Source organism: uncultured Amphritea sp., from assembly GCF_937127095.1.
Lineage (GTDB): Bacteria > Pseudomonadota > Gammaproteobacteria > Pseudomonadales > Balneatricaceae > Amphritea.
Map to the genome: position 1 here is coordinate 115,344 of NZ_CAKZLP010000024.1, position 57,671 is coordinate 173,014.

General features: G+C 51.3%; 54 protein-coding genes (2 of these 54 cut by a window edge). 27 read left to right on the plus strand and 27 right to left on the minus strand.

Features of this window, described 5'->3' with window-relative positions:
* From proC to Q0499_RS06470, 11 genes are all read left to right on the plus strand, one after another.
* Window positions 1–90, plus strand: partial view of a pyrroline-5-carboxylate reductase gene (gene proC, locus Q0499_RS06420; protein WP_299197400.1) — the final stretch only. The gene continues 735 nt to the left of window position 1, outside the view; only the last 90 of its 825 coding nucleotides appear in the window; its start codon lies off the left edge, out of view; the stop codon is at window positions 88–90.
* Window positions 91–260: 170 nt separating this feature from the next.
* Window positions 261–818 (plus strand): YggT family protein, encoded by a 558-nt coding sequence (locus Q0499_RS06425; RefSeq protein ID WP_299197402.1) that lies wholly within the window; start codon window positions 261–263, stop codon window positions 816–818.
* A gap of 8 nt (window positions 819–826) precedes the next feature.
* Complete coding sequence (locus Q0499_RS06430) at window positions 827–1,120, plus strand: DUF167 domain-containing protein (RefSeq protein WP_299197404.1); 294 nt, start codon at window positions 827–829, stop codon at window positions 1,118–1,120.
* 141 nt (window positions 1,121–1,261) lie between these two features.
* A complete protein-coding gene (locus Q0499_RS06435; protein WP_299197406.1) occupies window positions 1,262–2,428 on the plus strand; it encodes a homoserine O-acetyltransferase in 1,167 nt (388 codons plus the stop codon).
* Window positions 2,428–3,018: a methionine biosynthesis protein MetW gene (metW, locus tag Q0499_RS06440; protein WP_299197410.1), complete on the plus strand. Its 591-nt coding sequence runs from the start codon at window positions 2,428–2,430 to the stop codon at window positions 3,016–3,018. Before Q0499_RS06435 ends, metW begins: the two co-directional genes overlap by 1 nt.
* 11 nt (window positions 3,019–3,029) lie before the next feature.
* Entirely contained in the window at window positions 3,030–3,512 is a 483-nt protein-coding gene (locus Q0499_RS06445; protein WP_299197412.1) for a DUF4426 domain-containing protein, read from the plus strand.
* Window positions 3,513–3,546: 34 nt separating this feature from the next.
* Window positions 3,547–4,146 carry an RdgB/HAM1 family non-canonical purine NTP pyrophosphatase gene (gene rdgB / locus Q0499_RS06450; protein WP_299197414.1) on the plus strand — a complete coding sequence of 200 codons (600 nt, stop codon included), beginning with the start codon at window positions 3,547–3,549 and terminating at the stop codon, window positions 4,144–4,146.
* 1 nt (window position 4,147) lies between these two features.
* On the plus strand, window positions 4,148–5,290 hold the full coding sequence (gene hemW, locus Q0499_RS06455; RefSeq protein ID WP_299197416.1) for a radical SAM family heme chaperone HemW: 1,143 nt from the start codon (window positions 4,148–4,150) through the stop codon (window positions 5,288–5,290).
* A gap of 124 nt (window positions 5,291–5,414) precedes the next feature.
* On the plus strand, window positions 5,415–6,266 hold the full coding sequence (locus Q0499_RS06460; protein ID WP_299197418.1) for a methylated-DNA--[protein]-cysteine S-methyltransferase: 852 nt from the start codon (window positions 5,415–5,417) through the stop codon (window positions 6,264–6,266).
* A complete protein-coding gene (locus Q0499_RS06465; protein WP_299197420.1) occupies window positions 6,241–6,969 on the plus strand; it encodes an AraC family transcriptional regulator in 729 nt (242 codons plus the stop codon). Before Q0499_RS06460 ends, Q0499_RS06465 begins: the two co-directional genes overlap by 26 nt.
* Window positions 6,970–7,056: 87 nt before the next feature.
* Complete coding sequence (locus Q0499_RS06470; protein ID WP_299197422.1) at window positions 7,057–7,944, plus strand: EamA family transporter; 888 nt, start codon at window positions 7,057–7,059, stop codon at window positions 7,942–7,944.
* On the opposite strand, the gene Q0499_RS06475 is transcribed toward Q0499_RS06470, so the two are convergent.
* The 7 genes from Q0499_RS06475 to Q0499_RS06505 form a co-directional block, all read right to left on the minus strand.
* Window positions 7,945–8,478 (minus strand): hypothetical protein, encoded by a 534-nt coding sequence (locus Q0499_RS06475; RefSeq protein WP_299197425.1) that lies wholly within the window; start codon window positions 8,476–8,478, stop codon window positions 7,945–7,947. It abuts the gene before it with no gap.
* An 8-nt stretch (window positions 8,479–8,486) separates the two neighbouring features.
* Window positions 8,487–9,212, minus strand: a complete 726-nt coding sequence (locus tag Q0499_RS06480) for an HAD family hydrolase (RefSeq protein WP_299197427.1) — start codon at window positions 9,210–9,212, stop codon at window positions 8,487–8,489.
* Window positions 9,205–10,152 (minus strand): tyrosine recombinase XerC, encoded by a 948-nt coding sequence (gene xerC, locus Q0499_RS06485; protein WP_299197429.1) that lies wholly within the window; start codon window positions 10,150–10,152, stop codon window positions 9,205–9,207. Before xerC ends, Q0499_RS06480 begins: the two co-directional genes overlap by 8 nt.
* 19 nt (window positions 10,153–10,171) lie before the next feature.
* Window positions 10,172–10,873, minus strand: coding sequence for a DUF484 family protein (locus Q0499_RS06490; protein WP_299197432.1), 702 nt, complete (start codon window positions 10,871–10,873; stop codon window positions 10,172–10,174).
* Window positions 10,870–11,700, minus strand: a complete 831-nt coding sequence (gene dapF / locus Q0499_RS06495; RefSeq protein ID WP_299197435.1) for a diaminopimelate epimerase — start codon at window positions 11,698–11,700, stop codon at window positions 10,870–10,872. Before dapF ends, Q0499_RS06490 begins: the two co-directional genes overlap by 4 nt.
* A 119-nt stretch (window positions 11,701–11,819) precedes the next feature.
* On the minus strand, window positions 11,820–13,070 hold the full coding sequence (gene lysA, locus Q0499_RS06500) for a diaminopimelate decarboxylase (protein WP_299197438.1): 1,251 nt from the start codon (window positions 13,068–13,070) through the stop codon (window positions 11,820–11,822).
* A gap of 87 nt (window positions 13,071–13,157) precedes the next feature.
* Complete coding sequence (locus Q0499_RS06505) at window positions 13,158–13,268, minus strand: lipoprotein (RefSeq protein ID WP_299197531.1); 111 nt, start codon at window positions 13,266–13,268, stop codon at window positions 13,158–13,160.
* 121 nt (window positions 13,269–13,389) lie between these two features.
* On the opposite strand from Q0499_RS06505, the gene cyaY reads away from it, so the two are divergent.
* Both cyaY and Q0499_RS06515 read left to right on the plus strand, forming a co-directional pair.
* Window positions 13,390–13,707: an iron donor protein CyaY gene (cyaY, locus tag Q0499_RS06510; protein WP_299197440.1), complete on the plus strand. Its 318-nt coding sequence runs from the start codon at window positions 13,390–13,392 to the stop codon at window positions 13,705–13,707.
* Window positions 13,708–13,717: 10 nt separating this feature from the next.
* The gene (locus tag Q0499_RS06515; RefSeq protein ID WP_299197442.1) at window positions 13,718–14,278 is read left to right on the plus strand and encodes a D-sedoheptulose 7-phosphate isomerase; all 561 of its coding nucleotides are present in this window, start codon (window positions 13,718–13,720) and stop codon (window positions 14,276–14,278) included.
* Between the two features lie 31 nt (window positions 14,279–14,309).
* Here the strand turns inward: Q0499_RS06515 and waaA are convergent, their stop codons facing one another.
* Window positions 14,310–15,611, minus strand: a complete 1,302-nt coding sequence (gene waaA, locus Q0499_RS06520; RefSeq protein WP_299197444.1) for a lipid IV(A) 3-deoxy-D-manno-octulosonic acid transferase — start codon at window positions 15,609–15,611, stop codon at window positions 14,310–14,312.
* Window positions 15,612–15,677: 66 nt separating this feature from the next.
* Between waaA and Q0499_RS06525 the strand changes: the two genes are divergently transcribed.
* Window positions 15,678–16,862, plus strand: a complete 1,185-nt coding sequence (locus tag Q0499_RS06525; protein ID WP_299197446.1) for an FAD-dependent oxidoreductase — start codon at window positions 15,678–15,680, stop codon at window positions 16,860–16,862.
* On the plus strand, window positions 16,841–17,668 hold the full coding sequence (locus Q0499_RS06530) for an aldo/keto reductase (protein WP_299197448.1): 828 nt from the start codon (window positions 16,841–16,843) through the stop codon (window positions 17,666–17,668). The genes Q0499_RS06525 and Q0499_RS06530 overlap by 22 nt, the downstream gene beginning before the upstream one ends.
* An 8-nt stretch (window positions 17,669–17,676) precedes the next feature.
* Here the strand turns inward: Q0499_RS06530 and hldE are convergent, their stop codons facing one another.
* Together hldE and msbA are read right to left on the minus strand one after the other, a co-directional pair.
* Window positions 17,677–19,101, minus strand: a complete 1,425-nt coding sequence (gene hldE, locus Q0499_RS06535; RefSeq protein WP_299197450.1) for a bifunctional D-glycero-beta-D-manno-heptose-7-phosphate kinase/D-glycero-beta-D-manno-heptose 1-phosphate adenylyltransferase HldE — start codon at window positions 19,099–19,101, stop codon at window positions 17,677–17,679.
* Window positions 19,098–20,885 carry a lipid A export permease/ATP-binding protein MsbA gene (msbA, locus tag Q0499_RS06540; protein ID WP_299197452.1) on the minus strand — a complete coding sequence of 596 codons (1,788 nt, stop codon included), beginning with the start codon at window positions 20,883–20,885 and terminating at the stop codon, window positions 19,098–19,100. The genes hldE and msbA overlap by 4 nt, the downstream gene beginning before the upstream one ends.
* Before the next feature lie 144 nt (window positions 20,886–21,029).
* Between msbA and Q0499_RS06545 the strand changes: the two genes are divergently transcribed.
* Window positions 21,030–21,959 carry a lipid A biosynthesis acyltransferase gene (locus tag Q0499_RS06545; protein ID WP_299197455.1) on the plus strand — a complete coding sequence of 310 codons (930 nt, stop codon included), beginning with the start codon at window positions 21,030–21,032 and terminating at the stop codon, window positions 21,957–21,959.
* Here Q0499_RS06545 and Q0499_RS06550 read toward each other — a convergent pair.
* From Q0499_RS06550 to rfaC, 7 genes are all read right to left on the minus strand, one after another.
* Window positions 21,956–22,969 (minus strand): glycosyltransferase family 2 protein, encoded by a 1,014-nt coding sequence (locus Q0499_RS06550; RefSeq protein WP_299197457.1) that lies wholly within the window; start codon window positions 22,967–22,969, stop codon window positions 21,956–21,958. The genes Q0499_RS06545 and Q0499_RS06550 overlap by 4 nt on opposite strands.
* A gap of 9 nt (window positions 22,970–22,978) precedes the next feature.
* Window positions 22,979–23,845 (minus strand): alpha-1,2-fucosyltransferase, encoded by an 867-nt coding sequence (locus Q0499_RS06555; protein WP_299197459.1) that lies wholly within the window; start codon window positions 23,843–23,845, stop codon window positions 22,979–22,981.
* Between the two features lies 1 nt (window position 23,846).
* The gene (locus tag Q0499_RS06560) at window positions 23,847–25,091 is read right to left on the minus strand and encodes an O-antigen ligase family protein (protein ID WP_299197461.1); all 1,245 of its coding nucleotides are present in this window, start codon (window positions 25,089–25,091) and stop codon (window positions 23,847–23,849) included.
* A 13-nt stretch (window positions 25,092–25,104) separates the two neighbouring features.
* Entirely contained in the window at window positions 25,105–25,785 is a 681-nt protein-coding gene (locus tag Q0499_RS06565; protein ID WP_299197463.1) for a putative nucleotide-diphospho-sugar transferase, read from the minus strand.
* A gap of 94 nt (window positions 25,786–25,879) precedes the next feature.
* Entirely contained in the window at window positions 25,880–27,025 is a 1,146-nt protein-coding gene (locus Q0499_RS06570; RefSeq protein ID WP_299197465.1) for a hypothetical protein, read from the minus strand.
* An 82-nt stretch (window positions 27,026–27,107) separates the two neighbouring features.
* Entirely contained in the window at window positions 27,108–28,142 is a 1,035-nt protein-coding gene (locus Q0499_RS06575; RefSeq protein ID WP_299197468.1) for a polysialyltransferase family glycosyltransferase, read from the minus strand.
* 2 nt (window positions 28,143–28,144) lie between these two features.
* Complete coding sequence (gene rfaC, locus Q0499_RS06580; protein WP_299197469.1) at window positions 28,145–29,146, minus strand: lipopolysaccharide heptosyltransferase RfaC; 1,002 nt, start codon at window positions 29,144–29,146, stop codon at window positions 28,145–28,147.
* 280 nt (window positions 29,147–29,426) lie between these two features.
* Here rfaC and Q0499_RS06585 point away from each other — a divergent pair, with 280 nt between their 5' ends.
* Both Q0499_RS06585 and Q0499_RS06590 read left to right on the plus strand, forming a co-directional pair.
* On the plus strand, window positions 29,427–30,422 hold the full coding sequence (locus tag Q0499_RS06585; RefSeq protein WP_299197471.1) for a branched-chain amino acid aminotransferase: 996 nt from the start codon (window positions 29,427–29,429) through the stop codon (window positions 30,420–30,422).
* Between the two features lie 119 nt (window positions 30,423–30,541).
* Window positions 30,542–32,299, plus strand: coding sequence for an ATP-binding protein (locus tag Q0499_RS06590; protein WP_299197473.1), 1,758 nt, complete (start codon window positions 30,542–30,544; stop codon window positions 32,297–32,299).
* Here the strand turns inward: Q0499_RS06590 and Q0499_RS06595 are convergent.
* Window positions 32,220–32,831: an arylesterase gene (locus Q0499_RS06595; RefSeq protein ID WP_299197476.1), complete on the minus strand. Its 612-nt coding sequence runs from the start codon at window positions 32,829–32,831 to the stop codon at window positions 32,220–32,222. The genes Q0499_RS06590 and Q0499_RS06595 overlap by 80 nt on opposite strands.
* Here Q0499_RS06595 and Q0499_RS06600 point away from each other — a divergent pair.
* Both Q0499_RS06600 and Q0499_RS06605 read left to right on the plus strand, forming a co-directional pair.
* The gene (locus Q0499_RS06600; protein ID WP_299197479.1) at window positions 32,830–33,516 is read left to right on the plus strand and encodes an ABC transporter ATP-binding protein; all 687 of its coding nucleotides are present in this window, start codon (window positions 32,830–32,832) and stop codon (window positions 33,514–33,516) included. The genes Q0499_RS06595 and Q0499_RS06600 overlap by 2 nt on opposite strands.
* A 1-nt stretch (window position 33,517) precedes the next feature.
* On the plus strand, window positions 33,518–35,980 hold the full coding sequence (locus tag Q0499_RS06605) for an FtsX-like permease family protein (protein WP_299197482.1): 2,463 nt from the start codon (window positions 33,518–33,520) through the stop codon (window positions 35,978–35,980).
* Between the two features lie 420 nt (window positions 35,981–36,400).
* Here Q0499_RS06605 and Q0499_RS06610 read toward each other — a convergent pair whose 3' ends face one another.
* The gene (locus Q0499_RS06610) at window positions 36,401–39,292 is read right to left on the minus strand and encodes a DUF748 domain-containing protein (protein ID WP_299197485.1); all 2,892 of its coding nucleotides are present in this window, start codon (window positions 39,290–39,292) and stop codon (window positions 36,401–36,403) included.
* Window positions 39,293–39,572: 280 nt separating this feature from the next.
* On the opposite strand from Q0499_RS06610, the gene Q0499_RS06615 reads away from it, so the two are divergent.
* Complete coding sequence (locus Q0499_RS06615; RefSeq protein ID WP_299197486.1) at window positions 39,573–39,701, plus strand: hypothetical protein; 129 nt, start codon at window positions 39,573–39,575, stop codon at window positions 39,699–39,701.
* Window positions 39,702–39,807: 106 nt separating this feature from the next.
* Here the strand turns inward: Q0499_RS06615 and rpiA are convergent, their stop codons facing one another.
* Entirely contained in the window at window positions 39,808–40,479 is a 672-nt protein-coding gene (gene rpiA, locus Q0499_RS06620) for a ribose-5-phosphate isomerase RpiA (protein WP_299197488.1), read from the minus strand.
* A gap of 155 nt (window positions 40,480–40,634) precedes the next feature.
* Between rpiA and ilvA the strand changes: the two genes are divergently transcribed.
* Complete coding sequence (gene ilvA / locus Q0499_RS06625; protein ID WP_299197490.1) at window positions 40,635–42,152, plus strand: threonine ammonia-lyase, biosynthetic; 1,518 nt, start codon at window positions 40,635–40,637, stop codon at window positions 42,150–42,152.
* Window positions 42,153–42,233: 81 nt separating this feature from the next.
* Here ilvA and Q0499_RS06630 read toward each other — a convergent pair whose 3' ends face one another.
* The 4 genes from Q0499_RS06630 to Q0499_RS06645 all read right to left on the minus strand — a co-directional run bounded on the left by Q0499_RS06630 (window position 42,234) and on the right by Q0499_RS06645 (window position 46,169).
* Window positions 42,234–42,734, minus strand: coding sequence for a hypothetical protein (locus Q0499_RS06630; RefSeq protein ID WP_299197492.1), 501 nt, complete (start codon window positions 42,732–42,734; stop codon window positions 42,234–42,236).
* 230 nt (window positions 42,735–42,964) lie between these two features.
* Window positions 42,965–44,362 (minus strand): TRAP transporter large permease subunit, encoded by a 1,398-nt coding sequence (locus tag Q0499_RS06635; protein ID WP_299197494.1) that lies wholly within the window; start codon window positions 44,360–44,362, stop codon window positions 42,965–42,967.
* Window positions 44,359–44,952, minus strand: coding sequence for a TRAP transporter small permease (locus Q0499_RS06640; RefSeq protein ID WP_299197496.1), 594 nt, complete (start codon window positions 44,950–44,952; stop codon window positions 44,359–44,361). Before Q0499_RS06640 ends, Q0499_RS06635 begins: the two co-directional genes overlap by 4 nt.
* 233 nt (window positions 44,953–45,185) lie before the next feature.
* Entirely contained in the window at window positions 45,186–46,169 is a 984-nt protein-coding gene (locus Q0499_RS06645; protein ID WP_299197498.1) for a TRAP transporter substrate-binding protein, read from the minus strand.
* 408 nt (window positions 46,170–46,577) lie between these two features.
* On the opposite strand from Q0499_RS06645, the gene Q0499_RS06650 reads away from it, so the two are divergent.
* On the plus strand, window positions 46,578–48,173 hold the full coding sequence (locus Q0499_RS06650) for a methyl-accepting chemotaxis protein (protein WP_299197500.1): 1,596 nt from the start codon (window positions 46,578–46,580) through the stop codon (window positions 48,171–48,173).
* Between the two features lie 119 nt (window positions 48,174–48,292).
* Here Q0499_RS06650 and Q0499_RS06655 read toward each other — a convergent pair whose 3' ends face one another.
* Both Q0499_RS06655 and Q0499_RS06660 read right to left on the minus strand, forming a co-directional pair.
* Window positions 48,293–49,669: a sigma-54 dependent transcriptional regulator gene (locus Q0499_RS06655; protein ID WP_299197503.1), complete on the minus strand. Its 1,377-nt coding sequence runs from the start codon at window positions 49,667–49,669 to the stop codon at window positions 48,293–48,295.
* A gap of 31 nt (window positions 49,670–49,700) precedes the next feature.
* Window positions 49,701–51,947, minus strand: coding sequence for an ATP-binding protein (locus tag Q0499_RS06660; RefSeq protein ID WP_299197505.1), 2,247 nt, complete (start codon window positions 51,945–51,947; stop codon window positions 49,701–49,703).
* 278 nt (window positions 51,948–52,225) lie between these two features.
* Between Q0499_RS06660 and pyk the strand changes: the two genes are divergently transcribed.
* Together pyk and gshA are read left to right on the plus strand one after the other, a co-directional pair.
* The gene (pyk, locus tag Q0499_RS06665; protein ID WP_299197507.1) at window positions 52,226–53,659 is read left to right on the plus strand and encodes a pyruvate kinase; all 1,434 of its coding nucleotides are present in this window, start codon (window positions 52,226–52,228) and stop codon (window positions 53,657–53,659) included.
* Between the two features lie 196 nt (window positions 53,660–53,855).
* Window positions 53,856–55,421 (plus strand): glutamate--cysteine ligase, encoded by a 1,566-nt coding sequence (gene gshA / locus Q0499_RS06670; RefSeq protein ID WP_299197509.1) that lies wholly within the window; start codon window positions 53,856–53,858, stop codon window positions 55,419–55,421.
* Window positions 55,422–55,489: 68 nt separating this feature from the next.
* Here gshA and Q0499_RS06675 read toward each other — a convergent pair whose 3' ends face one another.
* Complete coding sequence (locus Q0499_RS06675; protein WP_299197510.1) at window positions 55,490–55,888, minus strand: flagellar basal body-associated FliL family protein; 399 nt, start codon at window positions 55,886–55,888, stop codon at window positions 55,490–55,492.
* Between the two features lie 331 nt (window positions 55,889–56,219).
* Here Q0499_RS06675 and rsd point away from each other — a divergent pair, with 331 nt between their 5' ends.
* Together rsd and Q0499_RS06685 are read left to right on the plus strand one after the other, a co-directional pair.
* Entirely contained in the window at window positions 56,220–56,702 is a 483-nt protein-coding gene (rsd, locus tag Q0499_RS06680) for a sigma D regulator (protein WP_299197512.1), read from the plus strand.
* Window positions 56,703–56,760: 58 nt separating this feature from the next.
* On the plus strand, window positions 56,761–57,671 hold the 5' portion of the coding sequence (locus Q0499_RS06685) for a hypothetical protein (RefSeq protein WP_299197514.1). The gene runs 70 nt beyond the window's last position; only the first 911 of its 981 coding nucleotides appear in the window; its start codon is at window positions 56,761–56,763; its stop codon lies off the right edge, out of view.

The following is a 57,671-nucleotide window of genomic DNA, read 5'->3' on the forward strand; positions in this document are numbered from 1 at the left end:
ATTGATCAGGGATTGCCAGAGATTATCGCTAACGGCATGCAGGCCTGCTATGACCGCTCTGCCGCCCTGGGAGAGGAACTGGGCAAATAAGCAAATGATATAAAAAGCCTTTCTTCGGTTCATAGTGACCGGGAAAGGCTCTATACTCTGGTCTTAAAAGCTCGACTTTATAATCGGGTCTGCATTCTGGCGCTATAATTCAGAGTCTGAGCCAGACACAGAACCAACACCAATCAGACATCTGCACAGGAACAGAGACAATGGGACAGGATCCTCTCAGTTCAATCATTCAGCTGTTCGGCCAGCTTTATGTATTTATTATCGTGCTGCGATTTTTGTTACAGATCGCTAAGGCCGATTACTACAATCCGATCTGTCAGGCAGTGGTTAAGATTACCGCAATGCCGCTGGCGCCATTACAACGTATTCTTCCGCGCCCCGCCAATATCGATCTTTCACCGCTGCTGCTGGCATTTCTGGTCAACATAGCGATCTGGGCGTTTATCCTGCTGCTCAAAGGTCAGGGGATTGGTGCAAACCTGACTGCCATACTGGTGCTATCAGGTGTCGGGGTGCTGAATACGATTCTGGATATCTATTTTTATGCGGTGATCGGTTCCGTCATTATCAGCTGGGTTGCCCCCGGCAGTTACCACCCCGGACCACAACTGATTACCCAGCTGACTGAGCCTGTATTTGGCCTGGCACGCAGAGTGATCCCCTCTTTGGGAGGGCTGGACCTGTCACCTATTCTGATATTCTTCGTCATCCAGATCGCACGCTCCCAGCTAGGCAACTTAACCCAATTCCTGCTCTGAGACCGGTGATGGCTGAATTTTATAGCTGGCAAGGCGACAGTCTGATCATCAGCTGTCGTTTGCAACCTAAGGCGAGCAATGACGCGATTGTCGGGCTGCATGATGACAGTGTTAAAATTCGCATTACGGCACCACCAATAGAGGGCAAAGCCAATGCCCATCTGGTAAAATTTCTGGCAAAACAGTTTGGCGTGGCAAAAAGTTCGGTCACTATTCTCAGTGGCGAGCTGGGCCGACAGAAACGGGTCAGGATTGATGACCCGAAAAAAATTCCTGAACCATTAACGATTGAGCATAACTAACGTGATACTGAGATCTCTGCATAATTACCGCCCGGCAGGCTATCTGATTCTTGATAGTCAGTCCTTGCTGTACGAAATGTGAAGCTCGACCGGGTAGATCAGTAGCACCTTATTTCGAGTTATCAGCGTTAAGTGAGAATTATGCCTCAATCATTTCCTCAAGATTCTGTCGGTATCGTCACCCCACAGACAATCTGTTTTGACCAACCACTACCACTAGCCTGTGGCCGTCAGCTCGATAATTACGAGCTGGTGATAGAAACCTATGGCACACTGAATGCCGATGCGTCCAACGCCATTCTGGTATGCCATGCGCTATCCGGCAACCATCATCTTGCCGGCTATCATAGCGAAGCAGAGAGCAAACCTGGCTGGTGGGATTCTGCTATTGGCCCGGGCAAGCCGATCGATACTAATATCTTTTTTGTTATCGGTCTGAATAATCTGGGGGGCTGTCACGGCTCCACCGGCCCTCAGAGTATTAACCCGGAAACCGGCAAGCCCTTTGGCCCGGACTTTCCCATCATGACCGTACCGGACTGGGTTGAAAGTCAGGCCCGCCTGGCAGACCACTTTGGCATCCAGCAATGGGCCGCAGTCGTCGGTGGCAGCCTGGGAGGGATGCAGGCGCTGCAATGGGCGATCAACTATCCGCAACGCATCCGCCACTGTCTGATTATCGCGGCAGCACCGAAACTCAGTGCCCAGAATATTGCCTTTAATGAGGTTGCCCGACAGGCGATCACCCGCGATCCGGACTTTAACAATGGCCACTTCTACGAGAATGGCAACGTGCCCAAAACCGGCCTGATGCTGGCCCGGATGCTCGGCCATATTACCTACCTGTCCGATGATGGCATGCGGGAGAAGTTCGGCCGGGAACTGAAAGAAGGCAAAATCAGTTACGATTTCAACCCGCAGTTTGAGGTTGAGTCCTACCTGCGCTACCAGGGCGAGCGCTTTTCCACCGCCTTCGACGCCAACACCTACCTGCTGATGACCAAAGCGCTGGATTATTTTGACCCGGCAGCTGATTACGGTCATAACCTGGCGGACGCGGTTCGCAATACCCGGTGCAAGTTTATGGTGATCTCCTTTACCTCCGACTGGCGTTTCTCCCCGGAACGCTCCCGGGAGATTGTCGATGCCTTGGTGACCGCTGAAAAGCAGGTCAGTTATGCCGAAGTTGATTCTGACCACGGCCATGATGCGTTCCTGATCCCTAACCCGAGATATATGGATATCTATTCAGCCTATATGAAGCAGGTCGCCAACGACATTCCCGTCACCGGTAAGGAGAACAACTGATGCGAGCGGATCTGGACATTATTCAGGAATGGATAACCCCCGGCAGTAAAGTACTCGATCTTGGCTGCGGTAATGGTGAACTACTGGCTTTTCTGCAACAGCAGAAAAAAATTACCGGTTACGGCGTAGAGCTGGATCATGACAACATCACCGCCTGTATCGGGAAAGGTGTTAACGTCATTGAAAAGAATATCGACGAGGGGCTTGCCAGTATTGATGACAGCAGTTTCGATACCGTAATCATGACTCAGGCGCTACAGGTAATGTACCGTCCGGATCAGATTGTCGATGAGATGCTGCGCATCGGTAAGGAGTGTATCGTCACCTTCCCTAACTTCGGCCACTGGCGTGCCCGGGGCTATCTGGCATTTCGGGGAAAAATGCCGGTATCGAAGTTCCTGCCCTATACTTGGTACAACACACCTAACATCCATTTTTGTACCTTCAAGGATTTTGAGCAGCTCTGCGTCGAGCGCAATATTCATATCCTTGATCGCACCGTCGTGGACAATGAACATAAACATCACTGGTCGATCCGGTTATGGCCCAATATGCTGGGCGAAATCGCAATCTACCGCATCACCCGATAGGGAGAAAAAGTATGAAAATGCCAACCTGGCACACTGGACTTATTAAACAAGCAATGGCAGCGCTGGTGATTATCGCGGGGCTGCTAAGCGCTACCGTCAGTACCTCGGCAAGCGCAGAGCAGATGGTTGCTCATGGCGATTATATGATTCACTACAACGCCTTCAATAGCAGTTTTATCCAGCCGGATGTTGCCGCGTCCTATGGCATCCAGCGGGGAAAAACCAAAGGGCTTATCAATATCTCGGTACTGCAGAAACAGGCCGATGGCAGCACTCAACCGGTCTCGGCGATAGTCTCAGGTGATGTCACCAACCTGATCTCGCAGAAGCAGACTATGAGTTTTCAGAAGATCGAAGAAACCGGAGCGCTTTACTATATTGGCGACTTTGGTTTTACCGATGATCAGGTGCTGCGTTTCAATCTGCAGGTTCAGCCAGATCCGAATCAGCCTGCCTATACCATCACATTTGAGCAGCGTTTTTATATCGACTAATGGGTCAATAACCCTCTGAAGACAAGGTTTCGCTATGACCCGTCAAATCGTGCTGGCCAGTGGCAACAAAGGTAAGCTGAAAGAGTTTAATCAGGTATTGGGAGAGCTGGGGGTAGAGGTCGTGCCCCAATCTCATTTCAGTGTGCCGGATGCGGATGAAACCGGCCTGAGTTTTGTTGAAAATGCGATTCTCAAAGCGCGGCATGCCTGCCAGCTGACCGGTTTACCGGCACTGGCAGACGACTCCGGACTGGAAGTAGACGCACTCAACGGTGCACCTGGTATCTATTCTGCCCGTTTTGCCGGACCGGGTGCCAGCGATGCGGATAACAACCACAAGCTGCTGCAGTTACTCGAAGGCACCTCGCCGGAACAACGCAGTGCCCGGTTTCGCTGTGTACTGGTGTTTATGCGTCATGCAGAAGACCCGACGCCGCTCATCTGCCAGGGCAGCTGGGAGGGGCATATCCTGCCACTGCCTCAGGGTGAAAACGGTTTTGGCTATGACCCTCTGTTTTTAGTGCCCGGGCTTGATATCGCGTCAGCTCAGCTACCGCCAGAGCAGAAAAATAAGATCAGCCACCGGGGACTGGCGGTACAACAACTGATCCAGCAGATCCCGGCCTACCTTTAACATGCTCAGTCTGCCGCCACTATCGCTCTATATCCATATCCCCTGGTGCGTGCGTAAGTGTCCCTACTGCGACTTTAACTCCCATGCCGTCAAAGACGAGATCCCGCAACAGCGTTATATCGATGCCCTGATGCGGGATCTGGAGCAGGAACTACCGGGCGTACAGGGACGGGAGATCGAAACAATCTTTATCGGCGGCGGCACACCCAGTCTGTTTGATGCCCCGGGAATTCAGCAGATACTCAGCGGCATAGCCGCACGCACGCCCCTGGCGGCCAATGCCGAGATCACCATGGAAGCCAACCCCGGCACCTTCGAACAGGTGCGTTTTGCCGGCTTCAGGCAAGCGGGTGTAAACCGTTTATCAATTGGTATACAGAGCTTTGACAGTGCCCGATTACAGCAACTGGGGCGGATTCATAACCGTAATGACGCCCTGCATGCCGCCGGTAAGGCCCGGGAGATCGGCTTCGATAACTTCAATCTCGATCTGATGCACGGATTGCCGCAACAGACACCGGAGATGGCCCTGGCCGATCTGCAGCAGGCCATTGAACTCCAGCCCACTCACCTATCCTGGTATCAGTTGACCATCGAGCCCAACACCGAGTTTTTCAGCAAGCCACCGGAGCTACCAGAAGATGAAGCGTTGTGGGCGATCCAGGAACAGGGCCAGGCACTGTTAGCAAGCCACGGCTACCAGCAGTATGAGATCTCCGCTTATAGTCAGTCCGGCCGCCAGTCGCGACATAATCTTAACTACTGGCAGTTTGGCGATTATATAGGCATTGGTGCCGGTGCCCATGGAAAGATCAGCTGGCCAGAGCAAAACCGGATTACCCGCCGCTGGAAACAGCGTCAGCCGAAAGCCTATATGGACGCCCTCAACCCAATTTCCGGCGAACAGGATCTCAGTCTGCAAGAGCGCCCGTTTGAGTTTATGATGAATGCGCTGCGCCTGAATAATGGCGTCAATGCCGAGCTGTTCAGCCAGCGTACCGGACTGTCACTGGAATCGATCACTCCGATGGTTGAAACCTGCCGCACACGGGGGCTGATGGAAACAGACTCTGAAATTCTCGCTCCTACCGCCCATGGACGGCTGTTTCTCAACGACCTGCTGGAACAGTTTCTCGACGAATAAGTTTTTTAGCCCTGGCCCCCTGAACCATTCAGCGCAACAATCGGGTAGCCCTGACAGAAAAGATCGCCGACACTAAACAGATAGCGTCTACATGGAACAATGTGGCTTAACCGGGGAACCACTTATGTCTGACCAATCCACTCAGCAGTATACAACCGTTGCCGCAGCGATCCGCTACATCCGCAATCACGCCCAAAACCAACCGGAACTGGCTGAGATTGCCGCCGCGGTGCAGCTGAGCGAATACCACCTGCAACGGCTGTTCAGTGCCTGGGCAGGAATATCGCCGAAACGATTCCTCCAGTATCTCACCAAAGAGCATGCCCTTAACGCCCTGAAAGCATCCTCCGATAGTCTGACAGCCGCATACGATGCTGGCCTCTCCGGTGGCGGCCGTCTGCATGATCTGATGATCAGCTGTGAAGCGATGACACCTGGTGAGATCAAAGCCGCAGGCTCCGGGGTAGAGCTGCATTATGGCCTGGCCCCCTCCCCCTTTGGTCTGGTGCTGGCAGGCTGGACCCGCCGCGGCCTCTGCTACCTGGCTTTTCTCGATGAAGACCTGACTGAGCGCAGCGCAGAACTGTTGCAGCAGTGGCCCAATGCAACCGTGATTGCCGATGACGCGGGTGCGTTAGCCCTGTTGGAAAAGATATTCCCAAGCACGCCGCAACCGGGCAAACTACACCTGTTACTGCGGGGTACTAACTTTCAGATTAAGGTATGGGAAGCATTGCTGGATACCCGACCGGGACAGCTGTGCTCATACTCTCAACTCGCGGCGGCCACCGGCTCACCAAAAGCACAGCGGGCCATTGGCAGTGCCGTGGCAGCCAACATCATTGGTTACCTGATCCCCTGTCACCGGGTGATCCGCGAAAGTGGCGAAAGCGGCAACTACCGCTGGTCGCCGGAGAGAAAACTGGCGATTCATAGCTGGGAATATGCACATGCAACTCAACAACCTGACCCTTGATCTGCGCAGCTATAGCGCTGAGACCGATAACCACCAGCATGATTACCATCAGTTGGTCTTACCGGTCAGCGGTCAGTTGGATATCTCTGTGGGTAAGCAGGCCGGGCTGGTCGACTCTCATCAGGCTGCCATCATCAGTGCAGGGCAGGAACATGGTTTTTCAGGCTCTGAGGATAACTGTTTTGTGGTGGCGGATATCCCCTATCAGCTCGCCCCGGAATTTGAACAACTACCCGCCTTTATCCAGCTAAGCCCGGCACTCAATCAGTATGTGCGCTTTCTGCACCAGCAACTACAGCAGTACAACTCAGTCAGTACTCAGCGGCAGATGCTGTTACTGTTAATTCAGTTACTACAGGAGCAGTGCGGTAAAAAGCTAAAACTGGATCGTCGTATCGCCACCGCACAGAATTATCTCGATCATCATTTCAACACAGAGATCAGCATCGGTCAGCTGGCACAGGTTGCCAGTCTGAGTCCCCGCCAGCTGAGTGAGCTGTTTCGTCAACAACTGGGGATGACACCGCTGCAATATCTGATCGAAAAGCGCATGCAGCATGCATGGCAGCTGTTAGAGCAGCAAAACCTCACGGTGCAGCAGGTCGCTGATGCCGTCGGCTATAGCAGCCTGGCCGCGTTTAGCGACCGTTTTCGCAAACATTTCGCGATTCCTCCCAGTTATTTCCGCCGCTGCGGCAAATAGTTTCGCCTGAATGGTGAAGAACCCGATGGCCCGTGGCGCTATGCTGCTGTGACTATTTGCTGAGACTTTTTGCTGAGAGATTTAAAAATGCTAACCGAAACACTCCGGGCCACCCTGATCGGCGCTGTCTCCATACTGCTATGGGGCACGCTTGCCCTGCTGACCCGCCTGACCGAAGGGAGAATTCCGCCGTTTCAGATGATGGCGATGACCTTCGCTCTGGCCTTTCTGCTGATGTCCCTGAACTGGTGGCGCCAGGGAAACCTGGGATTGCGTCACCTGCGGCAACCTAAACTGGCCTGGCTGTTGGGGGTTGGCGGTTATTTTGGTTATCACTTCTGTTATTTCCTGGCGATGACCAAAGCCCCGGCGGTCAGCGTCAGTCTGATCGCCTATCTGTGGCCGTTGCTGATCGTTCTGTTTGCCAGCCTGCTACCCGGCGAAAGCCTGCTAAAGCGTCACCTGTTCGGCGCGCTGATTGCGCTCTATGGTTGTTGGTTGCTGATTGGGCAGGGAAGCGACGGTTTCAACCCGGACTATCTCAGTGGTTATCTGCTGGCGCTGACCTGCGCCTTTATCTGGTCTGGTTATTCAGTGCTGAGTCGACTGGTAAAACAGGTTTCCACCGATGCGGCGGGATGGTTTTGTGGGGCGACGGCGGTACTGGCTTTACTGTGTCACGGGCTGTGGGAAACCACCGTGTGGCCCGACTCCACCGCGCAGTGGATCGGCGTACTGGGTTTAGGCATCGGCCCGGTGGGCATCGCCTTCTTTACCTGGGATTATGGCGTTAAACATGGCAACCTGCAGTTGCTCGGTGTGCTGGCGTATTCAGCGCCGCTGATCTCAGCGCTGCTGCTGGTGATGGCTGGTCTTGCGCCGGCGGATCTCACCCTGCTGCTGGCCTGTCTGGCGATTGTCTCCGGCTCACTGATTGCCGGTTATCGGCGGGCCCAACGACTAACCGAGGGTTAGTCAGTGCGCCTGTATCGGTTTCAGTGGCACACCGGCACTATCTGCCGGTTTATCCTGAATCCATTCAGCCGCCACCATCACCCGCTGCAACATATGCTCAAAGGAGTAGCGTTGCCCCGGCGGCAGTGTCAGGGTCATCCCCTCTCCTTCCGTCGGCAGCATGATAAACCGGACAAGCTTATCGACGGTTTTAATATCAATGCGCTGCACCAGAATACCCTCCTCACCGAGAGGGTAATGGTTAGCATCCGACTGGAACGGGGTGGAGAAATCAGCCTGCTCAACAGCACCATGCTTTTCGATATCCCCCAAACTCTGCAACTGTTCCGGTTGCAGATGGCTGGCACTGTTTTCAGTAGGAAACGTATGCTCGTTGAACAGTTTGTAAACCCGCAGTGCTAATCTGCGGGTCCACCAGGCGCGGTACTCTTTACCCTGTTCATATGCCCGGATAAGAATACGATCCTCGACGGAGTTGTAGCTCAGGTTTATCTGATTCTGCGGTAACGGATTAGGAGGGGTTTGCTCTGCCATTATGATTCCTAAAGGGTTGCCCGATGATCAGCGATCGCAGCAATCTGCGCCACACTTTCGGGAATATCACTCAGACAGGTGACCGAGCGGTCAGCCGGATCGCCCTCTGGCCATACCCGGTTATCCAGATTCACCCAGATAGTCCACAAACCGGCATTCTGCGCGCCAACAATATCGTGGTGGGGGTTATCACCGATATGGATCACCTGTTCCGGCCGCAACCGTTGGCTGTGTAACATCTGTTCAAACATCAGCGGATGCGGTTTCTCTTTACCGACGCCATCGGCGTTGAGGGCAAAATCGAAGATATCACCTAAGCCCACCCGATTCACATCGGCGTTACCATTACTCAGTGCACCAATCAGATAACCGGCCTGCTTCAGCTGTTCCAGCATCGCCCGGGCATGTTCAAACAGCTCGACCTGATTGCGCGCTTCGATAAACACGTCGAACGCCTGTTGCGACAGCGCCACCGCCTGCTCATGGGGATAACCAGCCTCCTCCAGACCGATCTCCAGCTGTTTCAGACGAATCTGGGTCACGCTGTGGCCGATCTCAGGAAAGGTTTGCAACGCGCGCTGTTTCAGGTGTTCAAAATCACTTAACTGAAAACACTGCACAAACAGTTGCGCGTGCTCACTGAGCCAGTGATACAGCGTATTGTTGGCTTCGACAATCACCGGATCAACCGCCCAGAGGGTGTCATCCAGATCGAAGGTTATACATTTAATCATCGTCTTTTTCGGCCTTGTTGTGCGACTGTTTATGGGCGCGGGGATGGGCTTTATCGTAAACATCCATCAGGTGCCTGAAATCAAGATGGGTGTAGATCTGGGTGGTGGAAATATCCGAGTGCCCTAACAGTTCCTGCACCGCGCGCAGATCACCACTGGACTCCAGCATATGGCTGGCAAAGGAGTGACGCAAGCGGTGCGGATACACCTTCCCCTGAGTATGTTGCATCTTTGCCCGACGGTCGACGCGTAACTGCACACTCCGGGAGCTGATACGGGTGCCCCGCTGACTGACAAACAGCGCCATCTCTTCCGGACGCGCCATGCTATCACGGAGATCGAGCCAGTGATCCAGCGCCTGCATCGCCTTGCGACCAATCGGCAACAGGCGCTCTTTGGAGCCTTTACCCACCACCCGCAGGCTGGCTTCCTGCCAGTCGATACTGTGCAGATCCAGACTGACCAGTTCGGATAAACGCAGCCCGGAGGAGTAGATCAGTTCCAGAATCGCCTGATCACGACATTCCAGCGGATCGGTTTCACCCGCATCACTCTCCAGCAACTGGTTAAGCTGATCAACATCGAGGGTCTGGGGTAACCGCCGTGGACTCTTCGGTGCCTGAATACCGAGGGCCGGGTTTTGCTTCACCAGCCCTTCCCGGTGCAGATATTTGTAGAAACTGCGGATCGCGGAGAGTAACCGCTGAATACTTTTGCCCCCCAGGCCTTCGCGGTGCACCCAGGCAACAAAGTTGCGGATATGCTTTGCTTCGATCCGCGCCCAGTCTACTTTGCCATCGGGAAACAGGGTGCTGTGTTGCAGGTAGTCCTGCAGTCGGCCAAGATCGCGCCGGTAGTTACTGAGGGTATGACGGGAATACTGCCGTTCGCTGCTCAGATAGGTATAGAACCCATCCAGAGCAGCGTTGCCAGAGTTCATATTAGAAAAAGCTCATCAATCAGGCCTTGCGATCCTGCAACAGCGGCGACACCACCCGGCTGAGAACCTGACCGATATAATCGAGGAACAGGGTGCCCTGATTGCTCTGAAAGTAACTTGCATCAAAGCTACCAATCGCCAGTAATCCGAGGGTTTCACCTTTTACCAATGGCACCGCAGCAGCGGATTTCACCTTAAACGCCTGATCGCGGAACATGAACTGATTTTGCAGCTCGGTCAGATTACCGCAGCGGGTCTGGGACTGATCCACCAACGCATCGATTGCCGCAGCGTCACCCCGTGGCAGCAGACGCAGATTACTCAGGTCTTCCCGCTGATCACTGAACAGCACCAGCGCAGTGGTATCACTGTTAAAGTCCTGACACAGACTCTCATCAATCGCCACCGCCACATCATCGAGGGTTTCTGCATCCATCAGCGCCAGAACCATCTTCTTGGTTTTGCTGAACTGGATATCATTTTCCCGGGCAACGCCGATCATGTCGCCAAGGTAGTCGTGTAGCTCTCTGTTTTTCTGACGTAACAGGCTGGTCTGACGCTCCACCAGCGACACGGTATCGCCGCGCTGATGGGGGACGTAGAGCTTCTCCAGCAGATACTCATTGCCGCTAAAGAAATCCGGATGCTCTAGCAGATATTCAGCCACCTGCTCGGGGCTGATAGCAGCCTGCAGCATCTCTGTTGACGTGTTATCACTCATATAAAAATCTGCCCTTCATACACAGTGGTTGCCGGTCCGGTCATAATCAGCGGCTCACCTTCGCCGGGCCACTCAATCACGAGAGAGCCACCGGGCAGGTGCACCGTTACTTTATCGTCGAGCAGACCACGCAGACGTCCAGCGACCACCGCAGCACAGGCTCCGGTACCGCACGCCATGGTCTCTCCCGCGCCCCGCTCATAGACACGCAGACGAATCTCCGCGCCGCTGATTACTTCCATAAATCCAATATTCGCTTTCGCCGGGAACTTAGCGTGTGATTCCAATGCGGGCCCCCAGGTTTCAACCGGCGCAGTGTCAACCGCATCAACCACTAACACACCATGGGGGTTGCCCATCGACACCGCGCTAATCTGCACGGTCTGTCCACCAACCTCTATCGGATAGGTAGCGGCCTGGTGATCTGCACTAAACGGAATATGCTGAGGTTCCAGTACGGGCACTCCCATATCCACCACCACCTGCTTATCTTCGGTAATGGTCAGATAGATCGGCCCTTTCTGGGTTTCTACCGCCACGGTTTCTTTAGCGGTCAGCCGCTTATCGCGAACAAATTTAGCAAAACACCGGGCGCCATTGCCGCAATGTTCCACCTCACTGCCATCCGCATTGAAGATCCGGTAACGGAAGTCCATCTCTGGATTAGTGGGCGGTTCGACAATCAACATCTGATCAAAACCCACACCAAAATTACGATCGGCCAGACGCGCCACTATCGCAGAGTTGATCTTCACTTTCTGGGTAACGGTATCCAGCACCAGAAAGTCATTGCCAAGGCCATGCATTTTTGTAAATCGAACTAACATAGTCATCTCTTAAGGCGCACTGTTCGGACAGTGTGTTGCCTTCTCTGTCGGGCTTATTCGCAACGCGTATTCAGCAGATCATATAAATGAATTCACTCACATGATCTTAGCGTCCGCTTTTAGCCCGGTAAAACGGTTTCACCACGCAGCTGGTCAACAATCGTTTCGCGCTTGCGGATCAGGTGCACCTGGTTATCATCCACCATCACTTCCGCTGCCCGGTTACGGGTATTGTAATTAGAACTCATGCCAAACCCATAAGCCCCGGCAGAACAGACAGCCAGCAGATCACCCGCTTCAATGTTCAGCTCCCGGTCTTTACCCAGAAAGTCACTTGATTCGCATACCGGCCCCACCAGATCAAAGCGACGAGCTTCACCCTCTGCACGCATCTCTGCCGGAATAATCTCCATATAAGCACTATATAGCGCCGGGCGGATAAGGTCATTCATCGCGGCATCGATGATGGCGAAGTTTTTATGCTCAGTGCACTTCAGGAACTCCACTTTAGTGATCAGAATTCCCGCATTGGCAGCGATAGAGCGACCCGGTTCAAAGATCAGTTTCAACGGCCGTGCGCCCAACTTTTCAATGACAGCAGCGATATATTCCTGTGGCGTTGGCGGCACCTCATCGGTATAACACACACCCAGACCACCACCCAGATCCAGATGCTTGATGGTGATACCCTGCTCTGCCAGTGTATCAATCAACAGCAACAACCGGTCCAGCGCATCCAGAAACGGCGCAATCTCCGTCAGCTGTGAACCGATATGACAATCCACGCCCTGCACATCAAGATGACTCAGGCTGTGGGCATAGGTATAGATACGCACCGCATCGTCAATGGCAACACCGAACTTATTATCCTTCAGCCCGGTGGAGATATAGGGATGCGTACCGGCATCGACATCGGGATTCACCCGCAGGGAGATCGCCGCAACCTTATCCAGCTCAGACGCCACTTTATTAAGCCGGTCCAGCTCCGCTTCAGACTCAATATTGAAGCAGTGGATTCCCAGCTCCAGCGCGCGACGCATCTCATCTTCACGCTTAGCCACGCCGGAAAAAACCACTTTAGCCGGGTCGCCACCCGCTTTAATCACCCGCTCCAGTTCACCCAGGGAGACAATATCGAAGCCTGCACCCAAACGCGCCAGCACATTGAGTACGCCGATATTGGAGTTCGCTTTCACTGCGTAGCATACGAGTGAATCGCGCCCTTCCAGCGCCTGAGCATAGTCGAGATAGGCTCGCTCCAGGGCATCACGGGAGTAGATATAGGTGGGTGTGCCATAGTCTGCGGCAATCCGGCTGACCGGCACTTCTTCGGCACAAAGACGGCCGTTGAGATATTGAAAATTATCCATTGTCTTCTGTCTGTATTAAATAGGGTGACTGCTCAGGAGTGCTGAGCCTGTTATTTCCGCCGTTTCAAAGCGGCTGGGCAATTGAGACTATTGCTGCGTCTGTTTTGGCGCATCATCAGGCAGGTATAGCTTACCTTTCTGACCACAACCACTGATTAACAGAGCACTGAAAAAAATGGCAATCCAACAGGCTTTCACGGTGTTTATTCCTGACATTAAATTAATCCTCCGATTATACAGCGCCGTTGCCATGATGAGTACCTGAACGAACTGCTATATACTCTGTCCTACTAATAATTTTCCGCCTGTGAGTATGACAATGAACGAATCTGAATTTAACCAGAAGGTTGATGACACCCTGGAACGCGTTGAAGAGGTTTTGGATGAGGCGGAAACCGATCTCGACTTTATGAACAACGGCGGTGTTCTGACGGTGATCTGTGAGAATAAAACCCAGGTAATCTTCACCCGTCAGACACCGGTTAAACAGCTTTGGCTGGCGGCGCGTAGCGGCGGTTTTCACTTTGATTTCAATGGTAAAACCTGGGTGCGAGACAGCGATGGTACTGAGCTGAATGCTGTGCTGAGCGGTATCTTCGCTGAACAGGCTGGCGAACAGTTCAGCTTTGATCTGTAAGGATAAAACGATGTCATTTGAAAACGCACTGCAACGCCATATGCAAACCTTTAACCGTCTGCCAGAAATTCAGGCCGATGTTGAGCAACTGGCAGAGCAGATCTCAACAACTTTTGCTGCCGGTGGCAAGTTGCTGTTTCTCGGTAACGGCGGCAGTGCCGCAGACAGCCAGCATCTGGCCGCTGAGTTTGTCGTGCGTTACAAAGCGGAACGACGCGCCCTGCCAGCCATTGCGCTGACCGTCGACAGCTCAATCCTTACAGCCCATTCCAACGACTATAGTTTTGATTCTGTGTTTACCCGGCAGATTGAAGCACTGTGCCGCCCTGAAGACCTGGTGATTGGCCTCTCGACCTCGGGTAACAGCAACAACGTGATCAACGCCATTGAGGCCGCACAACAGATTGGAGCGACCTGCTGGGCCTGGACCGGGGAGAGTGGCGGCAGGTTAGAGTCGATAGCAGATCACCTGATAAAAGCCCCGAGTACCGAGACCGCAAGGGTTCAGGAAGCGCATATATTTATCGGCCACTGGCTCTGTGAAGAGATGGACCGGCAGCTAAGCTCTTAATAGCCAGGTTCTTAATTGATAAGTTCTGGGATTACTCAAGACCGGCCAGCTGCTTCACCAGTGCCAACTGCTGATTCAGCGCACCACGGTTAGACTCGATACAGGTTCGCCCGCGGATACCCATCGCCCGGGCGTGCTCGGGATGATCCAGCAGCTCGGCGATCACCTGTTGCAACTCTTCAGCGCCAGCGACCACCTGCAACGCCAGCTCCTGCTCCATGGTGCTAACAATCTGATGAAAGTTATACACATACGGCCCCATCAACACCGGCTTACCTAACACGGCGGGCTCCAGTGGGTTATGCCCGCCACGTTCGATCAGACTGCCGCCAACAAAGGCAATATCCGCAGCGCTGTAAAGTGTCATCAGTTCCCCCATAGTATCCCCCAGATAGACTTCACAATCCGCCGCTGGCAGGGGTGACAGACTACGTCGGCAGGTACGAAAACCCGCTTTGACACTCTGATCATAGATCGTAGAGAAGCGCTCCGGATGACGGGGTACCAGAATCAACAACAGCTTGTGATAGCGGGACTTCAGATTGCGATACACCTCAAGCAACTGCAACTCTTCGTTATCGTGGGTGCTGGCACCGATAATCACCGGACGCTCAATACCCCAGGCAACACGCAGCTTAGCAGCCTCTGTGGCAACCCCCTCGGGCGCGGCAATATCAAACTTGATGCTGCCGGTCACCTGCAGTGTATCCAGCGCAAGTCCCAACGAAATAAAACGCTCACCATCCTCCCGGTTTTGCACGGCGATACGGGTAACTTCGCTCAACATCGGCCGGGTCAGCCAGCGAAATCGCTGATAACCGGCGGCCGAACGGGCCGACAGGCGAGCGTTGGTCACCAGCACAGGCACCCCGCGTTTCGCACAGCTGTGGATAAGATTAGGCCAGAGCTCAGTTTCGACGATCACGCAGCTGCGCGGCCGGATACGCCGGTGAAAGCGGGCCAGTGCACAGGGAAGATCATAGGAACAATAGGCATGCCCGACCCGATCACCAAAGTGGGTCTGCACCCGGGCACTGCCGGTAGGAGTCATACTGGTGATAAACACGGGGATCTGCGGATGTTCCGCCAGCAGTTTTTCCACCAGCGGAATGATAGCCATGGTTTCACCAAAGGAAACCGCATGAATCCAGATCGGTCGCTCACCACTTAACCGGCGCACAAAACCAAAGCGCTCGCCCCAGCGAAGCAGATATTCAGGGCTCTGACGTCCGCGCATCCAGAGCTTCAGCAATATCAGCGGTGTCAGACAGTAAAACAGCAGCGAATAGAGCAATCGGGCCATGGGGATAAACGAATTCCATTCAGAAAACATCAGTTTACCATTATCAGCCTGCGATACCGAAGGTATAATAAGCGCAGTTAACCGGCAGGGTGATTCATGCAAACGATAAAGACAGATCTGGTTATTCTTGGAGGCGGTATCGCAGGTCTGTGGCTGCTTAACCGGGCGCTACAACAGGGGTATGACGCCTTACTGCTGGAAACCGGCGATCTCGGCGGTGCGCAATCAGTGCGTTCCCAAGGGATCATCCACGGCGGCACCAAGTATGCGCTGAACGGTGTCCTGACGCAGGCGTCCAGCAGTATTGCGGATATGCCATCGCGCTGGCGTGCCTGTCTTGACGGCACCGGTGAGCTGGACCTGAGCAGCGCAAAGATTCTCTCTGATGCCCACTATATGTGGTCTAAAGCGTCGCTAGGGTCAAAAATGACCAGTTTTTTCGCCAGCAAAGCACTGAAAGGACGGGTTGAAAGTGTCACTGCAGAGCAGCGCCCGAAAGCGTTCAATCATCCACACTTTCGCGGCAATCTTTATAAGCTGAATGAGATTGTGCTGGATGTTCCAACGGTGATTGACGCACTGGCCACCCCCCATCTGCAGCGAATCTGCAAAGTCGACGCCGGTGATATTCAGTTTGTCATCGAAAACGGGCACGTCGCGGCAGTGCAACTCCCTCAGATACGCATCGTAGCGCAGCGCTACATCACCACCGCCGGAGAAGGCTCAGAAGCGCTGTTGCAACAGCTGAATATTCAACAGCCGCAGATGCAGCGCAGACCCCTGCATATGGTGATGGTTCGTCACCGTTCAGACCTGCCAACCTTTGCCCACTGCATCAGCAGCGGCAGTAAGCCAGTGGTCACTATCACCACACACCCTGCCAGCAATGGCGAACATGTCTGGTACTTAGGGGGCGACCTGGCCGAAACAGGCGTCAATCTGAGTTCGGAGCAACAGATCAGCAAAGCTGAAAAGCTGATCGCTGAGCTACTCCCCTGGGTCGAACTGGAAGATGCCCGCTGGGCCAGCTTTCATATTAACCGCGCTGAACCAAAACAATCATCGCTCACCCGCCCGGACTCAGCCTTTGCTCAGGCGGCGGGAAACTGCATTATCAGCTGGCCGACGAAACTGGCGTTGGCACCCGACCTCGCCGATCAGATTCTCGCCCTGCTGAGTGAACAAAATATCACCCCGATGAACATCGCTGATGCGGACCTGACCGCTAATCTGCCCCGTCCGGCAATTGCGGAACCGGTATGGGAGACGATGTTTTGCTAACGCTCAGGCCTATTGCTGGCACGGACCTGATGGTTAGTCCGATAGGGCTTGGCACCGTTAAGCTCGGGCGGGATAAAGGGGTAAAATATCCTGATAGTTTCACTATTCCGGATGATAAGCAGGCAGCCCAGTTGCTCGATCTCAGCCGGGATCTGGGTATCAATCTGCTGGATACCGCGCCTGCTTACGGTAATAGCGAAGCACGACTGGGGCCGCTACTGCACAATCAGCGCAATCACTGGCTGATCTGCAGCAAGGTCGGGGAAGAGTTTGATAGCCAGACAGGGCAATCACATTTTAACTTTACCCCGGAACATGTCCGCATGAGCGTCGAACGCAGTCTGAAACGGCTGAAAACCGATGTTATCGATATTCTGCTGGTGCATTCTGACGGTAATGATCTCGAGGTTATCAATCACTATGGCATTCTGGAGCAGTTGGAACAGCTAAAAGCTGAAGGCAAAATTCGCGCCGGGGGGATGTCGACTAAGACAGTCGAAGGCGGTATCGAAACCCTGAAACGCTCCGACATTGCTATGGTCACCTACAACCTGAGTTATCAGGACGAACTGGCGGTGCTTGATTATGCACTGGCACACCACAAAGGCATTTTGATCAAGAAAGCACTGGCTTCGGGACATATCGCCCAGGGTGTCGATACCGATCCGGTCCGCGCCAGTTTCGATCTGGTACTTGGCCATCACGGGGTCAGCAGTGCCATTATTGGCACTATCAATCCAGACCATCTGCGCGCCAATGTTAAAGCGGTGATAGCAAGCCTGAACCAAAGCCAGTCGAAGCGTTAATTTAAAACTCAGTTACCCTGTATTTTCTCAACGATCGCCGTAGTAGAGCAGTTATCGAGGAAGGATAACACTTTCACTTCGCCACCATAACTTTTGACAAACTCCCCGCCAACCACCTGATCAAGACCGTAATCGCCCCCCTTTACCAGCACCTCGGGACGAATCTGTTCCAATAATCGCTCGGGGGTATCTTCAGCAAAGCTAACCACCCAGTCGACCGCTTCTAACCCGGCCAGCACGGTTTTACGCCGCTCAACCGGATTGATGGGGCGGCCTTCGCCTTTGAGACGACGGACTGAGTCATCATCATTGATCGCCAGCACCAGCCGGTCACCCTGCGCCCGGGCTTGCTCCAGATAGCCCACATGGCCGGCATGCAAAATATCAAAACAACCATTGGTGAAGACGATCTTCTCACCGGCAGCACGGGCATCCTCCAGTGCAATCAGCAGCTGCTCATCGCTAACAACGCCTCGCTCTGATCCTTGCGCCCGGTTAACGGCCCGGCGCAGTTCCGGTCCGCTGATGGCTGCGGTGCCCAGTTTACCCACCACGATACCCGCAGCGATATTAGCAAGGCCGGTGGCGATCTCCAGCGACTCACCCGCCGCCAGCGCCGTCGCCAGGGTAGAGATTACGGTATCTCCTGCACCAGTAACATCAAACACTTCCCGGGCATGGGCAGGGAAATGCACTTCATTCTGACCCGGCTTTATCAGGGTCATTCCCTGCTCGCTGCGGGTTACCAACAGCGCATCAAGCCCAAGCTGGGTAACAAGTAACTGGGCTTTTTCAACCAGTTCCTGTTCCGAGTGACAACGGCCAACGACCGCCTCAAACTCACCCATATTTGGCGTCAGCAGGGTGGCGCCGCGATAGCGCTCGAAATCAGTGCCTTTCGGATCAACTAAAACCGGCACTCCCACTTTACGGGCTGCGCTGATCAGCACCTGAGGGTCACTCAGTGTCCCCTTATCATAATCAGATAAAACCAGAGCACTGACATTTCCCAGAAGCGACTCAACCTGTTGCTGTAAAGCGGAACTGTGTTCAGGGCTGAAGCGCTCTTCAAAATCCAGTCGGATCAGTTGCTGATGACGGCTAATCACCCGCAGCTTGGTGATGGTCGGCTCACCGCTGCTAATACAGAACTGACAGTTCACCCGCGCGGACAGCAACTGTTGCTGCAACGCTTGCCCGGCTTCATCCTGCCCCACTATACCCACCAGAGAGACTCCCCCACCCAGTGCGGTAATATTCAGCGCAACGTTCGCAGCGCCCCCCGGACGGTCCTCCATCTGATCGACCTTGACCACCGGCACCGGCGCTTCGGGAGAGATTCTGGACGTCGGGCCATGCCAGTAGCGATCCAGCATCAGGTCACCAACGACTAACACCTGCGCTTTATCTAATCGGGGCATTACCAGCTTCATAGGTTCTGTTCCTCATCGGAGGTTTTTTCTGTATCGATCACTGCAGCCGCTTCTGAAAACTGCAAACTGTGGAGGTTGGCATACACGCCCCCCAGTTGCAGTAACTGGGCATGGCTGCCCTGTTCAATAATTTTGCCCGCATCCATCACCAGAATCCGATCAGCATTTTCGATGGTCGATAGCCGATGGGCGATAACCAAAGTGGTTCGCCCCTGCATCACATTTTCCAACGCATCCTGAATATGTCGCTCAGACTCGGTATCCAGCGCTGAGGTTGCCTCATCGAGAATCAGAATGGGGGCATCTTTAAGAATCGCCCGGGCGATCGCAATCCGCTGTCGCTGGCCGCCGGATAGCAACACGCCGTTTTCACCCACCAGAGTATCCAACCCATCCGGCAGGTGTTGCACAAACTCAGTAACATGCGCAGCTTCAGCCGCTGTTTCTATCTTCTCCCGGGAACAACCGGCCATCCCACCGTAAGCGATGTTTTCTGCGATGGTACCGTTGAACAGGATCACCTGCTGATTCACCAAAGCGATCTGGCTACGCAGATTAGCGAGTTTATATTCGTTTATATTGTGGCCGTCGAGGAGGATCTCCCCCTGCTGCACATCATAGAAACGGGGTAACAAACCGGCCAGTGTGGATTTACCACTGCCGGACTTACCCACCAGCGCAATGGTTTCACCTGGCTTAATCTCAAGGCTGATATTATTCAGTACCGGTTTCGAATCAGCGTCATAGCTGAAACTCATTTCGTTAAACGTAAGCGCGCCCTTAACACGCTCTGCTTCAAATGAGCCACTGTCCTTTTCCGGCGCAGTATCCACCACCTCAAAAACACTTTCAGATGCAGCAAGACCCGATTGAATCATGCTGCTGATCTCAGTCAGCGAGCGCACTGGCTTCGCCATCAGCGCTGCTGCAGAGATAAAAGCGATAAACTGCCCGGTAGTCATCTCCCTGATCAGATCCGGTTCCATCGCCAGATAGGTCATCAGGGCAATCACTCCGGCCACCATCATCTGCACGAAGGGCGTCGTCACCGACTGAGTCACCACCATCTTCATCACCTGACGACGGTTTTGCTGGCTTACCTTGATAAAACGCTCAGTCTCGATGTCAGTAGCGCCAAAAATCCGCACCACCTGATAGCCCTTAATCGCTTCAGATGCGGACGAAGTAATATCACCGACACTGCGCTGCACATTCCGGCTAATACCACGCATCCGGCGGGCAGCAATACCCACGGCGACGCCAACAACAGGGCCGACAACCAGAAACAGCAAGGTTAGCTTCCAGTTAAGAAAAAGCATATAGCCAAACAAACCAATAACCGTGAACCCCTCACGAATCGCCACTTTCAGCGCATTAGTTGCCGCCCCGGTAACCTGTTCAACGTTATAGGTCAGCTTTGCCAGTAACTCACCACTGGAGTGTTTATGGTAGTAAGAACTGGGAAGAAGCATCAGGTGCTTGAACAGATCGCCCCGCAAGTCGTGAATGACATAGCGCGCCACATAGGAAAGCCCATAGTTTCCCAGAAAGGTGCCGATGCCACGGATAAGAAAGATTCCCAGTATCGCCAAAGCCAGCAGCCCTCGTTTATCCAACTGGCCTGACCCAACAGCATCGACAAACGTCTCCAGCCACTTGGCCGAAGCCGTTTGCGAACCGGCATAAATTGCAAAACCGACAACACTGAGCAAAAAAGCTGACCAATACTGTCTGACATATTGCAACAGGCGCTTATAAACCTGCCAACTACTCTCTTTTTTCACTTATAAAAAGACTCTTTGCAATTTTGGATGCCCCGCAAGCACTGGCTGATTGGCTGAGAACAACGTTAAACGCCCCGGCGATATGCTAGTGTTACAGAGGTTTGAACATTATAATTGCCTGATTTTACAGCATCTGGATGAATTGTGGGGAACAAAGAAGCACGCTGGTCAGATTTTCTTGCACCGAAGTACTGGCTGATATGGATTAGCATCGGGCTCCTGCGCCTGCTTTGCGCCCTGCCATTTCACTGGGGACTCTGGATCGGTAAGCATCTGGGCCTGATACTTCATCGCCTGATGAAAAAGCGCAGGCATGTCACAACCGTCAATATCCAAGTCTGCTTTCCCGAACTCTCCCCTGAAGAGCAACAACAGCGGGTTAAAGAGGTTTTTGAGAACAACGGCATTGGTCTTATAGAAACCGGCTGGGCTTACTGGAAAGATGAAAATTTCTTCCGCAAAATAACAGAGCTTCGTAACTTCGACCTGCTTGACCGGGAACTGAAAAAAGGTAATGGCGTCATCCTGATGGGCTGGCACTTCTCCTGCTTGGATCTGGCGGGACTGCTTTTCTCGTTACATGGCAAGCCCTGCAGCACCCTATACAGAAAACATGATAACCCGATGCTTGAATGGTTTTTTACCAGCGGACGTAGCCGCTTCAGCCACCCTGTCGAGCGCCAGAAAACCCGGCAGATGCTCAGGGCGATGCGCAATAATCACTGTATCTGGTACGCGCCGGATCAGGATTTGGGGCGCAAGGGAACCCTGTTTGTGCCTTTTTTTGGTTATCCTGCCGTCACAACGGTTGCTACCACAAAAATGCACAGCCTGAATGACTCACCTCTAGTTAAACTGGACTGTTGGCGCAAACCCGACAACTCCGGTTACATTCTTGAATGCAGTGAAGTAAAGGGGTTTCCTTCAGGATCAGAGGAGCAGGATGCAGTACTTATTAACGAAGCGATTGAACAGGGCATTCGCAAAGCCCCGTCGCAATATATGTGGGTCCATAAGCGGTTTAAAACTGCGCCATTAGGCGAGAAGAATATCTATCAGTCCACTAAAACCTAAAACTTCAGGGACGCACGTTTACAACGCAGAAAATACCTAATCCGGTTTTTCAGGCTGATATCCATATACTGATACAACCATGAGCGCCGCAAAGCATCATAGGTGCTGTAACCCAGCGCTTTAACATTGGTTTTATAGACCTCATATAAAACATAAGCACTGGCTGCAACAATCTCTTTCTCACTAAACTGTTGCCCTGCCCGGTTTTGCTTTGCAAAGCGTTCAGCAGATTCAACAAAAGCACCGAACTCGGCTCTCCCTTTCAAATAACAGCTATCATTGAACAGTCCGTTAACGTTAACACCATGGTCGCGGAAACTTCTCTGGAACAGCCTGACTCTACTCCGGTGCATATCAACTCTCTTCTTAGAGGAGTTACTAGAATGTTTACGGTAGTAGAGCAATACATCTTCAATATTGGAGATTCGGGTAACCTGGCTCAATCTGTACCATAAATCCCAGTCCTCACACATCGACAAAGACTCATCAAAGTACAAGGCATGCTGCCTTATAATATCTGCACACAGCATCGCGGCTGGGCAGCAAATTACACACTGAAAAAGCAAACGGGCGGCAATATAATCAGGATCAGAAGGCAGCGTCTTCAGACTTCTTTTACCTGACAGCAGGTTCTCTTCAAACGTTTCATAGGCTGAACTGATCAGGCCATACTCCGAATTCACTTCAAGAAAATTAACCTGCGTCTCAATACGATGGGGAACACTAATATCGTCAGCATCCATAAAGGCGATATATTTACCTTTCGCGGCTCGTATGCCTGTATTCCGTGAGGCACTTACACCGCTATTTATTTGATTTCGTATAAGTTGAATATTATTGGCATCAATTCTCTCGATAAGAGCAACGCTGTTATCCGAAGAGCAATCATCAATAACAATAATTTCAATATTGGGATAAGTCTGTTCTGTAATAGATGCTATTGATTCACACAGATAATTTGCACCGTTAAAAACGGGAATAATAACCGAAACCAGTGGAAGATCAGCCACCTCGTACTCCTAAAGCCTGACCCAGCTATCGGGCACCAGGGATTTACTCAGCCGCTGCATATCAGGGTCAGCATACCACTGCTGCGGAGCTATGACCTCTTTGCGACTATTATCATTCAACCAGGCGCCCCACCAACTAAACGAGCTATTCGCCACAATATTATGATCGCATTGACTCATCAGATAGATATCTTCTCCAGCGAAGCGTTTCTGTTCAGAGGTAATATACTGTGCGCGATTGATTCTCAGATTCTCTTTAACCCAGTCAATATCATCAGAAAACACATAGAAATCGACTTCCGAATAGCGGTCTTGAAAATACTTTATCCCTGAAAAATAGTAATTTAGAGAGCAAACACCATGGGTATTGTAAGCCGACTGATCGCTGACATAATCGCCGCGGCGGATATGTACTGACACACTAACAGGAGAATCGTGTATGTCCGCATATACCCGCTGCGAGTAATCGGATAACTTATGTTTCAGAGACAGAGAGTCCTGTAGCTCCCCTCTGATATTCTCAAAGTATTTCTCACTCTGAAAATAACCCACAAGATAATGATTATCTTCAGGATCCAGCATCCTTTCATCAAACGAAAAATTTGATGCTTTAAGCACCCGTCTGCTTTTTTTACCCTGAAGCTTACGTACCATTTTTTCGAGAGGTCCCGACTTGGTCAGTTGTTCGATCTCGTCCTTTGTTGCAGTCTCAATCCGCTCACCATAATGCCCCAGGCTATACCCTCCATGCAGTGTATAGGTATCGAACTCAGATATATCCAACTTAACCTGATAGCCTTTTCCGACAAGCGATAAAGCATAAGCATATTGAAACAACTGATTACCCAAACCGCCGATTAATCTGACAATAACCACACTAACTCCTGGAAGACTGAGTAATACAACCCTGATCGCCCAATCGGCAAGCAAGGAATAAAGAAATCGTAATCATAAAAAAAGCATAGGAGACATTTGCGTTCAAAGGCGCTTCAAACATCGCAAATACCATATAGACAAACAATGTTATATAGATGCATCCTTTGGAAACAACATCTCTGCTCTTAGCCGCACTTAGAGGCACCAGAAACAACATTAGCAGTAAAGTCACCCCAGGGAGCCCCCTCGTCAGCCAGGCCTGAAGAACTTCATTATGAACATGCACATACCGCTTTGTTGAGATAGCGAGCGTACCACTCTCAATCCGATCTGGGAAAATTTTGCCCAGTCTCCAGGTTCCTTTGCCTAACACAGGACCATCCTGAATACCCGCTATTGCCGCACGGTACATCTGAACTCTCTGGCCGGTAGAACTGACAGTTGACGGTGCCTCCGCCTGCTCTCCCGTATAAATACCTACACTATTAATCATCGCTTCAATACGGCTGAAAGGGTTCATAATCAAACCAAACAGGATCAGAGGCAAAAGCAATATAAGTATATCTTTAATACGACTTCTGTTACGGCGAACGTGAAAAAAAGATAAGCACAAAAACACACAGATCAGCGCCAGTATTGCACTCTTCGAACCGGAAGAAAAAACACCGCCAACAGCAGCGAGAAAACATGCCCGATAATACTGCTTTTTCATACCATCAGATTCAAGCAGACAAAAAAGCATAACCATTCCGGCCGCGCAGGTTATCAACAAAGCATACATATTAATCAGTGGCGTACCAACTGATATCCGCCCCCCACCCTGCATAAACCAGAAGATAATCCCCATGCCTCCGGAAAGCCCCGCGAAAACAGTGACCGCAACTTTAAGGCGAGTAATGGTTAACACATGGCTTTTCCGTGCTACCATAAATACCATAACGACTAAAAGCGATACTCTGAAAAACTCGACAAAAGTTTCAGAATCTATTTGCGATCGATGCAGAAAAAAAGCATATAAGAAACACATTGGATATAATAAAAGGGTGAATACCCAGACGATCTCATCTTTCCTGATTCCATCGGTCAGCACCCTGTGTCTACGTCCAAAAATAAATAACGAAACCAGGCCCGCAATAATCAACAATCCATTAGCGAATTCATTGAATGCAAGATAGATCGCCAGCGCGTATAACACACAATAAACAACAAATCGACCTGCAAGGCCTTCCTTGTAAGACGTAACCATTGCCAACTTCCCTTTATACGTCAAGAAAAACTTTATTTAGTTCGGCAACCCGCTGATGCCTTCTTTTTAAAAGTTCAGCTTTATGCACCTTCAGGCCCATAAACTTTTTTAATCGGTTCTTTAGTGTTTTCATATCGTTTCTGCAGTAGATCTCTCTGCTGGCTTGCAGATGTTCAATAACCGGGCGCTTTACATCCTCATACACCCGATCAAAAATATAGGTGAACGCAGCTGAGAGGCGATATACCTTTAGTTCATCTTCAAATTCCTGAACCGCCTGCTGTAAAGCCTGCTGATCATTTAACAAAGGATTATTCTCACCTACTTCCTTCCAGGCACGAACCAGAGAGAGAACCTTTTCACTGTAAGCGAAGTAAACGGTACCTGATAACAACTCCTCTTCACCGGTTTTCTTTCGCAGATAATTAACCGCGATATCGCAGTCTTTATCTGCAAAATATTGGTCCAGATTTTCATGAACAAACGCATCCACATCTAGGTAGAGAACCGGCTCCTGAAACTGTTCCAGTTGCTCCAGAACTATCTTTGGCTTTAAATCAGTAGCACTTTTCCAGTCTGAGGGAGGAATCGCCTTAAAGCTGTAACGATGTCCTGCACGGATCAGCGATTTTTCAAGCAATTCAAAACAACTTTCATACACTGAATCAGTCGTATAGTAGCCAATAATAATCATTAAAAATCTCTCTCGCTGAAGCACTAAACCCCTGAATACGGGCCATCTAAATTTTTTTTAACAACCCATAACTCTGACTCGTAACACCGACGACTCAAATATATTCATCACCAAAAACTTTCACGGCCAAAGTATCCAGCTGATACTTATCCAGATCTAATGACCCTACCTTTTCCCTGTCATTTTCTTTCCAGCTAGTTGTGATCGGTGTGTAGTGTACGAAATATGCTTTCTCTATAGGGAAAACATCCGATTTTACATGCTTCGACTTCTTCTTCGACATAAGATTACCGATAGAGCGCAACCAAGATTCAACTTTATGAAGATAAAAATATTTGTTTTGAAAAAACTTAACGGCATGGACTCGAAGATATGCAGCATCGCCCTTAACAATATATTTATATGCGCAGTTTCTCGACTTTTTTTCACGATAGATAAAGTGTTTAAACGAGTAATCAGAAGGTGTAGATGCTAAAAGCGAAGAGCCCTGGTAACTATTTATACGAGTATAATATCGACTCAACACTTCCTTTTTAACATCCTGATCTCTGCAAAAAAGAAGCTCATCTATATCAAAATTTAAAATAGTACAGTGATCGCCATACTTATATTTAAAATGATTCAATGCACCTATCTGACAAAATGAATTATCATGTTGATAGTATGGGCCATAAGGAAAACCCCAGGGGATCAGGGTCGCCTTGCCACGCAGAGCTTCGCTCAGCTCAGCATAATTATCACTATTGTTATCATATATAAACACATGATCAACGTTATACTCTCTGCGATAGAAGTCGATCCAATCCTCTATCCATCTAATACTATTATTTTTTTGCAGAGTAACTAAAGCAAGGCCTTCCGCTTTATTGTCTCTAAACTCCAGTTCAATCTTATAATCACCCTGAGGCACGGATAGCTCACAAACAACATTTGAGCTTATCATCGCATCCAGCTTTAATTTATAAACATTGAACTTTCTATCCTTCAGCGCTAAAGAAAAAGCCTTTCGCTCCCCGTCAACCACCAAAAACATAGGCCATAGTTTAGAAGACAGGTTTACCGGTGGCGGCGTTATTACCACAACCGTTTGATTATCCTGTTGCAAGAAAACATCATATATCAAAGTGCGATCATCATACTCGCCCAGCTCGCCTGAGTTGTACTTATCCTGAGCATCCTTAGACAACGCCTTTTTGAAGCTTCGTTTGACTGAGGGATCAGTTAAAATTGTATTCAACATACTTTTTTCTCGTAAACTTCAAAAACAAACCGTTCAGCTCTACCCTGGCTTTTATGTTTATAGCGTCTAAACACATCATCTATTATCTAATCGATATTCCAAGATCACTAAACAGTTGCTCGAACTTGCTGTTTTCGGTCCCATTGCGATACGAGATCGCTTTAATTTCAGGCCTTAACCAACGGGTTAGCAGCAACGTAGAGGAGACATCTCCAATCACGGTAACCTCAGGTTTAAGCAGCGGCAAAATCGCCTCATAACTGACCGAAGAAGGCAGCAGAGCAACACTCATCTGCTGCAGCCCCAGCGCATCTTCGCAGCTATTCCGAGGATGATATTTAACCGCAACCGTCCCCTTGAACTCAGAAATAAGCGCCAGTATCTTCTCTTTATAGCCACTATTTTTTTCAAACAGAGACTCGTGAGGCAACGTTATTAATACATCAAGCTCGCGGACCTGCGCTTCAGTCACGCCATTTACCTTAAGCATCATCTGCGACAGCTGCTTAAGCGAATCTGATTGAAAGCTGGCCGCGGAAAGACAGTGTATAACTTTGGATTTCAGGCGCGAATCGATCAGCTCAGGAAACGCCACATGCACCTCTTTAATCCAGGCGGACGCCCCAACGGTCAACGGGTTTTTCCACCATACGCCGTAAAACAATTTTTTCAGCAGGTTGTCTACCACCACATCACCAATACCACTGGAAGCCTTCCTCCCAACATAGGTGAAAGTGCCCTCATCCATATAGTGTCCGATAGTCGTCTTGCCCTTTAAGCCCGCAATATGCATAGCATATTGAAACTCTATACGACGATCATTGCCGACAAAAATATGCTCCGGCTGAAGTCGCTCAATTAACTCTTTTATCCCCCGAAAAAGCTGACGTCTCTTTTTCAGTTTGCTGAGGCCCCCTTTCAGGCGACCATAAAACAGCTGTTGCTCAGCAAAGGGGGACAACTCCCACTGCTGCACCAGTTCAAATATCTGCGGGACACGGCCTTCCGGCTGGTCGATAAAGACTAAAACTGCTTTCTCATTTTTTCGCTCTCCGGCAATCGCCGTAGCGGTGAACAGATGCAGCAGTGTCGAGACGAAATAAACAGAACAGTGCATGTTTAATCCTCAGCCGTTAAACACTGGGACGTCAGCGTTTGCCAGACAATCTCCGGCGTCAGATTAACAAAAACAGTCGGTGCGACATCGCGACCGCTGTCTATCTGCGTTTTCGCCTCTAAGCAGACCTGACCTTTGCCATAACCACCTACAAGGCCCGGATCAGTGGAGCCAAACAGGATAACATTGGGTCGATCCAGCGCTGCAGCCATATGCGATAAGCCCGTATCAACAGACACGCAACCTGCCGCACCGGCCAGCACCGTCGTCACCTCGGCCAGATTGAGTTTAGGCAACACCTCAACTGCACTATGTCCCTTTGCCAGTCTCTCTGCGCGCGCCTGCTCTTCAGGGTTGCCCCAGGGAAGCTTAATCTTCCAGCCCGCAGCAATCGCTTTATCGATCAGCTCCAGCCAATACTCTTCCGGCCAGTGTTTATCAAAACGGGTGGTACTGTGAAGAAAGACCAGGTAATCAGACGCAGAGGTCTGATCAGAAATGAAGTGTTTGCGAATAGCGAAGTCGCCGCGCCCCTGGAGTTCATAACCCAACGCCTGAGCAAACAACTGACGGGTGCGTTCTACCGCATGCTGATTTTTACTAACGTTGAAACTGCGCTGATAAAAACGGGCAGCCAGGGGCTCACGTGCAGAGGCTTTATCATAGCCGCAACGGATGCCACGACTATAGCGGGTCACCAGCAGCGCACTTTTCAACAGACCCTGAGCATCAATCACCAGGTCATACTCAGTCTCAGCCAGCATCGAACGATAGCGTTTCCACTCGCCACCCGTAAAAGTCTTCCATAGATTTTTACGCCAGCGCCGAATCGCCACCGGAATCACTTTATCAACGGCAAAGTGCCAGCCTGGAATCTCAGCAAAGGCCTCTTCAACAACCCAGTCAAAACGAATTCCCGGGATAGCATTTACCGCATCGGTAAGCGCCGGTAGTGTGTGGATAACATCCCCCATGGATGAGGTTTTCACAATCAGAACTTTCAAGGGGATTCCTGTCTGTTTGGGAGGCGGTTAAGTATGGCCGCAGTATACCATTTCTCATTCACACTTCACCCACCCGGGAGACCTCTATGTTTTCTCAAAGATTAACCCGTAGATGAATACTCTGCTTTCAGGTTAATTTTCTCATCTTTATCCCTTTTTATTATTCTGTAGCCGATTCCCTTTTTATTCATTGCTGATTACAATCATTGGCCTGAAAAAATCTCTGAATCACGCTGCGTGCAACAGATCAATCAACTTAATTATCTTTTCGAGGTAACCAATGGCAGCTTTTGGAACTGTGTTTATGCCGGAAATGGCAATCTCCTGGTTTGACGGCAGCAGCTGGAGCGCAGCTGAAGTCGTCAGCAGCGAGAGCCTGCAGCTGCACCCGGGAGCACATGTATTGCACTATTCCAGCACCTGTTTTGAGGGCCTCAAGGCGTTCCGTCATCAGGATGGCTCAATCAATATCTTCCGCATGGATCGCAATATCGACCGTTTCACCCAAAGCAGCGAGCTGCTGGCGCTGCCAGCCATAGAAAAAGCCGCGACGGGCAAAATGATTATTGATATTGTCCGCCGCTTTAAAGATGAAGTACCTGAGCCACCGGGGTCGATGTATATCCGTCCGACACACATTGGTACTGAACCCGCCATTGGTAAAGCAGCAACGCCATCTGTGACGTCTTGCCAGTATATTCTGCTGTCGCCTGTGGGTGATTATTTTGCCGGAGGTGATACCACTCTCCGCCTGTTGCTGGAAGAGAACGGTGCCCGTTGTGCAGCCCACATGGGAATGATCAAAAGTGGTGGTAACTACGCCAGTGCCCTGCGCCCGATTATGAAGGCCAAACAGGAACAGCGTGCCGACCAGGTTCTGTTCTGCCCCGGTGGCGATGTGCAGGAAACCGGTGCAGCCAACTTCCTGCTGATCGATGGCAATGAAGTTATTACTAAAGCCCTGGATGAAAGCTTTCTGCACGGTGTGACCCGCGACTCAATTCTGACCATCGCCCGAGATCTGGGAATGGATGTTCAGGAACGCCAGCTCACCATCGATGAATTACTGGAACGCGCAGCAAAACCTGGTTGTGAAGCGGCTCTGTCGGGTACTGCAGCAGTACTGACCCCGGTAGGCACGCTGATTCATAACGACAAAGAATACCCGGTAGGTAACGGCGGTATCGGCGCCACCACGTTGAAACTGCGTCAGGCACTGAACGATATTCAATGGGGTAAAGCCGAAGATAAACACGGCTGGCTGACCCGCATCTGACGCTTGCCTTTGTATAAAAAAAAGCGCTTATGCGCTTTTTTTTTTGCTCCGGGAATAAATAGTTTACACTAAGCCGATGATATGGATTTCATAACCTGATCACGGATACTACGACTCCGATGCAAAGAAGCTATTTTCCTTTTATTACCGCAGGCTGGCTGATACTGACCCTGAGCATGGCAGGTTTGAGTCTGTATGCCGATTACAGCCGACTGAAGAAAAGCCTCAGTAACGATGCCCATTTTGTTTACTCATCGGTGTATGAAAAAGCCTACATTAATGAGGTTTTACTACAGAGTTTTACGGTGCTGGTATCATCAACACCAAACGATCAGGAATCAATACGCAGCTTTGCTAACGAGATGCGTAAGCGTTACCCGCATATTGAAAGACTGCAGATACAGCAGCAAAAGAAACCCCTGAGTCCCAGTTATGGTATCGCTGAAAATTACAACGTTGACCCGACCAAAGACGACTTTAAGGCGATATTTCCCGTTACCTTTATTGAGCCACTTAATCCGGATACACGCTACCTGCTAAACACAGATCTTTTATCTGATCCGGTATTTACTGAAACTATACGTTTCGCCAGAAAGTATCATCAACCGGTCACATCGCCGCCCTTCCTGCTGGACAACAACAAAACCGGCTACGGTCTGTTTCTGGCGTTCTTCGAGCGCAATACAGCGCCCTCGCACAACAATCTTTTTATCGCCTCACTCGTAATTAACACTGCGGGCATGCTGCCCAATACAAGCTTCCTGTCTGAACATGCCAGCATCAGTCTGATGGATGAGAAGGGTGAAATTCTTGATCAACACCAATCAGACGCGAGAATCAAGCTTCCCGGATGGCTACCTCAACTGGAGGAGACTCGCACCGTTAACCGTTTTGGCCAGTCATTTACGATAAAAATCGTGCACAACTTCGGACCGAAGAATATCAACCTGGGGATGCTGCTGATACTGCTGTCAGCATCGTTAGCGGTTTATTTCATGCTGATCGCGTATCTGCAACAGAAAGTGCAAGCCGCGGTAGAACAATCATCGATCTATGCCACGCTGAAAAATGAACGTCAGCAGCTTGAGACCCGAATACACACCCGCACCCGTGAACTGCGCGACCAACTGATAGAAAACCGCCGCCTGACTCACCAGGTACTGGCGGTACAAGAGCGGGAGCGACGCAACCTTTCCCGGGAGCTTCATGATGAACTCGGACAATCACTAACAGCAATCCGAACCGATGCGAAAATTCTTAAACGTATTCACCCGGAAGAGAGCAGTGTGGTTAACCAGACCGCCGAGTCCATCGATGCGATCGCGCAGAACATCTACGATGTGACGTACGGCATGATGCGAGCGTTACGACCTTCTGCGCTGGATGACCTGGGGCTTGTTGATGCGATTCAGGAGTGTATTGTCTCCAACCGTTTTGAAGAACACGGCATCACCCTGCATAGCGACTATCGCGGCCCCCTGAACGAGATGTCAGAAGATTACAACATCACCCTGTTTCGCCTGGCACAGGAAGCATTCAGCAATATCATCAAATATGCACAGGCCCACAATGTCTGGCTCGACATCCACAGAACCGCACAAGGGCAACGTAAAGAGATCAGCGGCGACCGGCTGGAAATAGTGATCAGCGATGACGGTTGCGGCTTTGACATTGAAAAGGACGCTTTCAGAAAAGGCTTTGGTCTGATCGGAATGCGAGAACGGGTAAGAGCGTTGGGCGGTTTTTTTCAGATCAGTAAAAATCATGACAAGGGCACCCGCATCATCGCGATTATCCCTATTCCACTTGAGGTTGTAACAGACCTCTCAGTGACAGCCACACCTGATCCAGAAGCGCCGGTTGAGCCTGTGCATTAGGATGTAACCCATCCGCCTGCATCAACTCCGGCTGCAGTACTACCGGAGCCATAAAGAACGGTGCCATCGGCACCTTTTGCTGCTCCGCAACCTTAGCAAACAGCTCAGTAAAACCCTCGCTATAGCGGGGGCCATAGTTAGGGGGAATACGCATTTCCATAAGTAGCACCTGAGCCCCGGCCGCCAGCGACTGGCTGACCAGCTGGTTGAGATTATTCTCAATCACCGGCAATGGAGCTCCCCGCAAACCGTCATTGGCCCCCAGTTCAAGCAACACCAGCTGCGGTTTATACTGATCCAATACCGCTGGCAGACGCGTAATACCACCATGAGTAGTCTCACCGCTGATACTGGCATTAACCACCTCATATTTGAGGTTGTTTTCATCCAGACGTTGTTCAAGCAGTGCAACCCAGCCCTGCTCCTTAGGAATGCCGTAAGCGGCAGAAAGGCTGTCACCCATCACCACAATGGAACCGCCCCATGCTAAGCTGGTCAACAGTAATAACCCGATACCCAATAGAGATGCCATGACGACTCCAGAACCCCTTGCTGTATTGATTGCAACCGCGCTGTCTAAGTCATTTCCAGACCAAAGCGGTGGATTAGATATTTTTAATGATATCAGCATCCACGCCAGAGCGGGTGAAAGTATTGCTATCATTGGCCCATCCGGTGCGGGTAAATCAACGCTGTTAAGTATTCTCGCAGGTCTGGACGAGCCGAGTAAGGGCACCGTTGAGTTGCTGGGCAAACCCCTTTCAGGACTGGATGAGCAATCCCGTGCCGAACTGCGAGCCAGGCATATCAGTTTTGTGTTTCAGTCGTTTCAGTTGTTACCCGAACTCACCGCACTGGATAATGTGCAGTTAGCGCTGGAGATACAGGGGCACCCCAACCCTGAAAAACAAGCGAGCTACTGGCTTGACCGTGTCGGCCTGAAGCAGCGTCATCATCACACCCCGGCCCGGCTTTCCGGCGGGGAACAACAACGGGTCGCCATCGCGCGGGCTTTTGCTACTGAGCCCAGCCTGCTATTTGCCGATGAACCCACCGGCAATCTGGATGAGAAAACCGGCCGGGAGATCGTAGACCAGCTGTTTGAACTGAACCAGCAGCTAAACACCACACTAATCCTGATAACCCATGATGCAGAACTGGCCCAACGCTGTCAGCGACGCCTCTACCTGCATGACGGAAAGTTGCAGGAGCAATAGGATGAAATCAACACAGCTTATACGCCTGGCCCTGAAACAGAGCCGATCCGACCTGTTGACCTTTGAATGGCGAGCACTACTGCTGGCACTGTTTCTCGCCACCTCCCTTTCGGGCTTTCTGACGCTGCTGGGGAATCAGCTGGAAAAAGGGCTCAGCCGACAAAGTGCAACGATGCTGGGGGCCGATCTTAGCCTTAGCGACAGCCAGCCCATTGACGAAGCACTCCACGAAGAGGCCTCCAAGCTTGGCTTGCTGTATACCAATGTCACCCAGTTTTCTACCATGGTCAGCACCGCTGAGCAGATGTTGCTCAGCTCGGTCAGAGCCGTCGAAGCCCCTTATCCTCTGCGTGGAGAGCTGATTACAGAGCCGCCGCAGCCGACACAGATTCCGGTAGCAGGAACCGCCTGGGCTGAACAACAACTCTTAGAACGCATGGGGATTGCCGTCGGGGAAACCATCACCCTGGGCTATTCGCAGTTTAAAATTACCGCTGCGGTGATCAGCTCCCCTGACCGGGGCACAGGCTTTCGCAGCTTCAGCCCGCAGTTACTGATTAACCGGGAAGATCTGGCCGCAACACGGGTGATCCAGCCCGGCAGCCGAATCGGTTATCGCACCCTGTTCAGCGGTACAGAGCAGCAGATCAAAGGTTTCCATGCTCAATTGCGGCAAAGTCTGACACCCCAGCAGCGCCTCTGGTCTGTCTATGCGGATCAGCCGATGGCATCAGGAGCGATGGAAAACGCGTCAGGCTTTTTACGCATGACCTCCCTATTTGGCATCTTACTCTGCGGCCTGCTGATCACCCTCAGCCTGAGACGCTATAGCAGCGCGCAGTATCGACGCAGTGCGCTGCTGCAATCGCTGGGCATGAGACCGCGACAAATACTCCACCTGTATCTACTGAAGCTGCTGTTGGGCTGGACGCTTGCCGCGCTGACCGGCATCATCGCAGGTTTGTTGCTGCTACAACTCACCGGATCGTTGCTACAGACGCTCTTACCGGCAGGCTTGCCCGCGCCGGATTACCGTTTAATCGCGACCGGCCCGCTGCTGAGTCTGGCGCTTTTGTTAGCGATCGGGTTCTCCCCATTACTGCAGATCAGCCGGATTCCGGTGATGGGACTGTTGCGTCGGGATCAGCTTAGCCATCAGGGACTAAGCTGGCCGGCACGGCTGATTATTCTGGCGCTCACGGGGACGGTGATCGCCCTCTATCTCGGATCGGCCATCAATGCGCTTGCGGCAATCCTGCTGAGTGTCGCCACCATACTGCTTGCAGGACTCTGTGCCAGTCTGTTGTTGCCCCCTGCCGGACGTTTGTTAGCCCGGCGCTTTCGCCTGGGACGACTGCTCAGCTATCGCATCCGCCAACAACGTCAGTGGCACCGGGTTCAACTGGGGATTATGTGCTTACTGCTGACACTGTTAAGCAGCCTGTTACTAAGCCAGACCGAACTGGTGAACCGCTGGCGGGCACAACTGCCGGTGAATACACCGAATCAGTTTGTTATCAATATTCAGCCGTGGGAACTCGAGCCACTGAATCAGTTCCTCAGTGATTCCGACATTGAAACCACACTTTACCCGATGATACGCGGCCGGGTTATGCTGATTAACGGGCAGCCTCCGGAGCGGGTTCTGGATCAGAATCAACTGGAAAACAACGCACTGAAACGAGAACTGAACCTTAGTTGGTTAGCCAATGCTCCAAAGCATAATGAGCTGGTTGCAGGGGTCTGGTGGCCGGCTGAAACACAGGAAAACCTGATCTCGATTGAACAGGACCTGGCAGAAGATCTGGGCTTAACGCTGGGCGATAAGATAGGTTTTGAAGTGGGCGGTGCAACGTTTGACGCCACTATCAGCAACATTCGCAAGGTGGAATGGCGCTCATTCCGCCCCAACTTCTATGTCATTCTGAGCCCCCCCGTTTTGCAGAACTATCCGCAAACCTATATCACCAGTTTCCGCTTAACCGATAAACAAGCTGGTTTGAGCCGCGAACTACTGAAGCAGTTCCCCTCGTTAACTCTGATCGATGTTAGCCAGTGGATTGATCAGGCCAGTCAGCTGATTGAACGTCTGATTCAGGCTTCAACACTGATTCTCGGGTTAACCCTGTTTGCCGGATTAGTATTGGTGCAATTATTGGTCTATCAGGAGCTGGAGCAGCGGCGCCGCGAGAATGCGCTGTTGCAAATATTGGGCAGCACACCGGCACAGACCCGCCAGCTCGACATCCTCGAGTTCGCGCTACTGGGGTTTGCCAGTGGCATAATGGCCGCGCTGCTGACCGAGATCATCACCGGGCTGGTCAGCTATCGGTTATTGGAGCTGCCGGTAATACTGCACCCCTGGATCTGGCTGATGCTGCCACTGACCGGGATGCTGCTGTTCACCCTTGCTGCGCTGATCAGCCACCGACCCAGTGGCTACCGGCAACTACAACAGAGTTGATATAAGCACGACTATACGCCCCGACTATAAACCCTACTATCAAGTCTGGAGTTCATGAGTGCGGATATAAAGATTCTTCGCGTGTTATGGGAAGAATTGATATCTTCCCGGTTTAAGTCTGGCTGGTGCGCTCTCCAGCTATGTAAAATCTCTGCAAAGCAATCTATTGTAGGCGGGAAAAGCCCGAGCTACTGACGTTGCAGTGACGCTGAGAAGTATAAGGAGGTGTTTACCATAGAGAGCACAGAGGACACGGAGAAACGCTATTTATAAGATTTTCTCTGTGGTGAGTCTCTGTTAAGCAGTTGTATCGTTCCATTGAATATCAAGTATGCTGGCATCCTTTCCCGATAAAGCGCGCTGAGCCATAAAAAGCCATCCGCACCTTCCAGGCACACTCTCCAGACGCACTCTCCTGGCTTACAATCCAAGCGTAGCTGAAGGCTTAGCCTGAGGGTCATTCAGTGAGGGAACCGGGAAGCAGCTGAACAACCGCTCGCCGGGTATCTTATCCGTCAGCTGCTGTTTAACCCGGTCGGCACGCTGCTGCGCCAGTTCGACCAGCCGCTGCCGCTCCTGCGCTGTAAGTTCCTCGGCAGTGAACGGTTTCTCGCGTTTTTTGTTCGCCGCTTCCACCTCGGCCCTGATTAGCGTCTGATCCTGCTGCACCGCCTGGCCGCAGATATTCAGCCGCATCCCTTTACGCTCAGTCATCATCGACTCTATTTTCGCCAGATAGTCCACGGCATCGTCATTCAGCTCAGCACTACCCGGGGCAAAGACAATCGGATTCAGCGTAATAAAACTACCATCCTTCGCCGCACTGGCGGCCAGGCTGATCAGCGTGCCGTAGGGTTGCAGCGATTTAAGCAGAATACTGAAGGCGGCCTGCTTAAGGCCTTTTCCGGCCAACAGGGTAACAACGCTTTGCAAACCAAAATCCGGGTCTTCCAGTGAGCCACTGATCGGCACATCCAGATCGATATTGTCATCACCGTCCTGAAGAATCGAGACCGCGGTGCCCAGCGGCATCGATAACTTCTTACTGAAGGCCGCCATCTGTTCCTGATCCGCAGGCTCGACCTCAAGACGGTGAATCTTAATCTGGTTTTTACCACTGATCTTCCCGGCACTCAGCTTGCCGCTGCTATTCAGCTGTAGCTGACCATTTTGCAGATAATAGCCGGTATATTCGATGCTATAGGGGCTCAGTCTAGGCAGCTCAAGTTGTTTCAGGTCGCCCTTCCAGCTGGCACTGTCACCACCGCCTGCAAGATCGGTATCACCGCTCAGCGTGAAGGTGGTAAAACTGTTGAGCTTCAATCCCAGATCAAAGGTAGCTGGTTTCTGACTCCCCGTATCCAGCCCCTGCAACTGGACTTTATCGATCAGAATCTCAGAATTGAAAGGGGGAGAGGTGCCGTTGTCGGCAAACATAACCTTACTGTCCCCGGTAATCAGTAACTCGTTCACCCTAACGCGCAGAGCCGGTTCTGCATTGCCTGTAGGAGCAGTGCTGTCGGTAGTGTTACTACCTGCCTCTGACGACGTCAGCGTATTAATCCCCTGCTGCAGCCGGGTTACATTAACCGGTTGTTTGTCAGCGCTAAGCTGTTCATTAAGTTGCAGATTTTGCAGTTCAACCCGATTGATCGTCAGTGCTTTGCCCAGGACAAAGCCAACATCGCTGAGCTTCAGATTTAGCGTTGCCAGGGTAGCCTCGGCCTGCGGTGACAGCGCCAGTCCGGTAGCATCAAGTCCGCCCAGGCTCAGTTTTTCCGGCAGCGCCAAACTGATATCACTGAAGCGGGCTTTATTTAACGTGACCAGTTGCTGATCACCTTGCAGCGCTTTCACTTCAACCCCGTTCAGCGCCAACTGACCGTTTTCACCACTGATCGCCGGGGGTTGCTGCTGTAAAGCCAGGGCGACACCCCCCTGCCAGTCAATCGTATCCACATCAGCCTGCAGGCGTTCAGCCATCTGATAAAGCAGTTTGCCGGTTTTTAACTGCCCTTTAACATCAACCTTATCAGCTCCGGCCGGGTTAAAATTCAGCCCCGTCGTTCCCTGCCAGTCAGCGCTGTCCAGTTGCAGCTTCAAGCCATCATCACCCTCAAGATTGAGCGCAGCCATATTCACCTGCCCATCCACTCCGACCGTCTCAATACCAGCTGTACCGAAGTTAACACGGGTATCACCCTGCCAACCGCCACCCTGCAGCGTCAGGTTGATCGCATCGCTATCGAAACCAAGGTCGGTCATATCCAGCTGACCTTTTACACCCACCTGTTGAATACCGGCTTCACCGAAACTCAGATCCGTGCGACCCCGCCAGCGGCTCTCGCTAAGCTGAAGTTTCATCGCATCCGCAATCAACCCGAGCGCAGACATCTTCAGTTCACCGTCAACCATCACCGACTCTGGCTTACCGGTGTTCATTTTAAACTCGGTCTGACCATTCCAGTTAAGCTGCTGCTGACTGAGATCCAACCCGGTCTGCTGCCAGTTAAAATCATCCACCTGGACACTGCCATGCTGAGTGATACTAATCTGTTCGCCAGCGATGATAGTCAGTTGCAGATCAGTGGTCAGGGTCGCCTGAAGCTCCGGGACAAAGGGCGCAGTGAATGGGTGCAGTGGCAGGTGATCCAGCTTCAGATGCAACTCAGAACGCTTAGTTTCCGGCAGCGGCTGTCCCTGCGTATTCAGATTAAACCCGGCACCATTGATCGCCCCGGCAAGCGAAAGGTTAGTGATCGCGTCCTCCTGCCAGGTATAAAAAGTGTCTAGCTCAGCGTTATCGATACGTAGCTGGTGATCACCCTCTTGTAGTTGTGAGCGCCAGCTAAAATCGGAAATACTCAGGTGCGCCAGGCCAAACTGCCATGCGGAGGGTTCAGCCGGAGTCGTTTCAGGATCGTCCGGAGATGGCCCTGGCAGCGCCACCGGCCCAAGGAAAAACTGGCGCGGCTCAGTGTCGGGCTGCTCATGCAGATAGAGCGTAATCCCTTCAAGGGTCAGATCACTGATAAGGATGCGCTGCTCTGTCAGGGCGCTGTAATCCAGATCAACCACCAGCTTATCGAGGCGCAGCTCCGGCTGTTCAGGGGTTATAACAGACACTCCCTGCAGTGTTATCCGACCGGTAAACCAGTTAATCGATACTGAGTAGATCCGTGCGCTGCTTGCGCCCTGATCCAGCAACCACTGAACCGCTACATCCCGCCCTAGCTGCACGGCGGTATGCAGTACTAAAAAAATCACCAGCACCGCAATACAAGTGCCACGTAGAAACCCTTTCAAACTCATATATCAGTCCGTCTGCTCTTCTGATCCGGTTCTTTAGATAGTAGCAGGTTGTCTGGCGGTCGGGGAGATCATCAGCACTCCCGGATCCGGTTGTATGACGATAGATTACAACCTGTAATGGATATTAATACGACTACCGAAAGGATTAAGACCAATAGATCGCTACCCAGAAAAGCCCCATGCTGATAGAATCGCCGCCCGAATCGTTTAAAAAAGATGCCCTAAGGCACACAGATGTTCGGTTCATAACAGTTCTATAAATGACTATGGGTGAATAATCATGGCAAACCATGACGAAAACTTCCGTGACAGCTCAGGTCCAGTCTGGTTCCTGATCAACACTGCAGCCCTGGCATGGATTTGCATGCCTGCTATTATTGGCTGGAGCCATGTAGTACAGGCAATGTAATGCAGTTGTAAGCCGTTACGGTTAAATAAAAAAGGCCTTCTTTATGAAGGCCTTTTTATTGTCTGATACTTATTTTACAGGCAACGGCTTACTTAACAGATAATGGTTAACGGGTAATCGTTACCACGCCATCCGCGGTCCCCATCAGCACCACATTCGCACCCCTCCGGGCAAACAGACCGTTGGTCACCACACCGACAATATTATTGATCTCGGCTTCCAGAGTCTCTGGCTGCTCAATCTCCAGGCCGTGCAGGTCGAGAATAATGTTACCGTTATCAGTAATGAAGCCTTCACGGTAAACCGGCATACACTCCAGCTGGACCAGTCTGCGGGCAACCTGAGAACGGGCCATCGGAATCACCTCTACCGGCAGCGGAAATCCGCCCAGCAGATTAACTTTTTTACTCTCATCAACGATACAGACAAACTCTTTCGCCACCTCAGCGACAATCTTTTCCCGGGTCAGCGCACCGCCCCCCCCTTTGATCAGGTTCAGCCGGCCATCAAATTCATCAGCACCGTCAACATAGACCTCCATCTTATCAACAGAGTTCATATCATACACATCTATGCCATGCCCTCTGAGACGCTCGGCAGTCGCCTCTGAACTGGCAACCGCAGCTTCAAACAGATGCTTAATCTTCGCCAGCTCATCGATAAAGAAGTTTGCAGTAGAACCGGTGCCAACACCAATGATTGAATCACTGCTCAGTTTCGGCTGGATATAGGACACTGCAGCCTGAGCGACTGCCAGCTTCATCTCATCCTGTGTCATATTATGGCAAACCCCGTATAAATGTCGTTAACTGGCGAGATTATACGCTGATTGATCTTTATCTTATAGACGAAAACTCTCTCAGAGATTACCATTTAACGCTTTATTCACACTGCCTCCTAAGCCGGACCGCAGCAAGACACTGAAAGCATCCAATGGCTCACCGATATATAAAGAAAATTCTTGATGCCCGCGTCTATGACGCCGCTATCGAAACCCCTCTGGACGAAGCAACCAGCCTCAGCAGCCGACTGGGCAACCGGGTATTGCTGAAGCGGGAAGACCTGCAACCGGTATTCTCCTTCAAGCTGCGCGGCGCCTATAACAAAATGGCTCAGCTGACTGAAGAGGAGCGTAAGCGGGGCGTGATTGCCGCATCCGCTGGTAATCACGCACAGGGACTGGCGATGTCCGCCAAAATCCTGGGGGTTAAAGCCACCATTGTGATGCCAAAAACCACCCCGGATATCAAAGTCAACAGCGTCCGGGCGCGGGGCGGCAAGGTTATTCTTCACGGGGAAACCTTTGACGAAGCCTCCAAACACTCATTCAAACTGGTTGAAGAACAGGGACTGACCTACGTCCATCCCTACGACGATATCGATGTGATCGCCGGCCAGGGCACCATTGCGATGGAACTGCTGCGTCAGGAAAGCGGCCCGATTGATGCCGTGTTTGTTCCGGTCGGTGGCGGCGGTCTGATCTCCGGAATCGCGGTATATATCAAATATCTGCGCCCGGAAACCAAAGTGATCGGGGTTGAATCTGAAGACTCCGCCTGCCTTAAAGCCGCCCTTGAAGCGGGCGAGCGGGTCATCCTGCCTCAGGTCGGCATCTTTGCCGATGGCGTCGCCGTCGCTCAGATCGGAGAGAACACCTTCGAGCTGTGCAAACAGTTTGTCGATGAAGTCATCACCGTTAATACTGATGAGATCTGTGCCGCGATCAAGGATATCTTTGAAGATACCCGTTCGATCACCGAGCCTGCCGGTGCCCTCGCAGTGGCCGGCCTGAAGAAATACGTTGCCCGGGAATCCGCAAAGAATCAGACACTGATTGCCATCGATAGCGGCGCCAATGTTAACTTTGACCGCCTGCGCCATATCGCCGAACGCTCCGAACTGGGCGAAAACCGTGAAGCGATTATCGCCGTTAAGATTCCCGAGAGACCGGGGAGTTTTAAAGAGTTCTGTAGCGCCCTGGGCAAACGCAATATCACTGAGTTTAATTATCGCTACGCCAATGATACTGATGCTCAGATCTTTGTCGGGGTGCAGTTGCAGGCCGGTCCGGATGCCCGTTCAGAGCTGCTATCAGAGCTGAAATCAGAAGCCTATAAAGTCATTGATCTGTCTGATAACGAGATGGCGAAGCTCCATGTTCGCTATATGGTCGGCGGCCATGCACCGGAGTCAGTCACCAATGAGATTCTCTACCGGTTTGAGTTTCCCGAGCGTCCCGGTGCACTGATGAACTTCCTGAAAAAACTGGGTGGCCGCTGGAACATCTCGATGTTCCACTACCGCAACCATGGTGCGGCCTATGGCCGGGTATTGGTCGGACTACAGGTACCGGAAGATGAACGACCGCTGGTGGCCGAGTTCCTCAGCGATATTGGCTATAACTACTGGGAAGAGACCGACAACCCGGCCTACAAGCTGTTTCTTGGCTAACCGGTACAGTTTCTCTTGGACTAGATAAAAAACGCACTTCGGTGCGTTTTTTTTGTGTAACAAGAGAATCTGTATGCTTAGTTATGGCATTTCAGGGGAATGATCAAACTTATCGGTAAAAAACGCCTTCAGCACAAACAACAGAATCGATGTTGTACCCCAGCTCAGGCCGACCACAACACCGAAATCAATAATACCTCGCCACGGCTGTTGCAGCATATGCACCAGCTGTATCAGAGTGATGATACCCAACAACAAGCAATAAGTAATGATCATCCGCTTGCGCCGTATATGAAAAAAACCCATACAAAACAGCGGGGCCAGAATTAATCGCAGCGGCGTTACATTATCCCGCAGATAAAGTAACCGGGCAGCCACTCTGGGTGAATAGCCGCGCTGAAAGCCTTTATAACCCTCTGCAAACCCCATGAACAGTACACTAAACGCCAGCGCTACCCAGTGGTACCAGCTCAGTGAATAAGCAAACGTATCCAGCCCGATAGTACCAATACGCACAATGGCACTGCCAAAGATGAATGCAATGCCGATAAAACCCCAAAGTACAGCAATATAGCCCAACACAATAAATCCATCAGCAAGTGATCAACAGGAGCGCAATTATAATGGATTCAAAATTTTCTGACGACATAAAAAAAGGCCGCATATTCATTCGAAATATACGGCCCTGAATAACTTTTCATCCGGATTGGGAGGATGAGCAGTCTATTGTAAAACAGTAAGGCGGTTGAGCAGTCCCGGTAAAACGTTTGTCTCTGCTGGCGTTAACAGGCAATGCTCTCTGATAGTCCTCGTTAGTAACCTTTTAACTGATCAATATATTCCGGCAGGAACAACGATATCTGCGGCACATAGGTAATCAGCATCAGGAACATCAGTAGCAGACTCAGCCATGGCAGACACGCTTTGATAACCCAGATCATATTCTTGCCGGTTATCCCTGCTGTGACAAAGAGGTTAAGCCCCACTGGCGGCGTCAGCATGCCGATCTCCATGTTCACTACCATGATAATACCCAGATGGATCGGATCGATACCCAGCTTCATGGCAATCGGGAACAGAATAGGCGCCATAATCAGCAGAATAGCTGACGGCTCCATAAAGTTACCGGCGATCAGCAGCAGAATATTCACCACGATCAGAAAGCCCCACGCAGGCAGTCCCCAGTGAACAATGACTTCAGCAATCTGGTGTGGAATCCGTTCAGTCGTCAGCACATGTGCAAACAGCATCGCGTTAGCAATAATGAACAGTAGCATCAGGGACACTTTAGAGGCATCCAGAAGAACCTTACGCACTTCCGGATGGCGAGCAGACTTAGGGATCGCCCACAGCATCTGCAGCAGGTTACGCACTATCGCTGAAGCAAATGCCTCCCCCTCATTGCGCCATGTGATGTCTTTCATCGGACCAATATCCCGATACCCCAACACCGAGACCAGGTAAGCATAGACTGCGGCTACCGCTGCAGCCTCAGTGGGGCTGGCAATACCGCCGTAGATCGACCCCAGCACGATGATAATCAGCATCAACCCGCCCAGGGCAATCAGGAATGATTTACCCAGTTTGGCGACACCGGGAAACGGTTCTGCCGGCAGCTTCATAATCCGGGCCGCAATATAGATGGCAATCATCAGAATACCGCCCATCATCAGACCCGGAATAAAGCCAGCCATAAACATCCGTGATGCAGACACTTCAGTCGCTGCTGCATAAACCAGCATCACGATGGATGGCGGAATCAGAATCCCCAGGGTACCGGCATTGGCGATAACACCGGCAGCAAAGGACTCCGGATAGCCGGAGCGCACCATCCCGGCAATAACGATAGTTCCTATTGCAGCTACAGTGGCAGGAGAAGAGCCGGAAACCGCAGCAAACAGCATACATGCCAGCACCGATGCCATCGCCAGGCCACCGCGGATATGCCCGACACTGTCAACGGCGAAGTTAATCAGTCGCTTCGCCACACCACCGGTTGAGAGGAATGCCGAGGACAGAATAAAGAACGGAATCGCCAGCAACGTATAATGTTCTGAGGTCGCTTCAAACAGCTTCAGCGAAATTGACGCCAACGAGTCATTGGAGAACATCAGGATCGTTGCCACACTGGACAGACCCAGTGCGATAGCGATCGGCATGCCCATAAACATACAGGCAAACAGGATGATAAATAGTGCAGCAGTGGTCATGACCGCCCCTCCTTATTGCTTGCATCGCTAGCAGCGTTGCCTGCTTGTTCTTTAGCATCAAGCTCCTTAAGTTCTTTGGCAATCTCCATACTCTCTTCAGCCTCATCGCTGAAGTGAAAGCCATCAACCTCTTTGGTAATAACCTTCCAGCCCAGCTGTAAAAAGCGCACCATCAGCAGAGCAAAGCCGATGACCAGGATGCTCATCGCCAGCCATTTGGGTACAGGCATATCTTCCAGTTCGATACCGATCATCTTCATCTTGCTCAGATAGATCCATGAACCGTAGAGAAACAGACCGCAATAGATCAGGCAGAGGGCAACCGCCAGAATAGTAAAAAAACGGTGCGCTTTAGTTGGCAGCAGTTTAACAAACACATCCACGCCGATGTGTGCGCCCACTTTAACGCCATAAGAAGCACCATAAAGGACAAACCAGGCAGCCATCAGCAGGGTCAGTTCCTGAGCCCAGTGGATACCAGCGTTAAATCCGAAGCGCATCACCACCTCGGCAAATACCAGTAGCGTCATCGCTACCAGCAGCAGGGAGAGGAATGCCTCTTCCAGTTGTGTCACTAGATTACGAACCATGACGGCCCCCTTAGAACAACAGAATAACGTTCAACGAACAGAAGTAACTCTGCAAAACTTATTATTGTGTTTACTTCACAGGACAAGCTTGCAGCAAATCAGCAAGAGCCGAGCCAACGTGACTCTCCTGTACAGCCTCACAAGTGGTTTAAGTATTGAGGGGCTGCAGCGGGGATATACCTCACGTTGCAGCAGAGTACCGGCCTTCCATCAGAGGAAGGCCGGACAGCAGATTACTGGTTAGATGCTTCAGCAGCATCGATCAGATTCTGACCGATAGCATCAGCGAACTGCTTCCAGACCGGCTTCATAGCAGTTACCCATTTAGCACGATCTTCAGCACTGATTTCGATCACTTCAGAACGATTAGAGTCAATGATTGCCTGCTTATCTTCATTGTCTTTCTGAGCAGCAATGCTATTACCATAGGCAATCGACTCATCCAGTGCCTTTTTCAGCTCAGAACGCAGATCTGCATCGAGACCGTTCCAAAACTCAGCAGAGGTCACAACCATGTAGTCGAGAACGCCGTGGTTAGACTCAGTGATGTAAGGCTGAACTTCATAGAATTTTTTAGAAAAGATGTTAGACCAGGTATTTTCCTGTCCATCAATCGCTTTCGTTTGCAGCAGCGTAAATACTTCAGAGAAAGGCTTTTTCAGCGGTACCGCATCAACCGCTTCAAACTGCGCCTGCAGCACATCAGAGGTCATAATACGGAACTTTTTACCACTCACATCAGCAGGTACTTTAATCGGATTGCTGGCTGACAACTGCTTCATACCGTTGTGCAGATAACCCAGACCAACCAAGCCTTTTGACTCAAGTGATGTCAGCATCTCCTGACCCACCGGGCCACTCTGGAAACGCTCTACCGCGGCCATATCCTTAAACAGGAACGGCAGGTCGAATAACTGCAGGCTATCAGTATATTTCTGGAACTTAGACAGCGCTGGCGCAGCCATCTGCACATCGCCCAGCAGCATCGCTTCAAGAACTTTGTTATCACCGAACAACTGTGAACTTGGGAAAACTTTGACTTCAGCTTTGCCCGCCAGGCGTTCAGCCACCAGCTCAGCAAACTTAGTCGCCATCTGACCTTTTGGGGTATTTTCCGCCACTACATGTGAGAATTTGATTTCAATGGGTGCGGCCATTGCAGACGTTGCACCAAGAGTCAGAGCCATTGCCGTAACGGCAGCAGATAATAAACGCATTTTGCATCTCCAGTTTTTCTAATTATTCAGGCGTTTTTTCGGGTCTAACAGCAGAACCCACGCTCAGTTATAAACTCAACAGAATAATTGCAAAGTGCAGGCCAAACCTTGAAATTTCTTGAGATTATTTTTTATCCACTTTAAAAACAAACAGTTAAAAAATACCTTCACAAAAACGAAAGCATCACTAATTAGCCAGTACGGGTGGATGCCCACCCAAACAAACCAATACCCCGGGGGGGATTTCCACCCAATACAGCAGCAAAGGCAGATATTCAGGTCTGACCGCCCCGGAACCCGCTGTCGCTATTAGTACTCAAAATGCTGACATCGCTTGTCGCAACCTCCCTTGCACATAGGGTATATTAGTGACGAAACCAGAGTCGATAATCACCCGGATAATAAAACATGGCGATCCAAACCAAAGTAAACCTGAGCCTGGCATTTGTTTTTTTAATCGTTCTTATCACATCAGTCTCAGTCATCTACCAAAGTGAAACCAATCTATCCTCCGACATTGCCCTGAAAAATACTCAGAACACCGCTGAAGCCTACTTCGATAGCATCAACATCATGATGCTGAGTGGCGCCATGGCAAACCGGCAGGCACTGCAGTCAAAGATTCTCGGCAATAAGGAACTGACCGAAGCCCGCATTATTCGTGGTGAGGCGGTTACCTCAATGTATGGGGAAGGAACGCCTGACTCTCATATTCAGGACGATCTGGATAAACGGGCGATGAACGGTGAAACCATTGCCATCGAACTGGATGATGAGAAAGGACACCGTATGACCGTTGTCCAGCCTATGCTCGCCAGCTCCGACTACAAAGGCACCAACTGCCTGTCCTGCCATCTGGTCGAAGAGGGTACAATTCTGGGCGCTGTCCGGGTCACCTACTCATTCGAAAATATCGATAAGCATATTTTTACCAATATACGTAATATTGCGCTGGTCGAACTGGCCATGTTTGTCATCGCACTGCTTCTCGTAGGCTGGATGATTCACCGCATCGTGCTTAAGCCTATCAACAAGATGAATGACATCATCCGCGATATTGAGCAAAACTCAGACCTTACCCAACAGCTGACTATCGACTCAAGTGACGAAATAGGGCAGATGTCGACATCATTCAACAGCATGTTAAGAACCTTTCATGACAGCATCGAGCACGTAGTGCAATCGATTGCGATGCTGGGACAGTGCAGCCAGCAGATCACCGATGTCACCGAGATGGCTAACATCGGCACAGAAAAGCAGATCAGCCGTGCAGAAGCAGTGACCAACGCGATGATAGCGATGGACGGTGCGACGCAGAATGTTTCCGCCACTGCAGACGTTACGATCAAGGCCTCGGACAAAGCACTGCAGGAAACCCGTAGCGGTGTAGAGATCACCTCAGGCACGGTGAAAAAGATTGAAGCCCTGCAACAGCAGATCAAACACGCTACCGATGTGATTGTTCAACTGGAACAGCAAAGCTATAACATCGACGCAGTATTGAGCGTTATTCAGGATATCGCTGAGCAGACTAACCTCCTCGCGCTCAATGCCGCCATCGAGGCAGCCCGCGCAGGAGAACAGGGTCGCGGCTTCGCCGTGGTGGCTGATGAGGTGCGCACGCTCTCACAGCGCACCCAGAACGCAACGGTTGAAATCAACGGCATTATCAACTCCCTGCAACAGAACGCTAAAGGGGCCGCCCAGGTGATGGGACAGGCCAGCGCTGCAACCGAGTCCAATGTGAAAGAGATTCAGGAGACATCCGTGGTTCTCTTTAACATTCAGAAAGAGATGGAAGCGATAGCGGAAACCAACCACAGCATCTCTGAATCTGTGAAACAGAGCGGTGCTGCGACCCTGGAGATCGAAAGCGCAGTCAATGAGATTAATGAGGGCAGCGAACACGCCAAGGACCGGGTGATTCGTTTATCCTCTATCTCAGTGCAAATTAACACCCTGGCTGACGAACTGGAAAAACGTGCCCGACAGTTTAAGCTTTGATTAACTGAAGCAATAAAAACGGCGGCCAACAGGCCGCCGTTTTTTTATCTGCTATTTAAACGCTGTGACCTACAGTAGCTGTGCAAAGCGTTTATAAGGGCACTTATTAACGGCTCCCACTACTTATAGTCTTTCTTATCCAGCCCGTATTTTTTCATTTTGTCATACAGCGTCTTGCGCGGCAGACCCAGCGTCTCCTGAGTCAGCTTCAACGAACCGCTGTTGCGGGATAGCTCTTCCTCGAGCACCAGCTTTTCAAACTGTTCAACCTGATCAGGCAGGCTTCTGTGTGTCGAAGAGGTTGACTCTCCCACACCGACAACCTCGAAATTGTAGGCAGGCCCAAGCAACACGTAACGTTCAGCGATGTTACGCAGCTCACGGACATTGCCGGGCCAGTGATGTGCCACCAGCGCGCGGATATTTTCGGCACTCAGTTGCGGCACCTCTTTCTGATACTGAGCCGATGCGATCAGCGCAAAATGCTGAAACAGCATCGGGATATCTTCCCGCCGCTCTCTTAGGGGAGGGATTTCCAGACTGACAACATTCAGACGGTAGTAAAGGTCTTCGCGATAATCACCCCGTTCGCTCAGATCTTTCAGGTCAACCTTGGTGGCAGCAACCACCCGGATGTCGAGTGGGATCAGCTCATTAGAACCCAGCCGCTCAATTTTCCGCTCTTCGAGTACACGTAATAACTTAACCTGCAGGGAGAGCGACATACTCTCAATCTCATCAAGAAACAGAGTACCGCCGTTGGCATGTTCAAACTTGCCGATACGGCGACTTTTTGCATCGGTAAAAGCGCCCTTCTCATGGCCAAACAGTTCGCTTTCGATCAGGTGTTCCGGAACAGCACCACAGTTGATAGCAACAAAATTTTTCTCTCGGCGGTTACTGTGCTCATGGATATAACGGGCCACCAGATCTTTACCGGAGCCCGTCTCTGCCTGGATCAGAATATCGGCCGGCGTATCTGCGATATGCTGGATCATGCCCCGCAGCTGCTGAATGCGCAGAGAGTTGCCGATAATACGCGGACCGATTCCGCCCTGAGCTTCCAGCGCTTTACGCAAGGTCCGGTTTTCCAATGTCAGCCGGCGTTTCTCTGCAGCCCGGCGCACAACATCATTCAGCAGTTCAGAGGAGAAAGGTTTCTCGATAAAATCATAGGCACCATCACGCATCGCACTCACCGCCATGGAGATATCGCCATGTCCGGTGATCAGAATAACCGGCAGGTCAGTATCAATCGTCATGATACGCTGCATCAGCTCCAGGCCATCAATACCCGGCATGTTGATATCACTGACCACCACTCCGGGCCAGTCCTGATTCAGTAGCGTCAGGGCCTTTTCTGCACACTCCGCCGTGAACACTTCATAGCCTGCCAACTCCAGTGTCTGAGCCGCCGCCAGCCGGATATGCTTTTCATCATCGACCAGCAGGATCTGATGGGGTTGACGTTGTTCAGCCGAAGTATCTGGATTCATCAGTCGCTCTTACTCTGTGAAAAAGGTGCCATCATTCTAACCCGACTACGCCGACAGACGCATCCGCTGTTGGCAGGTTGATGGTAAATACGGCCCCACCCAGAGGGTGATTAGCGACGCTCAGCTGACCATCCATCGACTCAATAATCCGATGGGATATCGACAAGCCCAGGCCCAGACCCTGCCCCGCTTTCTTGGTGGTATAAAAAGGCTCAAACACCTTACCCAGTTCAGACTGAGGAATACCCGGCCCATGATCCCGGAAGCAGATACTCAGACGATCGCCCTGCTGACTGTCAATACTGATCTCTATCCATTTTTCAGTACCCCCCTCCATCGCCTGCAGCGCATTACTGATAAGATTAACGACCACCTGCTCCAAGCGCAGCATATCCCCAAGAACAAAAACCTTATCCAGTTTATCGGGCCACTCAATTTTGACATTCGCCCGATCCAGACGACCATACATGATAGACATAGCGCCATCGCGCACCGCTTTCAGGCTCACCAGAGCTGACTGACCGGTGGTTTTGCGAGAAAACTCTTTCAGCGGTGCAATAATTTTCGCCATCCGCACGGTCAGCCCGCTGATCTCCTCAAGATTACTGCTGACCTGTTCAGTTTTGCCCAGCTTGAGAAACGAAAAGGCATTGTCAGCGTAACTACGAATGGCGGTCAACGGCTGGTTCAGCTCATGATTAATACCCGCAGACATCTGCCCGATAACCGCTAGTTTTGCGGTCTGGATCAGCTCATTCTGGGTATTTTTATGCTCCTGAACTTCCTGTAACAAGCGCTCATTCGCCCGGGTCAGATCCTGGGTTCGCTCAGACACCCGATGCTCCAGCTGATCCCGCGCCTCGCGCAGCTGCTCCTCATTCTCTTTGCGTTCGGTAATATCATGGATGGTAACGACAAAGCGGCTGGCACTGCTATCGGACATTCTGCCGATAATCAGTTCGACCGGGAACTGCGAGCCATCTGCACGCACACTGGAAACTTCCACCATCAGCTCGTTAGGCTGACCGGCATCTCCCTCATGGGAGATATGTTGCCAACACACCGCCCGGTCCTGATGGCCGATCAGCTTACTAAAATACTCCCCGGCAATAACGTCGGAGCGATAACCAAACAGTTTTTCTGCGGTGGGGTTAAACGACTCGATGATGCCATGGGAATCCAGGGTGATCAGACCCGCATGGGTGTTATCGATGATCGCCCTGACCCGGGCTTCACTGCGTTCCAGCGCCTGGGTCTGCTGGCGTTTAAAACGGGCCCGCTCACGGCCAATCCGGCGGCGCGCCAGCAACAGCAGGATAAGAAATACCAGTGCGCTATAGATAAACCCGACCAGTAGTGCATTATTCAGCACCCGCGTATCCACCGGCTTCAGATCCGCCAGAATCGATACATTGAATCCTGCTTCGGGCACGGTACGGGTCTGCTGCAGATACTGCCGCGCCTCAATGCCGTCCAGTGCTCCGTTATCGATCTTATCACCCTCCACCAGGGTAATAATCTCGCCCTCCCGAAGCGGCTTTCGCTCGACAATCGACAGCGATGTCAGCTCATGATCACCATAGCGCAGGCTGGAAACAATGCGCTGCAAATCAACCTGAGGCAACGGTTTCAGGGTGCGGAATTTCCACTCAGCACGTGTACTGATAAAGATAACGCCATCCTCATCGGTGACCAGAATATCGGTCAGCGGGTCACTCCAGTCGGTCTCAATATCATTGAGATCAATTTTAACAACGATAACTCCCAGAATAGTACCCCGGTATTCAACCGGATAGGAGAAGAAATACCCCCGTTTTTTTGAGGTTGTTCCCAGTGCAAAGTAATGACCAGGACGCCCCGCCACAGCATCGCGAAAATAGGGCCGGAATGAAAAGTTACGCCCGACAAATGTCTGTGGCTTCGACCAGTTACTGGCCGCAAGGGTCGTACCCTCGGTATCCATCAGATAGGTATCGGAAGCACCGATGGTATCGTTCACTTTTTCCAGATAGAGATTGGCCCCATGAATCCCCTCACTGCCCGGCATCAGCAGAAGATTGATCAGTTCTGAATGGGTGGAGAGTAGCTTAGGCAGATCTTTATAGCGATCCAGCTCCTGCTGCAGACTGAGAATATAACGATTCAGATCGGCAGACGCGCTGTGCTGCAAGTCATCAGTCGCCCGCGACCGGGTGATTGAAACCGTCTGGTAGATCACCAGAATAAACAACGCGGCCAATAACAGCATTAGCAGCAAACGAAGTCGTGTTCTTATCACTTAATATCCTGTAGCTAAATTACAAAAGATTGATGCTAACTAATAAACAAAGATAAAAAAGTATAAAAAAACCCTACAACAAACAAATTCTTGTAATATAATTACAAGATACTCATATAAGCACCACATACAGCTAACTGGTTATACCCGATGCTTGAATTACTATTGTCTTCGCCCTATCTTTTTTCAAGATAGCTTATCGTTGAATAGATCTTACAATAGAAATCACATCTAAAGTCTAACAGGTAAAACCCCACCGTCTACCGGATATCCAAATCATGTTAAAACGCACTAAAATTGTTGCCACCCTGGGCCCTTCTACTGATAAACCAGGGGTTCTCGACCAGATGATACGCTCCGGCGTCAATGTTGTTCGGCTCAATTTTTCCCACGGCAGCGCAGATGACCATCGCCGCCGCGCCCAGGAAGTGCGTGAAATCTCAACCCGTCTGGCAATTCCGGTAGCCATCCTCGGCGACCTGCAGGGTCCTAAAATCCGCATCGCCCGCTTCAAAGAGGATAAAATCAGACTCGCAGTCGGCGACCATTTTGCCCTCGACTCATCACTGGATACTAATGCCGGAGATCAGACCCAGGTCGGTATCGACTATAAAGCACTGCCAGGCGACAGCCTGCCCGGTGATGTACTGCTGCTGGATGATGGTCGGGTGCAATTTAAAGTCATTGATGTTCAGGGAACCCGGATCAACTGCGAAGTAATCATCGGCGGCCCTCTGTCCAACAACAAAGGTATCAACCGCCAGGGTGGTGGACTTTCTGCGGCAGCCCTCACAGACAAAGACAAACGGGACATTCTGGTCGCCAGCGATATCGATATGGATTACGTCGCCGTCTCTTTTCCCCGAAGCTCTGCCGATCTGCATGAAGCTCGACAACTACTCGATGCGGCTGGCAGCAACGCCGAAATTATCGCTAAGGTCGAGCGGGCCGAAACCGTTAGCTCCACAGAAGCACTGGATGACATCATTCTCGCCTGTGACGGCGTCATGGTTGCCCGGGGAGACCTGGGGGTCGAGATCGGTGATGCAGAACTGATCGGGGTGCAAAAACACCTGATCAACCGGGCCAGAGAGCTGAATCGGGTAGTCATCACCGCCACTCAGATGATGGAAACCATGATTCAGAACCCGATGCCAACCCGGGCCGAAGTGTTTGATGTTGCCAACGCTATTCTCGATGGCACCGATGCAGTAATGCTCTCCGCTGAAACCGCTGCCGGTGACTATCCGGTTGAAGTGGTACAAGCGATGACGAAGATCTGCCAGGGTGCGGAAAAGCATCAGCTATCCCGTCCGGCACCGACCAGCATCTCCCAGCAATGTGAACATTTTGATGAAACCATCGCCCGTTCAGCAATGTATACCGCCAATCATCTGGTTGGTGTTAAGGCGATAATCTGTCTCACCGAGTCCGGCTCTACCCCCCGCTGGATGTCGCGTATCCGTTCTGGCGTGCCAATCTATGCTCTCACCCGCAGTGAAAAATCGATGCGTCGCATGACACTGTTCCGCGGGGTTGAGCCGATGCTGTTCGATGCCACAGAGATCGACATCAACGATCTTAATAACCAGGTACTTGATCACCTCAAAGCGAAACGACTGCTTAACAGTGGTGACCTGGTACTACTCACCCGGGGCGCGATCATTGGTAGTGGCAGCACCAACTCGATGCAGGTATTGCAGGTTCCCTGAACACACCAGCTGAAACGCTGACTTAAGCGCTTCAAAAGGTGCGGACACTCGTAACAAAAAAGGCCCGGAGACCACAGTTTCCGGGCTTTTTTGTTGTCAGCCCCCGGCTGCAAAATTAACCGCTTTTTTACAGGGTTATGTTTGGCCCATGCTGCGCTATAATAGCGCTCTTTTTCTCCGGTAAAGGTATCCTGATGTGTCTGAGGCACTGGAACAGAATCTGAAATTAATCACCGAAAAGGGTCAGATTCTGGCGCTTGACGGCATCCTTCATGGCATAGAGAAGGAAGGGCTGCGTACTGATGCTCAGGGAGCAATCAGCCAGACAGACCACCCGGCATCGCTGGGTTCGGCGCTGACCCACAGCCACATTACCACGGACTACTCTGAAGCCCTGCTTGAATTCATCACGCCGGCCTTCAGTGAATCCTCTGCCGCACTTCAGTTTCTGCAGGAGTTGCACTGCTACGCCTACCAGCACCTCGGCGACGAAGAGCTATGGGCGGCGAGTATGCCCTGTCAGATAGCGGGTGAAGATGCGATTCAGATCGCCCGCTTCGGCAGCTCCAATGTCGGTCGCCTGAAATATATCTATCGGATCGGCCTGGAGCATCGCTACGGCAAAATGATGCAGGCGATTGCCGGTATCCATTACAACTTTTCCCTGCCGGAAACCTTATGGCCGGTATTACGCGAGCTACAAGGCAGCCAGGAGAATCTGCAGGCGTTTCGCTCAGCTGGCTACTTTAAGCTGATCCGTAACTTTCGCCGCTCATCCTGGCTACTGCTTTACCTGTTTGGCGCCTCCCCGGCGCTGTCATCCAGCTTTATGCTAGGACGTGACCACGATCTGCAACAGTGGGATGAGGACACCCTCTACCGTCCGTATGCGACCTCTTTACGAATGAGCGATCTGGGCTACTCCAATAAAGCCCAGTCAGGCCTGAATATCTGTTTTAACCACCTGGACAGCTATATCACGACCCTGACTCAGGCGATCAATACTCCCTATCCAGCCTACCAAAAACTAGGCGTGAAAACCGATCAGGGATATAAACAGCTAAACAGCAACGTACTGCAGATTGAGAACGAATATTACAGCGATATCCGTCCTAAACGGGTCGCTCTGTCCGGTGAAAAGCCTGTCCATGCGCTGCGTGAGCGTGGCGTGGAATATATCGAAGTACGTAATACCGATATCAACCCATTACTGCCGCTGGGCATCGACCAGCAGCAAGCCGACTTCCTCGACGCATTCCTGGTGACCTGCCTGTTGTCTGATCCAACTGACGTCAACAGTCATGAATGCGACCTGGTCAACCGAAACAACGGGCTGGTGGTCAATCGTGGGCGGGAGCCCGGCCTGACACTCACCCGCAATGACCAGCAGATCACTGTCCCCGAGTGGGGCAAACTGATCCTCAGCGATATCCACAAAACAGCAGCGGTTCTGGATCAGGTATCCGGTGATAGCCGTTATTCAGACGCGGTATCAGCACAGCAGTTAAAGCTGGATGATCCACACCTGACGCCGTCAGCTCAGATCCTGGACAGGATGAAAGCATCCGGGCTGGGGTACCAGGCCTTCGTGCTGCAGCAAAGCCGTAAGCACCGGGATACGATCCTGAGCAGCGGTCTGACTGCAGAACAACAGCAATATCTGGAAAAGCTCAGTGTCAGCTCAGCCGAAGAGCAGCGGCAGATCGAATTGAGCGACAGCCTGGACTTTGACACCTACCTGGCAAACTATCTCGCGCAGTAACACCTGAACTGCCCATAAAAAAGCCCCGCATTGACAGCGGGGCTTTTTTTGATATGTACCTCTGAGGACTATTGCAACACAAAGCTGGTGAAGAACAGATCGGCAACATAAGCTTCTCCCTCCTCAGCCAACAGTACCTGCTGCACTTTCTGCAAGGCTTCCTGCGCAAGAAAATGCTGTGCATCGACCGTTTTCAGCTGTTCTTCCTCCTTCGCACTCAACAGCATCAGAATTTCGTGGCGTAATTCAGCTTTATGATAGTTCACCGCATGGTGAGCCGCAGGACTGGTCACCTGAATGGTCACTTCACACTTTAAAAAACGCAGTTTCCCCGGGCTGACAAAGTTGGCGACGAAGGGCTTCAGCTCAATATAATTAACATAATCATCCGCTGCCGGCTCATCAGCCGCCCAGACAGGCTGCAACATCACCCCCAAAAAAAGTACCAGCAACAAACGTTTCAACATACTTAAGCTTCCCTATCAGGCTTCAGAGCCCGCTCTGAACTAAACATCGGTGAATCAAACAAATTCGTAGCGCTCGTAAAAAAGATTGTTTGAAAAACTCTGACACATCTTTTATTTACCCATACAACCGAAGATCAGTCGACGATAAAACAGAACGATCCTATCAGCGCTTGTCACTGTTGTACCATCTTTAACAAAAAATATCAGCGCTGCACTACTAAGTTTGAGTAACACCGGGTGAAAAGAACTCCGCTATTGCCTCTTTCACAACGATAGGATTAGTATTGGTGCATGCAGACAGCAAGAGCTGAACACAATAAGGAGGCCTGCTATGCTAGAAAAATGCCGAAATGCTCAGGAACGCTGGGGAGGTGTTAGCGACATTATTGATAACTGGCTCGAAGGACGTCAGAAACTGATCAGTTTTTTTGTGTCGTTACCGCAACAGAATGTCCAGGAAACACTGAATGATAAAATTCAGGAATTCTGTCAGCTGATGATGGATTATATCTCGTCAGGACACTTTGAAGTTTACGAACAGCTGTTAAAACAGGGCAGCGAGTTCAATGATGGCAGCCTGGAAAAAGCACAGGAGCTATTCCCACAAATTCAGAAAAGTACTGATGCTGCACTCGACTTTAATGATGTCTACTCAGACTTTGAGGGTGTCACACTACAGGAAATGTATGAGCTAACCTGTCAGCTGTCATCCCTTGGAGAATCTCTGGAAGAGCGTTTTGCGCTTGAAGATGCCATGATCGAAATTCTCCATACCGCCCATCGCGAACAGGTGTTTGCTGAAGCCCACGCATAACAGGGCCAGGATTAAGCCCGGAGTTTTAAGATTAGTGTTCAGGTATTAGGGATAGATTATGGTAAACAGGCTTAGCGCTGCTAGTTGCGCACTCTTAGCCACTGTAATACTCAGCGGTTGCAGCTCGGGAGATGAACCCGCTAAGTATGTTGAATACACTCTCCAAGGTGCCTACTCCGCAACTCTGTCACCACAGTCAAAGTATGCCACTATAGGGTCATTTAACCATGGTGGCAGCCTGTGGAATGTAGCACAGCATGAACGGCTGTATAACTGGAATCATCGCGCCGGAGAATACAGCCTGATTGCCGCCAGCGCGTTCTCTCCGGATGAGCTCTATGCCGCCACCGCCAACCAGCAGGATCTGGTGTTGTGGAATCTTAGCAGCGGGAAGCCAGAAGGCTTCTGGAGTTCTCCGGCGGAGATCCTGGCAATGGACCTGTCACCCAATGGAGATTACGCACTGCTCGGTCTGGCTGACCATACCGCAGTCTACTTCGACGTAAAACGGGGCGGCATTAAGCAAACATTCCGTCATAGCGCCCGGGTAAAGTCAGTTGACCTGAGCGAAGATGCACTGCTGGCACTGACCGGAGATGATGACTACAACGCCCAACTCTGGGACGTGCAAAGCAACAAAGTTATCCACAGCGTAAAACTGGGTAATATCGTCGATACCGTGGCGCTGTCACCCAACAAGCAACTGGCATTCAGCTCAGGAAGTCTCGACCGGGCGCTCATCTGGAACACCCTGGATGGCAAGATACGCCATACCCTGTCAGATAACCGCGACCTGTTCGGCAGACGTCTCAGCTTCCTCTCCGCCCGCTTCTCTCCAGACAGCAGCCAGCTCCTCACCGGCACCGCCTCAGGCACCGTACAACTCTGGAGCACCAGCACCGGCGACCTGCTGCGCAGCTGGGAGATCCATAAACGCGACCCCTATGGCCCCACCAGCACCGGCGTGTA

Bases quoted from the DNA above. Each gene is read 5' to 3' on its own strand.
- Q0499_RS06425 (WP_299197402.1), top strand. From the start codon at position 261: ATGGGACAGGATCCTCTCAGTTCAATCATTCAGCTGTTCGGCCAGCTT.
- Q0499_RS06430 (WP_299197404.1), top strand. From the start codon at position 827: ATGGCTGAATTTTATAGCTGGCAAGGCGACAGTCTGATCATCAGCTGT.
- Q0499_RS06435 (WP_299197406.1), top strand. From the start codon at position 1,262: ATGCCTCAATCATTTCCTCAAGATTCTGTCGGTATCGTCACCCCACAG.
- metW (WP_299197410.1), top strand. From the start codon at position 2,428: ATGCGAGCGGATCTGGACATTATTCAGGAATGGATAACCCCCGGCAGT.
- Q0499_RS06445 (WP_299197412.1), top strand. From the start codon at position 3,030: ATGAAAATGCCAACCTGGCACACTGGACTTATTAAACAAGCAATGGCA.
- rdgB (WP_299197414.1), top strand. From the start codon at position 3,547: ATGACCCGTCAAATCGTGCTGGCCAGTGGCAACAAAGGTAAGCTGAAA.
- hemW (WP_299197416.1), top strand. From the start codon at position 4,148: ATGCTCAGTCTGCCGCCACTATCGCTCTATATCCATATCCCCTGGTGC.
- Q0499_RS06460 (WP_299197418.1), top strand. From the start codon at position 5,415: ATGTCTGACCAATCCACTCAGCAGTATACAACCGTTGCCGCAGCGATC.
- Q0499_RS06465 (WP_299197420.1), top strand. From the start codon at position 6,241: ATGCAACTCAACAACCTGACCCTTGATCTGCGCAGCTATAGCGCTGAG.
- Q0499_RS06470 (WP_299197422.1), top strand. From the start codon at position 7,057: ATGCTAACCGAAACACTCCGGGCCACCCTGATCGGCGCTGTCTCCATA.
- Q0499_RS06475 (WP_299197425.1), bottom strand. From the start codon at position 8,478: ATGGCAGAGCAAACCCCTCCTAATCCGTTACCGCAGAATCAGATAAAC.
- Q0499_RS06480 (WP_299197427.1), bottom strand. From the start codon at position 9,212: ATGATTAAATGTATAACCTTCGATCTGGATGACACCCTCTGGGCGGTT.
- xerC (WP_299197429.1), bottom strand. From the start codon at position 10,152: ATGAACTCTGGCAACGCTGCTCTGGATGGGTTCTATACCTATCTGAGC.
- Q0499_RS06490 (WP_299197432.1), bottom strand. From the start codon at position 10,873: ATGAGTGATAACACGTCAACAGAGATGCTGCAGGCTGCTATCAGCCCC.
- dapF (WP_299197435.1), bottom strand. From the start codon at position 11,700: ATGTTAGTTCGATTTACAAAAATGCATGGCCTTGGCAATGACTTTCTG.
- lysA (WP_299197438.1), bottom strand. From the start codon at position 13,070: ATGGATAATTTTCAATATCTCAACGGCCGTCTTTGTGCCGAAGAAGTG.
- cyaY (WP_299197440.1), top strand. From the start codon at position 13,390: ATGAACGAATCTGAATTTAACCAGAAGGTTGATGACACCCTGGAACGC.
- Q0499_RS06515 (WP_299197442.1), top strand. From the start codon at position 13,718: ATGTCATTTGAAAACGCACTGCAACGCCATATGCAAACCTTTAACCGT.
- waaA (WP_299197444.1), bottom strand. From the start codon at position 15,611: ATGTTTTCTGAATGGAATTCGTTTATCCCCATGGCCCGATTGCTCTAT.
- Q0499_RS06525 (WP_299197446.1), top strand. From the start codon at position 15,678: ATGCAAACGATAAAGACAGATCTGGTTATTCTTGGAGGCGGTATCGCA.
- Q0499_RS06530 (WP_299197448.1), top strand. From the start codon at position 16,841: ATGGGAGACGATGTTTTGCTAACGCTCAGGCCTATTGCTGGCACGGAC.
- hldE (WP_299197450.1), bottom strand. From the start codon at position 19,101: ATGAAGCTGGTAATGCCCCGATTAGATAAAGCGCAGGTGTTAGTCGTT.
- Q0499_RS06560 (WP_299197461.1), bottom strand. From the start codon at position 25,091: ATGGTTACGTCTTACAAGGAAGGCCTTGCAGGTCGATTTGTTGTTTAT.
- Q0499_RS06565 (WP_299197463.1), bottom strand. From the start codon at position 25,785: ATGATTATTATTGGCTACTATACGACTGATTCAGTGTATGAAAGTTGT.
- Q0499_RS06570 (WP_299197465.1), bottom strand. From the start codon at position 27,025: ATGTTGAATACAATTTTAACTGATCCCTCAGTCAAACGAAGCTTCAAA.
- Q0499_RS06575 (WP_299197468.1), bottom strand. From the start codon at position 28,142: ATGCACTGTTCTGTTTATTTCGTCTCGACACTGCTGCATCTGTTCACC.
- Q0499_RS06585 (WP_299197471.1), top strand. From the start codon at position 29,427: ATGGCAGCTTTTGGAACTGTGTTTATGCCGGAAATGGCAATCTCCTGG.
- Q0499_RS06590 (WP_299197473.1), top strand. From the start codon at position 30,542: ATGCAAAGAAGCTATTTTCCTTTTATTACCGCAGGCTGGCTGATACTG.
- Q0499_RS06600 (WP_299197479.1), top strand. From the start codon at position 32,830: ATGACGACTCCAGAACCCCTTGCTGTATTGATTGCAACCGCGCTGTCT.
- Q0499_RS06595 (WP_299197476.1), bottom strand. From the start codon at position 32,831: ATGGCATCTCTATTGGGTATCGGGTTATTACTGTTGACCAGCTTAGCA.
- Q0499_RS06605 (WP_299197482.1), top strand. From the start codon at position 33,518: ATGAAATCAACACAGCTTATACGCCTGGCCCTGAAACAGAGCCGATCC.
- Q0499_RS06610 (WP_299197485.1), bottom strand. From the start codon at position 39,292: ATGAGTTTGAAAGGGTTTCTACGTGGCACTTGTATTGCGGTGCTGGTG.
- Q0499_RS06615 (WP_299197486.1), top strand. From the start codon at position 39,573: ATGGCAAACCATGACGAAAACTTCCGTGACAGCTCAGGTCCAGTCTGG.
- rpiA (WP_299197488.1), bottom strand. From the start codon at position 40,479: ATGACACAGGATGAGATGAAGCTGGCAGTCGCTCAGGCTGCAGTGTCC.
- ilvA (WP_299197490.1), top strand. From the start codon at position 40,635: ATGGCTCACCGATATATAAAGAAAATTCTTGATGCCCGCGTCTATGAC.
- Q0499_RS06635 (WP_299197494.1), bottom strand. From the start codon at position 44,362: ATGACCACTGCTGCACTATTTATCATCCTGTTTGCCTGTATGTTTATG.
- Q0499_RS06640 (WP_299197496.1), bottom strand. From the start codon at position 44,952: ATGGTTCGTAATCTAGTGACACAACTGGAAGAGGCATTCCTCTCCCTG.
- Q0499_RS06645 (WP_299197498.1), bottom strand. From the start codon at position 46,169: ATGCGTTTATTATCTGCTGCCGTTACGGCAATGGCTCTGACTCTTGGT.
- Q0499_RS06650 (WP_299197500.1), top strand. From the start codon at position 46,578: ATGGCGATCCAAACCAAAGTAAACCTGAGCCTGGCATTTGTTTTTTTA.
- Q0499_RS06655 (WP_299197503.1), bottom strand. From the start codon at position 49,669: ATGAATCCAGATACTTCGGCTGAACAACGTCAACCCCATCAGATCCTG.
- pyk (WP_299197507.1), top strand. From the start codon at position 52,226: ATGTTAAAACGCACTAAAATTGTTGCCACCCTGGGCCCTTCTACTGAT.
- Q0499_RS06675 (WP_299197510.1), bottom strand. From the start codon at position 55,888: ATGTTGAAACGTTTGTTGCTGGTACTTTTTTTGGGGGTGATGTTGCAG.
- rsd (WP_299197512.1), top strand. From the start codon at position 56,220: ATGCTAGAAAAATGCCGAAATGCTCAGGAACGCTGGGGAGGTGTTAGC.